The sequence below is a fragment of the Chromohalobacter moromii genome (genome assembly GCF_023091865.1).
Lineage (GTDB): Bacteria > Pseudomonadota > Gammaproteobacteria > Pseudomonadales > Halomonadaceae > Chromohalobacter > Chromohalobacter moromii.
This window is the reverse complement of record NZ_JAHXDI010000001.1, coordinates 920,932-978,602: the sequence shown is the minus strand read 5'-3', so window position 1 is coordinate 978,602 and position 57,671 is coordinate 920,932. Positions and strand designations below refer to the sequence as shown.

The window sequence follows — 57,671 nt, the reverse complement described above, 5'->3', positions numbered from 1 at the left end:
GTCCGGCGACAGGCGTACACAGGGCACCCCCCACGCCGCCAACCGCTCACGCGTTGCATCGTCGAAGACGGTCAGCTCATCCGCATGGCAATAAACCACCGCCGCCACGCCATGACGTTCTACCAATGACGGCACCTCGCTGGGATAGTAGACACGTACGTCTTCAACTTGCGTGCCGTGATGCCAGGGGTAGTCATCGATCACCGCCAGAGCCCTATAGCGTGTCGAACGTGCGAAATGTGTCAGCAGCCGGTAATGCGCATATTCCAATCCGCACACGACGACCGGTATACGTTCCTGCGTCGCTTGCTTGGCACGACGAGCGGGAAGCCACTGTCCCATGGCATGCCAGAGCGCTTGCGATGCACGTTGCAGCATGGACGCCTCCTCTGCCCTTTTTGCCGCTTGTTACACGGCCTGCCCGCAGGCCACACCCGAGGCCCAGGCCCATTGAAAGTTGAAACCGCCCAACTGACCGGTGACATCCAGCGCCTCGCCGATGAAACGTAGCGCCGGTAGCCCTTCTACCGCAAAAGTCTTGGAAGAAATCGCCTGCGTCTCGACGCCACCGAGCGTCACCTCGGCTGTCCGCCAGCCTTCGGTCCCTGCGGGTTTGAGCTGCCAGCGTTTTAGCTCACCCTCCAGGCGCGCCACCTCACGGTTGGAAAGCGCGCCCAACGGTTGCTCTGTCACCCCTTGCCATTCGCACCAGGCCTGCGCTAAGCGCCTGGGAAGCCACTCCCCCAGCCACGTGGACACATGCCGCTTGGGCGCTTCATGACGCATGTTGGCTAGCGCCCCGGCAACGTCGATATCCGGCAGCAAGTCGATGGACAGCGCCATACCCGGCTGCCAATGGCTGGAGGCCTGCAGCATGGCCGGACCCGAGACACCGCGATGCGTGAACAGCATGGGTTCACGATAGCGGCCTTCGCCGACCTCGACCGTTACCGGGCAGCTCACCCCCGCCAGCGACGCCGCTCGTTCCCGCCACTGCGAGGTCAGCGTGAACGGCACCAACGCAGCGCGCGTCTCGGTGACGCCCAAGCCAAACTGACGGGCGATGTCATAGCCGAAACCGGTGGCCCCCATGGTCGGAATCGACAATCCGCCGGTGGCAATGACCACTGCACCGGCATCGATGACACCGTTCGAGGTCTCGAGACGCATGCCCTCACCGTATCGATCGAGGCACGTAATACGCGTCTTGAGGCGTACCTCCGCCCCTGCCCATTCGCATTCGGTGAGCAACATGGACACCACCTGCTTGGCGGAGTCGGCACAGAAGAGCTGTCCAGGCGCTTTCTCGACATGTTCGATGCCATGGCGCTCGACGAGCTCGACGAAATGGCCCGGCGTATAGCGCTTGAGCGCGGAGATACAGAAATGCGGATTGGCGGAAAAGAAATGCTCCGGTCCCGTCGCCAGGTTGGTGAAATTGCAGCGCCCGCCCCCAGACATCAATATTTTCTTGCCCGCCTTGTTGGCATGGTCGAGCACCAACACACGCCGCCCCTCGTAACCAGCGGTCAGTGCACACATCAGTCCCGCCGCACCGGCACCGATCACCACTACGTCATAGGTTTGCGCCATCATCGCGTCTCATTGCTGGCAAAGGCGAACATTCTAAGCGTTATCCGAGAAAGCGACGAGTGCGGAGGCTCGGCACGCACCTACCGCGTTGAACGCAAGGTCGTGGCCCGCAGCGCCAAACGTGTCAAAACCGTGCATGATGGGCCAAAACGCTTCCTGCACTTTCATCCATGACTTGGGTCGGATACAACGACAGTCTCCCGGTGCGTATTATCCGGTGTCACAGGGTCAGTACCACGCAGGGGCGTCCCCGCGCTCATCGTCAACGAGTAGCATAATAACGAGACACTATGCCCGTATTTTCTCTCCCGACCGTGAGCGCACTCGGTCGGTACACCCTAGGGCTGGCGGCATTGAGCCTGCTGGCACTGACAGGCGCTCAGGCACAGGAAGACACCGACCGCACGCAGGTCATCGCCGTCAAGGCCTCCACCGCCACGTGGAGCGACCCGCTGGAAGCGTTGGGCACGCTGCGTGCCGATGAGAGCGTGACGCTTTCCGCGACCGTGACCGAGACCGTGGCCGAACTCAATTTCTATGACGCCCAGCGCGTCGCCGAGGGCGAGTTACTGATCCGCCTCGACGATAGCGCAGAACAGGCCGAGCTGCGTGCCGCCCGCGCATTGCGCCAAGAACGCGAGAATGCCGTGCGGCGCGCCCGGCAACTACAAGACCGCAACGTCGGTACCCGCGCCGACTTCGAGGACGCCCAGGCCCAACTCGCCCAGGTCGACGCCCAAATCGACGAGATCCAAGCACGCCTCGCCGATCATCGCTTGCGCGCGCCGTTCGACGGCACCGTCGGCCAGCGCAACCTCAGCGTCGGAGCGCTGGTCACGCCCGACACCGAGCTGGTAACGCTCGACAAGCTCGATGACATGAAACTCGATTTCACTGTCCCCGCGACGGTACTCGACATGCTCACACCGGGGCTGTCGCTCAGCGCCACCACTCCCAGCTATCCCACACGTACCTTTCGTGGCGAGGTGACCAGCATCGGCACGCGTATCGACCCCGTCTCGCGCAGCGTCAGCGTACGCGCGCGCTTGCCCAACCCCGAGCGCATTCTGCGCCCCGGCATGCTGATGGTGGTCACACTAGAGCGCAATCCACGCCAGACACTGGTGGTGCCGGAGTCCGTCCTGGTGCCCAGCGGCGACCGCCAATACGTCATGCGCATCCTGCGGGATGCGGACAACCGCATACAACGCCACCAAGTGGAGATCGGCAAACGCCGCGTCGGGACCGTCGAAATCCTCGACGGCCTCTCGCCAGGCGACTGGATCGTCAGCCATGGCATGAACAAGGTACGCGATGGCGATCACGTGGATATCCTGGCGCTCGACGATGGCAGCCTCACCATCAGCGAAATCCTCGAAACTGCGCGCGACGGCGCGGTACACGACGAGCAAGAACGTGACGGAGAAGACGGCTGATGCGCCTTTCCGATACCGCCATTCAGCGCCCGGTGCTGGCAACCGTCTTCGCCCTGTTGTTGATCGCCTTCGGCATCCTCGCGCTCGAACGCTTGCCGGTACAGGAATACCCCGCCATCGACCCGCCGGTGGTCAGTATCGAGACACGTTATCCGGGGGCCTCGGCGGATGTCGTGGAAACCCGCATCACACAAGTACTCGAAGATCGTATCGCCGGCATCGAGGGCATTGATCTCATCGAATCGACCAGCAGTGATGGTGAGTCCGAGATCGACATCACGTTCAATCTCGACCGCGATATCGAAGCAGCGGCCAATGATATTCGCGACCGGGTGTCCGGGGTCAGCGATAATCTGCCCGAGGAAGCCGACCCACCTGAAGTGGAAAAATCCGATAGCAGCGACGACGTCATCATGTGGCTGAGCCTCACGGCGGAAGGCTACTCGGTCCCCGAACTGACCGATTATGCCAATCGCTACCTGGTCGACCGTTTCTCCACGCAAACCGGCGTCTCACGCGTACGGGTCGGCGGTGGCAAAGAATACGCCATGCGTGTGTGGCTAAAGCGCAATGCACTGGCCGCCCGCGACCTGACCGTCAGTGACGTGGAAGGCGCATTGCGCGCCGAAAACGTCGAACTCCCGGCGGGCTTTCTGGAGTCCGACTCGCGCCAGTTCACCCTGCGACTGCCGCGCAGCTTCGAGACCGCCGCCGACTTCCGCGACCTGGTCATCGACCAGGGAAATGACGGCTATCTCACGCGACTGAGCGACGTGGCGCGTGTCGAAGTGGGCTCGGTGGAGGAACGCTCGCTGTTTCGCGGCAACGGCGTGCCCATGGTCGGCCTGGGCATCATGAAACAGTCCACCGCCAACATTTTGGAGGTGTCCCAGGGCGTCAAGGCAGAGATGAAGCGCCTGGAATCGACACTGCCCGATGGCATGCAACTGCGACTCAACTTCGACTCCTCGGTCTTCGTCTCCGGTGCCTTGAAGGAAGTCGTCGCCACGCTGTTCATCGCCATGGGGTTGGTCGTCATCGTGATCTTCCTGTTCCTGGGCAATGTGCGGACTACGCTGGTGCCCGCGGTCACCGTGCCGATCTCGATCATCGGCACCTTCATCGCCCTGAACGCCTTCGGCTTCACGCTTAATCTGCTCACGTTGCTCGCCCTGGTACTCGCCATCGGCCTAGTCGTCGACGACGCCATCGTGGTGCTCGAAAACGTCCACCGCCGCATGCAGCTCTATGGTGAAACACCGCTGGTGGCCGCCTTTCATGGCACACGCCAGATCGGCTTCGCGGTCATCGCGACCACCCTGGTGCTGATCGCAGTATTCGTGCCATTGAGCTTTCTACGCGGTGACATCGGACGCTTGTTTTCCGAATTCGCATTGACCCTGGCCGCCGCCGTGGCGATCTCTTGCCTGCTGGCGCTGTCGCTAGCCCCCATGATGTGCTCCAAGATCCTCGATCCGCGGATGCACGAGAGCCGTATCAGCCATGCCGTACATACCTTGCTCGACGCCACCCAGCGCCTCTATCGCTACGTACTATTCACTTTGTTACGCGTGCGCTGGCTGTGCCTGGTCGTATTCGTCGCATTGCTCGGCGCCACGGTCTGGCTGTTCACCGAGCTACCCAACGAATACACCCCAAAGGAGGATCGCGGTAATTTCTTCATCCTCGTCAACGGCCCCGAAGGGTCCACCTTCGACTACATGCAGGATTACATGGACGAGATAGAAGCGCGCCTGCTGCCACTGGTCGACGAAGGCGAGATCCGTAACATCTCAGTACGCGCACCACGCGGCTACGGCAATATCGAGAACTTCAACGACGGCATGGTGATTGTCAGTCTCGCCGATTGGGGGGAGCGGCGCTCAGCCTGGGATATCATGGCCGACGTGCGACAGCGCCTCGCGGACCTCCCCGGGGTCGAGGCCGCCCCGGTAATGCGACAAGGCTTCGGCGGGCGCATTCAGAAACCGGTGCAATTCGTGATCGGCGGCGGCACCTACGAATCGCTGGTCGTCTGGCGCGACCGCCTGTTCGAGCGCATTCGCGAGGACGATTCGGGACTCACCGCCGTGGAGAGCGACTACAAGGAAACCCAGCCCCAACTGCGCATCGAGATCGACTACCAACGCGCCGCCGCCCTCGGCGTGACCGTCGACACCATCGGCCGTACCCTGCAAACGCTACTCGGGGGGCGCAGTGTGACCAGCTACGTGGATGACGGCGAGGAATACGACGTGATGCTCGAAGGCGAGCGCGACACACAGCGCAGCCCCAGTGCATTGGATAACATCCAGGTGCGCTCCGAGCGCAGCGGCGAATTGATTCCACTGGCGAGCTTGGTCACTCTCAGCAACTATGCCGACGCCAGCGAGCTCAACCGCTTCAATCGCGTCCGCGCGCGATCACCTTGGAAGCCAACCTCGAGGACGGCACCTCCATGGGCGAGGCACTGGGGTATCTCAACGCCATCGCCGACGAGGAACTGCCCGCCGCCGCCATGATCGACTACAAGGGCCCCTCGCGGGACTATCAGGACGCCAGTGGTGCTACCGCCTTCTTGATGCTCATGGGCCTGCTGGTCGTCTTCCTCGTCCTAGCCGCGCAGTTCGAGAGCTTCGTGCATCCGCTGGTCATCATGCTGACCGTGCCGCTGGCGATCAGCGGCGCCCTGCTTGGCCTATGGCTGACCGGCCAGTCGCTGAACATCTACAGTCAGGTGGGCATGGTGATGCTGGTCGGGCTCGCCGCCAAGAACGGCATCCTCATCGTCGAATTCGCCAATCAGCTCCGCGATGAAGGGCGCACCTTTCGTGACGCCCTGATCGACGCCTCGGTGACGCGCCTACGCCCGATACTAATGACCGCCGTGACGACCATGGCCGGCGCCGTGCCGTTGATCCTCGCCAGCGGCCCCGGCGCAGAAACGCGCCTGGTCATCGGCACGGTCATCTTCAGTGGCGTGGCCGCTGCCACGCTTTTCACATTGCTCGTCGTACCCGTCGCCTACGACATCCTGGCCCGGCGTACCGGCTCGCCCAGCGATGTGACACGGCAACTCGAACGCGAAATGGGCGGAACGTCATGATGAGAGGCACAGCGTGATAAAAAAGCGCCGCCGGCAGCGTCGGCGGCATGAACAGCAGGCACGGAAGAAAGCAGAATACGGCAGGAAATAAAACCCCGGCCATCCTAGCCGGGAGTTTGCACGGCGCTTCCTTCGCCGCACTTTCATCCTAGAGCCTGCTCGGTCATTTGCCTGTCAGAGATCACCGACAGGCACTGTGCGCGAAACGCGGCGCGCGCAGGATGGCCGTCAGGCGAACTCCTCGGTATCGATGTCCGCCTGCTGGGCCTCGCTGTAACGTCCGCCGCGGACTTGATCGGGCGTCATCATCGCGTTCAACTTTTCGAGCGAGGCAGCATCCAATCGCAATGTCTCCGCTGCCAGGTTCTCGCGCATGTGCGCGACATCACGCGTGCCGGGAATGGGCACGATATCGGCCCCCTGCGCCTTCACCCATGCCAGCGCCAACTGCCCCGGCGTTATCTCAAGCTCAGCGGCCAGCGCAGTGAAATCCGCCAACAGACGCTGATTGTGCGGATAATGCTCATCACTGAAACGCGGCATACCGCGCCGCATGTCGCTTTCTTCCAGACGCGCCGGGTCCGGGACCGCATCCGCGAGAAAGCCTCGGCCCAGCGGGCTGAACGCCACTAGCGTAGTGCCTAGTTCACGGCATGCCGCGAGCAGGGCGATCTCGGGATTGCGCGTCCACAGCGAATATTCCGATTGCACCGCGGCCACCGGGTACTCGGCGTGGGCACGACGCAGCGTCTCGGCGGAGACCTCGGACAACCCCACGGCACGCAGCTTGCCCTCTTCGACCAGCCGCCCCAACGCCCCGACGCTCTCCTCGATGGGCACCTGGCGATCCATTCGATGCAGATAATAGAGATCCAGCCGATCGGTCCGTAGACGCTGCAGGCTCGCCTCGCACTGGCGACGCAGTGTCTCGGGGCGACCGTCGATCACCTTGCGGCCGAGCGCCGGGTCGATCGCCATGCCGCACTTGCTGGCCAGCAGCAACTGCTCGCGTCGCCCCTCGAGCGCCTTGCTCACCAGCGACTCGTTGGCCGTCGCGCCATAGAGGGTCGCGGTGTCGAAATGCCGATAGCCCATCTCGAACGCCGCCTGCAACGCCCGCACGCCCTCGGCTTCCGGCACCGGCGTCCCGTAACCATGGGACAAGTTCATGCAACCGAGCCCGATGGTCGGCGACGCGACTTCCTCGAGAAGAGACAACACATTCGGCATGGGGGAATCCTTATAAGACGGGTGAAAAGACTGGATAGCAGCCAGGATGACAGACACACAGCTTAGCAAGAGAATGGCAGGCAAGGCTGCGGTGACACGTACACAGGGACGTATCACGCTTTCCTGGCGCCAAGCCATAGGCAGACTCACCATGACCTCGAGGCCGCAGCCCCCCTCAGAAGCCGACCATGTCTTAGCAACATCTCACGAGCCCGAGACGCCCACGCAATTGTCGCGATACAGATCGGCATTCGCGTCCAACGCCAAGCGCTTGGTGGCACTGTTGTAATAGAAGGAACCGGACTCGCCGTCGGCAAGCGTGTAGTCGCCGCATACGCCATAGCCCTTGTTGACGCGAATCAAGTGTGAAATCTCGGCAGGCGTCTGACTTTGGTGCCCTTCCGCTATGGCCGTGGCGATGTGGGCATCACGCTGTGCCTCGGAATAGGCTTGACCACCAAAGATCAAGCCGGCAACGGCGAGAATGGCGACAAAAGGAATCCATAGATTGTGCATAGCAGTGTCCGTTAAAGGCGATAGACCCGAGGTCATGACATAGCTTTTCGCTCACAGATGCCGAGTGACGGAGGACAAACGCGGCCTTGCTAGAAACTCGAGGGTCAGGTCGAGGAACTTTTTTCGTCTTCCTGCAGCTGCGAGCCGTACTCCACACCATGTTTGTGTAGATAGTCACGTATCAGCTGTCGCACGACTTGCGATGGCGTCAGGTCCTGTAAGGCACACAACTCCTCGAAGGCGCGTTTCTTTTGTGGATCTATCAGCAACGTGAGGCGAGCCGTTTTCTTTTCCATGAGCATTCTCCTCTTTTATTAACATTAAATGTTAATGCTATGACCTTCACGTCGCAATGCCCTGCTCTGCCCCATGAGCAGCTGGGCGTTCACATTTGCACATGATTATAACTGCATGTTAATGTCATTAACATAATCTTCATTCCTCACACCAAATGCTCCGCTCGACACCACCATGGTGAGGGGCATGACAGCGAGGGCACCGTATGTCACGCCAAAGGTTTTCCGTTGACTTGCCCAGCATCTCTTCAGGACTTCGCACGGCATGGCGGAGCGGGTACGGCCTCGCCGATTTGCGCAAAGATGCAATGGCTGGCCTCACCATCGGCACCGTGGCCGTGCCACTCTCGATGGCATTGGCGATCGCGACAGGTGTTCCTCCTCAGCACGGCCTTTACACAGCCATTGTGGCCGGGGCCATCATCGCGTTAACCGGCGGCTCGCGTTTCAATGTGTCAGGCCCGACCGCCGCTTTCGTCGTCATTCTGTTCCCGATTGTCCAGCAATACGGTCTCGGCGGATTGCTCATCGCCTCGATGATGGCCGGCATCATCCTCGTGGCCCTGGGGATTACCCGAATGGGCCGCCTGATCGAGTTCGTGCCTTACCCTGTGGTTCTTGGCTTCACGGCGGGGATTGCAGTCGTCATCGCGGTCCTGCAGATTCCCGATTTTCTGGGACTGAACGTCGGACAGCTCGGTGAGCATTTCGTCGAAAACCTGGGACGAATCATCGCCTCACTGCCCACGATCGATCCTCTCGAGTTCGGCATTGGGACATTGGCTCTGGTTGTCATGTTGCTATGGCCACGCTTGCATATCCCCATTCCCGCACCTCTTGTCGGGCTGGTCGTCGGCGCTATCGCGGCTTACGCGGCCAATCAGTGGTTCGGAAACGCAAGCGCACCGGCCGTCGAGACGATTGACTCTCGTTTTACCTGGGAGGCCAATGGCGAGACGGGAACGGGGATTCCCCCAATAGCGCCGTCCTTCACGGCTCCCTGGCTGCTACCAGGTCCCGATGGCGCTCCCTTGGAGCTGAATTTCGAGCTGATTCGAGCGCTGCTGGGGCCCGCCTTCGCCATCGCCATGCTAGGCGCCATCGAGTCACTGCTGTGCGCGGTGGTATCGGATGGGCTGACCAAGACCAAGCATGACCCCAACGCCGAGCTGGTTGGCCAAGGGCTGGGCAACATCGTGGCGCCACTCTTTGGTGGCATAACGGCCACGGCGGCTATTGCTCGGACGGCGACCAACATCCGCAGCGGCGGGCGCTCCCCCATCGCCGCGGTGGTGCACTCCGTCGTGGTGCTGTTGTCCGTCATCGCGCTCGCTGGATTGCTGGGCCTCGTTCCCATGGCCGCCCTGGCGGCACTACTGTTCATCATTGCCTGGAACATGAGCGAAGCGCGTCATTTCCTGCACACCTTGCGCTCGGCGCCTCCCGGCGACGTCGCCATCCTGGTCACCTGTTTCGGCCTGACCGTTCTGTTTGACATGGTCCTGGCCGTCGCAGTCGGCATGGGGCTGGCCGCAGCGCTCTTTATCCGACGCATGGCCTTGCTGACCACGACCGATCGCCTCGAGACCGACCAGCATCCTGTCGTCACCGGGCTGCCTCCGGAAATGGCGGTGTACGAAATCAGCGGTCCTTTGTTCTTCGGAGTGGCCGAGAAAGCCCTTACTTCCCTTCATCGGGTGGACCATCACGTCCAGACCATATTGATAGACATGCGCAAGGTTCCCAGCATGGATGGCACGGCCATCGTCGCCCTCCAGTCGCTTATCGATGAAATGCATCGCAAGGGAGTGGCACTGATCCTGGTAGGGTTACCCACACGCATCATCGTCAAGCTGCGCCGTGCAGGTATTCGAAAAGTCGCTGGAAGGCTGACCTACTGTAGCGACTTGCAATTCGCCAGAACCATCGCGCTACGTTGGTATCACGAGCGAAACGAAATGGATCGCAACACCGACTGAGGCATGACAATGAGTCAGACGATTGCAGTACTGAAGGGTGATGGTATAGGGCCCGAAATCATGGAGGCGACACTCAGCGTCCTGAATGCACTGGACTGTGGCCTGCAATATGAATTTCTGGATGCCGGGCTGACTGCGCAGGAAAAGCATGGACAGCCGATGCCCGCTGAAACGATCGCAGCGATTAGAAAACATCGCATAGCACTGAAAGGCCCCTTGACGACACCGATCGGTAGCGGAATATCGTCCCTGAATGTCCAGCTGCGCCGTGAATTCGATCTTTATGCCAATGTTCGCCCAGCGATCAGCTTCCCCGGTACTCGCTCGCGCTATGACAACATCGACCTGATCACGGTACGCGAGAATACCGAGGGTGCGTATCTCTCCGACGGGCAGAGCCTCTCCGATGATGGCGAGACGGCACTCTCCAGCATCCGAGTGACTCGCCGGGGATCGGAGCGCATCGTGCGCCATGCCTTCGAACTGGCACATCAGCGCAATCGAAAAAAAGTCACGGCCGTTCACAAGGCCAACATCATCAAGACCAGTTCCGGACTTTTCCTCGATGTCGCCCGTGAGGTAGCGAAAGAATATCCGGACATCGAGTTCCAGGAAATGATTGTCGATAACGCCTGTATGCAGCTAGTGATGAACCCTCACCAGTTCGACGTTATCGTCACGACCAATCTTTTTGGTGACATCCTCTCGGATCTCTGTGCCGGGCTGGTCGGTGGCCTGGGGCTAGCACCGGGCGCGAACATTGGCACAGACGCCGCTATTTTCGAGGCGGTGCATGGCTCGGCGCCGGATATCGCCGGGCAAAAGCTCGCCAATCCATGTGCGCTACTATTGGCCGCCGCGGATATGCTCGATCACTTAGGCATGGTGGATAAAGGAGCCCAGATTCGTCGAACGATCCGGACGGTGCTAGAAACGGCTCGAGATCGAGTGACGCCTGACATGGGCGGAACCGGGACTACCGATACCTTTGCCGAGGCTTTGGTCGCCCACCTGCATGACCGATAAGCCGCATGACCGCATGACTCTCCCGACCAATATAACGGCTTACTATTGGCGCAATAATCGCTTGGAAGCACGCCAGCCAGTTCGCTGCAGCAAGATGTGACCGGTATCAAAATAGCCTGTCTCGCATGCCGCGCAACGCGACTATCCTGTCAAGAGACATCCCAGGTGCTTGACGATCATGCAAGAACGAAAAACGAGACTGGAAACGCTGCGGCTGGAGTTGCTGGATCGCATTCGTTACTACGAGGCACACCAGCATCGCACGAGCGGTGCCTTGGACAAGGATCTCGATGACCAGGCGCTGGAGGTCCGAAACGATGAGGTGATCGCGCGGCTGGAAGAAGAGGCCAGGACCGAACTGGCCCAGGTGGAGCGCGCCCTGGCACGGCTCGATGCCGGCGTCGGCGATGACTGCGAGAAGTGTGGCGATCCGATTGCGCCCGAGCGACTTGAGGCCTTGCCCTACACGACGCGCTGCAAGGAATGCGCCGACCTGCCATAGCAATAAGCACGCGTTTTTCGATACATCGTGCATGAACGCCCCCTCGATCAGGCAACGAGGACTATTCTTGATAGTGTCATCCATGCAGCGTTGATCGAGTGAAACGATTCCGTGGAATTCAAAGACTACTACCAGACGTTGGGAGTCGACCGGGATGCGGCCATCCCCGACATCAAGAAGGCCTATCGCAAGCTGGCACGCAAGTACCATCCCGACATCAGCAAGGAGCCCGATGCCGCCCTGCGCATGCAGGAGATCAACGAGGCCAAGGCGGTGCTCACCGATCCTGAAAAGCGCGCCGCCTACGACCAGCTTGGCGAACGCTATCACGCCGGGCAGGACTTCCGGCCGCCACCGGATTGGGACGCGGGCTTCGAATTCTCGGGCGGCGGTTTCGAGGATATCGACCTGGGCGAGTTCAGTGACTTCTTCGCCAACCTGTTCGGCCGAGGAGGTTCGCGAACGCATCGCGGCCATCGCATGCAGGGCGGCGACCGCCACGCCAGAATCTATGTCGACCTGGAGGATGCCTACCGCGGCGCGATACGCACCGTGACGCTGCACGTGCCTCAAACCGATGCCCAGGGGCACGTCTCGGTGCGCGAACACAATCTCAAGGTACGTCTGCCCAAGGGCATCAAGGAAGGTCAGCACATTCGGCTGGCGGGCCAGGGACACCCCGGCATTGGCGGTGGCGAGCCCGGCAATCTATACCTCGAAGTGCACTTCACGCCGGACCCGGACTATCGCGTGGAAGGTAGGGATGTCTTCGCGACGCTGCGGGTGGCCCCCTGGGAAGCGGCCCTAGGCGCCGCCATCGACGTACCTACGCCCTCGGGGCAGGTCCACCTGAAGATCCCCAAGGGCTCGCAGAGTGGGCGCAAACTGCGCTTGAGGGGACGCGGCCTCCCTGGCGACGAGCCAGGCGATCTCTATTTCGTGCTGGAGGTCGTGCTGCCGCCAGCCCACACCGACAAGGCTCGCCGCCTCTACGAAAGCATGGCGCGAGACATGCCGTTCAACCCACGCCAGACGAGACCAACTAATGGCTGAATACAATGCAATCGAGGCCGAGGTGCTCGACGACGCCCGCCTGACGCTGGAAGAGTTCGCACGCGCCTGCGCCGTCGAACGGCAATGGGTCGTGGAACGCGTCGAAAGCGGCATGCTCGGCGACGGCACGCGCTACATATCTCAATGGCGATGTACCAGCCACGACCTGACCCGTGCCCGCCGCCTGCGCCAGATGGAATTCGACTTCGACGCCGACCCAGAACTCGCCGCCCTAGTGGCCGACCTGTTCGAGGAAGTGGACCACCTGAGAAGACGCCTCCGTGCGGCCGGCTTGCAGCTCGAATGACTCGCAGCGACGCGCCATGCCGCATGACGGCGCCAGCCAGGCACACGGCAGACACCGGCATTCAGCTTGACCACTGAGGCAAACAATCAAGCGACCATGATATTGATAGCCCGCCAGAAACTCTAAAAAATAATAAATTAAAACTTAACATTAACCTGAATGTATAGAGAGATGCGCTCCATCGAGATCATCAAACAACACCGCAAGGAAAAAGAAAAATCTCCTATACTCAATACTCTTCCTTTAGGGGATAAGGCGATGACAACGTCGAAACGACCGGAAACGCCTTTAACATCTGACAGCACCGATAGTCTTTACTTGTGGTGGTACCAACCTTGGGGCGAGGCCATCGGCTCGGCAGTCAAGATACAGGGGGTATGGCTGGAAACATGCAACGATGTCGCCCGTCACGAACTCGAGTTCTTCTCGACCATGGCGACTTCCTGCAACAAGCTCACAAATTGCATGCTGGGCCTCGGCGGGCAGCTGACCCTGGCGTCGATGGCGTCCTGCTATCATGAAATCGGCAGCGACATGGCGGAAGCCACCTCAAAACGCGCACGCATGGTCTCGGAACTCAGTGACGAATTCATAGAGCGCATCTGGCGAGAGATCTGAGCACTTGGCAGTCCCGGCGCTTGTGGCTAGCCGAGCGTTCAGAGCCGGCACCACTCCCGCATTTCGTTCCAGCACTTGTTGCGAGATTTCCCCAGAGACACAGGATGTGTCGACGGGGAGCCTTAAGGGCTGATAAAACGTGAAGGGCTAAACAAGGATTAAGGACTGGACGTCGGTATACCGGCCAGAGCCTGTCCTGACACGCATCAGCCAACGATAAAAGTGATAAATCGAATGGATGCTCTCATATCGCTCGCTCCACCCATCGCCGCCGTTGTGCTGGCTTTATTGACCCGCCGAGTCAATATCTCGCTCTTCCTGAGTATTTTACTAGGCGCCTGGATCGTCGCAGGCAACCCGATTGCCGCCGTTGGCCAGACGTTCGACTGGTTCGCGAAGGTGATGACCGATGAATGGAATGCGCGCTTTCTCGTACTTGTCTCCTTGCTCGGCGCCGGCGCTGCCTTCATGCATACCACCGGTGGCTCTCAGGCCTTGGCCAAGTGGCTTTCCGGCAAGGTTTCCTCCTCGCGAGGTTCCCTACTGCTCACCTGGCTGCTCGGTGTCGTGATCTTTTTCAACGACTACGTCAATTCCGTCATCGTGGGGAACGCCTCGCGAGACCTGACGGCCAGGCACAACGTCTCGCGGGAAAAGCTAGCCTGGACCATCGATGCAACGTCCGCGCCGATGGCGACTCTAGGCCCCGTCTCCGACTGGATCGGTTATCAGGTCTCGCTCATCGCCGGCGCGTTCGCCGTGCTCAGCTTGACCGGCGAACAACCCTACTGGGCCTTTCTACAATCGATACCCTGGAATTTTTATGCCCTGCTGTGCCTCGCCTCGGTGCCCATGATCCTCCTCATGGGCGACTTCGGCCCCATGCAACGCGCCGAGCGTCGCGCGCAAGAAACCGGTGAACTCGTCGCCCCCGGCGACAACCCGTTATCCAGCGTCGAAGAAGACTTGGGAGAGGTCCCTGAAGGCAGAGGACGCGTCTGGAATTTCTTGATTCCGCTTGTGGTACTCATTGGCGTCGCGTGTTGGGCGCTCTGGTACACGGGCGGCGGCAGCGAAGGCAAGCCGCTGATGGAGGCCCTCGCGGATACCGATGTCAGTGTCTCGCTCAGTTGGGCCGCGTTCGCGATGGTCGTCGTCGGGATCGTCATGGCGCTGCTTCAGCGTCAATCGCTGGAAGCCTGCGAGAACACCTTGCTGGCGGGCTTCAAGACCATGCTGCCGGCGCTGGTCATCATGGTGCTGGCCTGGTCGATCGGCACCGTCACCGGTGCGCTCGAAACCGGCGATCACGTCATTGCAGCGACGGAGAGCTGGCTATCGCCGACGCTCTTGCCGATCCTCATTTTCGCCATTGCCATGGTGATATCTTTCTCGACCGGCAGTTCCTGGGGCGCCATGGCGATCCTGACGCCGATCGGGGTCCCCTTGGCATACAACATCGGCGACATGACGCTCGTGAGCATGGCGATCGGCGCCATCTTCTCCGGCTCGATTTTCGGCGATCACTGCTCGCCCATCTCGGACACGACAGTCATGGCCTCGATCTTCTCCGGCTCCGACCACGTCGCACACGTCAAAACCCAAATCCCCTATGCGCTCGTTCCGGCTTCAGTGAGCGCCCTGCTCTACCTCGGGACGATCGTCATCGCATCCCCCTATATCTTGCTGGCTATCGGGTTGGCCCTGCAGGCCGTGATCATCAGGCTCTTGGCCTCGAGACGCGCCTAGCGCGAACAGGCCGCCAAAGGGCGGCCTGTTCGAATCTGGGACGCTGCGATTGAGTACTCACTACTGGCTTGCGGGCGATGTGCTCGACCATAGTGCGAATTGCACGTAGGCCGGACACCGTCGCCAGGCAGGCATGACGTCGATATCAAGAGCCTGATAGACTCGATTGTATCATTGCGTGACAAAGGTCATTGCGTGATGCTTTGGCCGACGCCCTTTGCGTCGCGCTATAAGGTATGGCGACGACTCAATGTCGCACTATCGATCCGTGAAAAGCGTTGCCGGTCAAGGCAGGCGAGGCGCACTTCCCGCCCGCTGATGTCCGCGCGCACACAACCACAACAAAACGCTTACGAGGCATTCTTCCTTGATTCGAATCGACAACGTCTCCAAGGCGTTCGGCGGCTTGCAGGCGGTACGGGGCGTTTCCTTCGAGGTAGCGCAGGGCAGCATCACCGGCTTGATCGGGCCCAACGGGGCCGGAAAGAGCTCGCTGTTCAATATCGTCGCCGGACTCTTCCCCCCTTCCAGCGGCCGCGTGCTGCTCGACGGCCACGACATCACCGGCCTGCCGCCCCACAAACTCTTCCACCGTGGCCTGGTGCGCACCTTCCAGATTCCGCATGAATTCTCGCGCATGACGGTGCGCGAGAACCTGATGGTGGTGCCGCCGGGGCAAAGCGGTGAGAACCTGTTCAAGACCTGGCTGCGTTGGGGCAAGGTCAAGCAGCAGGACAGCGAAGTGCTGGACCGCGTCGACGACGTGCTCAAGTTTCTGGAGATCACTCACGTCGCTGACGAACTGGCCGGCAATCTCTCGGGTGGGCAAAAGAAGCTGCTCGATCTGGGCCGCACGATGATGACCGATGCGAAGATGGTACTGCTCGATGAACCCGGCGCCGGCGTCAACCGCACCCTGCTCGGCAAAATCCGCGAAGCGATCCTGCGGCTCAACCGCGAACGCGGCTACACCTTCTGCGTCATCGAACACGACATGGATCTGATCTCGGCACTCTGCGAACCGGTCCATGTGATGGCCGACGGCGAGCTCATCGCCTCCGGCTCGATGGAGACGCTGCGCCAGAACGACGAGGTCCGCGAGGCCTATCTGGGCGGTGGCGCCAGTGGCCGGATGGGCGAAACGGGCCGCCAGCCCTCAACGGATGAAGGGGCCCCCTCATGAGTAGCCTGCTCGAAGCCAAGGGCCTCTACGGCGGCTATGGCGGCGCCGACATCCTTCAAGGCACCAACCTGCGCGTGGAAAGTGATGAGATCGTGGTCATCGTCGGTCCCAACGGCGCCGGCAAGTCCACTGCCATGAAGGCGGTGTTCGGCCTGCTGCGCATCCGTGAGGGCGAAGTCCGCTACCGCGGCGAGGCGATCACCAATGCCAAGCCCGAACAGATGGTCCGCCGCGGCATCGCCTATGTGCCTCAGGAGAAGAACGTCTTTCCATCGTTGACGGTACGCGAGAATCTCGAGATGGGGGCCTACCTGATGAAGGGCGACCTATCCCAGCGTCTCGACAAGGTCTACACGCTGTTTCCCAAGCTTGCCGATCGTCGCCGCCAGCAGGCCGGACTAATGTCCGGCGGCGAGCGCCAGATGGTCGCCATGGGCCGTGCGCTGATGATCGACCCGCAGTTGTTGATGCTCGACGAACCCACCGCCGGCCTCTCGCCGCTACTGATCGACGAAACCTTCGAGCGCATTCAGGAAATAAATGCCCAGGGCATCGGCGTGCTTATGGTCGAGCAGAACGCCAAGCAGGCACTGGCCATCGCCAACCGGGGCTACGTGCTTGCCACCGGCAGCAACCGCTACGAAGACACCGGTCCCAATCTGTTGGCCAACCCGGAAGTCGCCGAAATGTTCCTGGGAGGCTGAACCATGACCGATATCCTGCAACTTCTCATCTATGGCCTGGTATTGGGCAGCGTCCTGACCATGGGCGCGATCGGCGTGTCGATGATCTTCGGCATCCTGCGCTTCGCGCACTTCGCGCATGGCGACTTCATGACCCTGGGCGCCTACCTCGGCCTCTCCTTCATCTCGGCCTTCGGCCTGAGTTCGTGGTGGGCGCTGCCCGCGGCGATGGTCGGCATGGCGGTGATCGCGGTATTCATCGACCAGGTACTCTACCGACGCATCCGGCGTACCCAGCCGGTGATTCTGCTGATCGCCTCGTTCGGCATGGCGTTGATCCTGCGCAGCCTGGTGCAACTGATCTGGGGGTCCGACAACCAGACCTACACCTCGGGCATCCAGTTTCCGTGGCAACTCGACTGGCTGGGCGGCATGCGGCTCAAGCCCGATCATCTATGGATCATGCTGATCTCGCTGGGCCTGGTCGCCGGCGTGCATCTGTTCCTGACGCGCACCCGGCTGGGCAAGGCGATGCGCGCGATGTCCGACAACATGGACCTGGCGCTGGTCTCGGGGATTCCCGCCGAGCGCGTGATCATGGTCACCTGGGTGATCGGCGGGGCGCTGGCAGGCGCGGCCGGCGTGTTCCTGGGCATCGACACGCGCCTGCATCCGGTGATGGGTTGGACCACTCTGCTGCCGGTGTTCGCGGCAGCGATTCTCGGCGGCATCGGCCGGCCCTACGGCGCCATCGCCGGCGGCATGATCATCGGCGTGTCGATGGAGATGTCGACGCTGCTGATTCCCGCCGCCTACAAGCCCGCCGTGGCCTTCGCGATCATGGTCGGCATGCTCATCCTGCGTCCGCAGGGCATCTTCAAGGGGACTGTGTGATGGAACTTTCCGGCATCGCCTCGTACCTGATCTCGTTTCTGACCTTTGCCGGCGTCTACGCCGTCCTCGCGCTGGGCCTCAACATGCAGTGGGGCTTCACCGGTCAGTTCAACATCGGCATCGCTGGCTTCTTCGCGGTCGGCGCCTATACCAGTGCGATCCTCACCACACCGTCTAGCCCTGCCTACCTAGGCGGCTTCGGCATGCCGTTTCTGATCGGCCTGGCCGGCGCGGTCATCGCCTCGACGCTGCTCGGGCTGGTCGTCGGCCTGATCACCGCGCGGCTGCGCACCGACTACCTGGCCATCGCCTCGATCGGCATCGCCGAGATGGTCCGCCTGTTCGTCAAGAACGAGGATTGGTTGACCAACGGCGTACGCGGCATCGCCGGCATCGAGCGGCCGTTCGCTGACACCGTGCTGGATAGCCCGCTCACCTACCTGGTGATCGTGGCACTGTTCGTTGTCGGGGTATATTTCCTGGTCGAGCGCGCCTACGCCTCGCCCTGGGGCCGCGTGCTGCGCGCCATTCGCGAGAATGAGCCGGCCACCGCGGCGGCCGGCAAGTCGATCGCCGGCTTCCGACTGCAGGCATTCGTGCTGGGCTCGGCGATCATGGGCCTAGGTGGCGGGCTCTATGCCCACTTCTTCGGCTTTCTCAGCCCCGAGGCGTTCATGCCGCTATACGGCACCTTCCTGGTCTGGGTGATGCTGATCGCCGGCGGCAGCGGCAACAATCGTGGCGCGATTCTCGGCGCCGTCCTGGTATGGGGCGTGTGGTCGGGTACCGAATTGCTCACCGGGCTGCTGCCCACCGAGTACGCCACCCAAGGCGCGGCGATGCGCGTGTTGCTGATCGGGGTACTGCTGCAGGTAATCCTGGTCACTCGGCCCGAGGGGGTACTCCCCGAGAAACCGCCCAAGCTGATCGCCAGAAAGCGCTGAGCATCTGCTTCAGCGGCCTCGCCCGATACTTCTCCTGTCATGACAGTCACGACAACGCCCGGCCTGAGCCGGGCGTTGCGTGAATGGCGATAGAGCCGAAACGTTCGTCGCGACGGCCAGATGGTTCCCGACCGCCTGACGAGCGATTACATCTTGGGTTCGAAGATCCGCTCGGTCACCACTTCGCCATCCTTGAAGGTCCACTCGCCGAAGGTTCCCGGCACGTCACCGTTATCGTCGAAGTTGACCGAACCGGATGCGCCTTCGTAATCGATTTCCTTGCCTTCCTCGAGCAGCTTGGCGGCTTTCTCGAACTCACCCGGACCGACCTGCTCGCCCGGCGGATTGGCCACCGCGCGCAGTTGGTCGCGAATCGCCACGCTGTCGGTGGAACCCGCCGCCTGAGCCGCCAGCGACAACAGATAGAAGGCGTCGTAAGCGGTATCCAGATAAGGTTTGGGCGGCAGCGAGTCGTATTCGCTCTCATAGGCGCTGCTGAAATGCTGGGCGCCCGGCGAGTCGGCACGCGCCTGCGGCACGGTGCCTACCGAGCCCTCGAGGTATTGAGCGCCCAGGTTATCGACCAGCTCGGGCGCCTTCATGCCATCGGTGAACACGAAGTTCCTGAAGAAACCGCCTTCCAGCGCCTGACGCAGGATGGTTTGTCCATTCTCCGGATAGCCGACCAGGACCAGCGCCTCTGCATCGTCGCTGGCCGCCTGCTGCAGTTCACCGCGATAGGCCGCCTGGCCCTGCTCGTAGGCTACCGTGGCGGAAACCGCTCCCCCCGCCTTTTCGAAAGCCTGGGTGAAGGCCTCGGCCAGTCCTTTGCCGTAGTCGTTGTTGATATAGATGATGCTGACATTTTCATAGCCCTTCTCCTGAGTCACCTCGGAGAGCGCTACGCCCTGAAAGGCATCCGACGGCACGGTCCGGAACAGGAAGTCGTCGTCATCCAGCGAGGTGATCACCGGCGAAGTCGAGGCGCTGCTGATCTGCGGTATCTGCCCGGCCTTGGAAACGCTCTGCGCCACGGGAATGGTCACCCCACTGGAGAGTGCGCCCATGATCGCGCTGACGCCTTCGATATTGACCAGCTTCTGAGCCGCAGCGACACCGGGCTGCGGTGAAGTCTGGGTGTCGCCACTGCTGATCGCGACGTCTTCACCGAGTACGCCGCCGGCGGCATTGATCTCCTTGGCCGCGAGTTGCGCCGCCTTGAGCGCGGGTTCGCCATAGCTTTGCAGGTCGCCGGTCAGCGGCACCAGCACACCGATCTTGAGCGGCTCGGCCATGGCAGAAAGACTGGTGGCCAGGGCCACCGCGGAAATAGCACCGATAAGCGGTTTCTTGACGGTCATTGCAGAAGACTCCTTGTGCAGACCTTAATTGTTGATTGATCGGCGGGTATGACCCTTCATTTTGCTATCAACCCGACGTCCAGCATAAGCGGATCGCTGACATTAGACAAAGATAGCGGCCTCGATATGAGGCCACTTCTGCTGGATCATGCGGCTTGCGGATGGCGATGCCCGGCGCACTGCTCCACTTCGAATGTGACATGCACCAGTTGGGGCAGTCGCTGTCGTACCCTATCCCGGTAGTCATGCGGTGTTGCAGGCGCATCGGAGACGATCGCAATAATGCCGGCATAGATGCCCGGCCCGATCGACCAGACATGAAGATCGCTGATCCGGTCACTCGAGCCAATTTCAATGACATCTCGGATTTTCTCATCGAGCTCATGCACTTGGCGGTCCAGCAATACCTGGCTGGTATCGCGAAGCAATCCCCAGGACCAGCGGGTTATCAGGATGGCCCCCACGATGCCCATGACCGGATCCATCCACTGCAACCCAAGGTACTTCGCTGCCAGCAAGGCGAAGATTGCCAGCAGGGATGTCAAGGCGTCCGCTAGCACGTGGAAATAGGCGGAGCGTCGGTTATGGTCATGCTCATGATGGTGATTCTGCCCACCGTGACCGGCTTCATGGTCATGCCCGTGCGCCCCCAGAATCCAGGCAGAAATGCCATTCACCACCAGCCCGACGCCCGCCACCAGAATGGCTTTATCGAACACGATGGCGACCGGGTTGAAGAAGCGGTTGATGCTTTCAATGCCCATGAAAACCGCAAAGCCCACCAATAATACCGCTCCGGTGAACCCGCCCAGCGCATTGATCTTGCCGGTACCGAAGCTAAAGCGATGATCGCCAGCGTGGCGGCGAGCATACGCATAGGCGAATGCTGCGATGCCCAGGGCCGTGGCATGAGAGCCCATGTGAAGACCATCGGCTAACAAGGCCATCGAGCCATATACCATGCCGGCGAATATCTCGATGAACATCGTGACCAGCGTCAGCAGAACGACGATCAACGTACGGCGCTCTCCCGAGCGGACGCAGTCCTGGTCGAAGACATGGTCGTGCCTCCAGGCGCTGATATCTTGCGTATGCATGGATTCTCCCCGCAGCCATCAGGCAATGACATGTTGCCAACAGGATAGCCAAGAACCGGATATCCGGAATGCCGCAAGGCATGAACGTTGGTGACCAAGTATCGACGCCACACCCTGGCTGATCACGGAAGTGGAAGATTCACTCGATGACAACGGCTTTGGTACGAGGGTGCAGTAGGTGCGAGGTGGGGAAAAAGCGACGAGCGGATAGGCAGGGGCTAGATTTAAAATCGGCAGGGCAATGCCCCGCCGAGTGAGCTACTTTTCGCGTACAGCGCCAGAATCACGCCGCGCTGACAGTATGCACTTCAAGATTAACCTTCAGCGTCTTACGGATCGCACCGATGATCGCAGACAGATTGTCCATGCCGGGATTGCCCGACGGTGACAGCATGCGGTGGAGGCTCTTGCTGGGCTTGCCAATCTCGTTGGCCAGTGCCTCGAACCCCACGGTTGCATTGACCAGGTCGCGGAGCATCGCGCGCGCGGTATCGGGCTCGCCATTGAGAAACAGCGTGACGGCCTCATCCAACATGGCTTTCGCAAACGTTGGATCGCGTTCGACGCGCGCGGCAATCGTCGCCTTGAAATCACGGGTCAGTGCCATTTCACTTCCCTCCCTGCTTCGCCTGGCGCTTGCGCCGCTTGTATTCGTCGCGTAGCGCCTTGGCATTGTCGATATCGGCCTGCTGGCGTTTTTTCGTACCGCCTCCGAACAGAACGATCAGTTGCTCGCCATCACGAGTCAGATAGATGCGATATCCCGGCCCCCAGTCGATTCGATATTCACCGATCCCCTCGAACCACTTGATGTTCGATGTGTTGCCCATCGACATACGGTACTCGGCGGTGGCCACCTTCGCCGCGGCCTGAGCATCGAGCCCTTCAAACCACTCCTGGTAAGGGCTGGCCCCGTCATCACGTAGAAATTCTCGGAGTTCGATCTTCATGGAAGAATGGTAACTTATAAGTTACTAATCGGCAAGCAGATAACCAGATGCAGAGCGAAGGCCTGATAAACGATGGGCAAATGCTGCGATGCCCAAAGCCGTGGCATGAGGGCCCATGTGAAGGCCATCGGCTAACAAGACCATCGAGCCATTATAGCGAAAACATCGATGAGGAAATCTGCATCCAAAGATGCGAATATGAAGCATTATTGTTAATACGGACTTGCGCCATGTTGCGTGACTCACCCAGCCACTACGGCAGCATCACACGATGCCTGCACTGGCTCATCGCGATTCTGGTCATCCTTCAACTGACCAGCTCGTTTTTCAATATTCTGTGGGAGGGGAACGTCTACAGTCAGGCTATCGTGCAGTGGCACACGACCATCGGCGTCGGCATTCTCGCCTTGATGGCCATACGCACGCTGTGGGCCATCTCGCAGCTCAGGCACCGGCCGGAGCACCGTGGCGCACTTCAAAAGGCGGCGATATGGGGTCACGCGCTGATGTATCTGGTGCTGTTGCTGATGCCGCTCTCGGGCATGGCATTCACTTGGGGGCTTGGCTACGGCGTCTATGTCTTCGGCACGGCGTATTGGACCGACGCCGATGTGCCCTGGGCCGCCGCGTTCGGCCAACTCCATGCACCACTTTCCTGGTTCCTCTCCGCGTTGGTGACCGGGCATATCCTCATGGCCGGCTACCACCGGTTGATTCGGCGTGACGACACGCTACACCGGATGCTTGGACGTTAGGCGTTCACGGTATCGTACCGTCTCTATTCTCCCTTGATGGCCCACTTCTCTGCCGCTGCTCGATCAGCGGCCGGGCTTGGTCGCCTGAATAGAACAGCATGGGAGTAGACAGGACGAGGCCCTCATTTGACTTTGGTCTTTTGGTAAATTCAGGAAACTTCGCGTAATGTAAGTTTACCTATACGCCAAAAACTAAACACAGGGGGCATCATGGACTTGAGCGAGAAGCTTTATGGCATCGCACGTCGTGGTGAAGAACAGGTAGAACACATCAAGAACGAGGAAGCGACCAAGACGGCGTTAGTGCTCCCCTTCATCAACTCGCTTGGATACGATCCCTTCGATACCCGAGAGGTAGTGCCAGAATTCACGGCGGATGTAGGCACCAAGAAGGGTGAAAAGGTCGATTACGCCATTCGTGCAGATGGCAACATTTCGATCCTCATGGAATGCAAACCCTTGGGCACCAATCTCGCCAACGTCCAGTACAACCAACTCTACCGTTACTTTTCTTGCACGGATGCAAAATTCGCCATTTTGACGAACGGCTTTGAATACCGCTTCTATTCTGATCTGGACTCCGAGAACAAGCTAGACACGCGCCCCTTCTTCACTTTCAATCTGGAAGACTTTAACGAACAAGATATCGACGAGCTTCAGAAATTCACCAAGCCCAACTTTGATGTTGATGCCATTCTCAGTACGGCCAACCGGCTCAAGTACACCAACCTTGCCAAACAGGCCATTGGCGAAGTCTTTCGAGACATACCAGAAGAATTCGTCAAGTTCGTAGTAGGCAAGATCTACGAGGGTCGCCAGACACGGCAAGTCGTCGAAGAATTCACGCCAATCATCAGGGAAGCAGGCAAGCTCTATATCAAAGAGCAAGTCGCCCAGCGACTACGTGGTGCTCTAGCCAGCAACGATATTGATGCGCCCCACCCTACCTCGACTCCCGAAAGTGCATCGCAAGAGCCCGAGCCTGATGATGATGGCATCATCACTACCCAGGAAGAGATCGACGCCTATAACATCGTTCGATCACTGCTCGCAGAACAGGTCGATGTCAGCCGTATAGCCATGCGCGATGCGAAGTCCTACTGCGCAGTAATCCTCGATGACAACAACCGCAAGCCCATCTACCGCTTCCACTTCAACGCGAAGTCAGTCAAACGGGTAGGCTTCTTCACCGACAAACAAGAAAGCCGCATCGAGATAGACTCCGTCAGCGACCTCTTTCAGCACAAAGATCAACTGAAAACGACTGTGAGCGAATATCTCGAATAACAGGCCCATAGCCCTGAATGGTGGACTTCCCCCGGTTTAGTAGACACGCATCGATAACTCCCACGGAGGAGAAAACCGATGCCCGCAATCATCACGGGGAAGAAAACGCAACGTTACAGCACTGAGTTCAAGGTGAAGGCGGTCGAGTGGAGCCATCAGGCTCACCGAAGCGTCCAAGGGGTCGCGGAAGCGCTGGATATTCACCCGTTCATGCTGTCACGCTGGCGAAAGGAGTACCGAGAGGGAAAATTTGCCATGAAACGGGTCAAGAAAGCGCCTGCCGAGGCCAAGGAAAAGGTCAGGGAGCAGGATGAACTCACCCGCCTCAAACGCCGGATTGCGGAGCTTGAGGAGGAAAACGATGTCCTAAAAAAGTTTCAACGTTTTCAGGCCGAGGAACGACGGAAGCGTTCCGGTTCGTCTGGAAACACCGGCAACGATACAGCGTAAAGTCGCTTTGCCAGCACCTGAGCATTTCACGCTCCGGCTACTACGCCTGGGTCAACCGAAAGCCAAGCAAACGAATGTCCGAGCAGGCTGTGCTGTTGTCCCAGATCCGCAAGATCTACGATGACAGCGGGGGACGATATGGCAGTCCACGGGTTTATCAAGCGTTGCGCCGTGAGGGCGTCACGGTAGGTGAAAACCGGGTTGCGAAGGTGATGCAGCAATGGGGAATGAGGGCGCGTGTTTCCCGTGTCTACCGGCGCTTGGCGAGGCGCCGTCATGAGCTGAAAGCGCTGCCCAATCACCGTTTGGAAGCCTCCGCACCGGACGCTGTCGATCAGCAGTGGAGCAGCGACGTCACCTACATCAAGCTGGGTTCGAAATACGTCTTCCTGGCGGTGGTGCTGGATCTGTTCTCGCGTCGAGTGCTGAGCTGGCGATTGGGTGAGAGACTGAGTGCGGATTTCTCCAGAGCGACCCTGCGAGAGGCTTTCGAATTGCGGCGTCCCGCTGCTGGATTATTGCTTCACACGGATCGAGGTATCGAATACCGGGCCCAAAAGACGCAACGATTGCTAAAACAGCATCGGGTACGTCACAGCATGAACCGCCCGGGCCAATGCACGGACAACGCCGAGGTTGAGTCCTTCTTCAAGACGTTGAAGGGAGAATTGCTGCACGCCACCAGTTTCGTGACGATGCGGCAATTACGGAAACATATAAATCGCTATATTGAAGGCTTTTATAACACCCAACGGCTCCACAGCAGCCTTGGTTACAGGACGCCGCTGGAATTTGAGGATTTGCACTGATGGCGCGTGTCCACTTTTTTGGGGGAAGTCCAATGGTCTCGGGTCAGTGAAGCCTCGTCTCGCCAACATCGTCATGCGCGCACCAATCATCTTGCGGTTCTCGCCCAGTACGCACGCCAGCCGACGATAGCCGTAGCTGGGGAAACGTCCCAGCGCCAGCTTCACCCGGGCCGTCAGTTCCGTATTAACGACACGAGACCGCGCTTTTGGCCGGTAATACAAACTGCGCCGAGGGGATCCCAACCAGCGGCAAAATTTGGCAAGTGATACCACGCGGCCTTCCCAAGCCATTCCCGCCTGCAGCGACCTTACGAATTCTCGTCCTCGTAAAGCAGGTGACGCCACCTCTTTAGTACGTAGATCTGCAAGTGGACCCGCCCAGCACCTCTTTGTTTTCCCGCCAGGCGAACTCGTATTGCTCGCGGATATCCTTGGGACGGGCCTTAAACCCGTTCTCCATGTTGCGCTGGGCTTCATCGATCCAGCCTTCGACCTAGGAGACAGTGAGGTCATGCTGCCGGGCGACCTCAGCGACCGTGGTCTTGCCCTTGAAGATGTCCATGACCGCGGACGCTTTGCGCTTTGCGGTCCATCGCTTGATGGGAGTGTCGTCGTTCATTCTGTCCTCCTGATGACTGCACTATAGCCTGTGCAGTTCTGAAGGGGGTCACTTCAACGTCTCCCCTCAGGTGGCCTGGCTGCTGACCGAGACTTCCCTGGTCGAAGCACAGACCCTCACGCCCCTGCCCGATAGCGACTGGAGGTGAATGTTCCGGACGATCAGCAGACTCTTTGGTGGCTGATGGGGCTCGGCGCTAACGTGGACGTACTGGCTCCAACCGTCTGGCGGCAGGGGATTCTGTCCACAGCCAAGACCATCGTCGCTCGCTCGACGGCCGAAGCATGACGAAACTCGTGGTGACACCGACTCGACCCGACCTGTGTCGTCAGTTGTGCCCAGTAACAGTGGGCGACGACGAAAGGATCAGTGTAGGGGGCGAAGCGGGCACATATCCAATCAGCACCTTCCTGGTCCCAGCAACAATATCTGCAAATTTAGCATAATTATAAATCAATCAATACTAATAAAATACCTGATGCCAGTCGAAAGTTCCTAGTCAGGTCATTGAGCATAGCACTGCTCTATTTTCCCTTCGTTAACCCTGACGAAAATCTCTACTGGACTTTCATTCTCAATAAGGCACGCCTCATTGCTACTTATACCAAACCTGGCTTTATTCAAAAAGTCATGTAAAAACTCTTCCTCCCACTCTAGAAGAGAAATCCTATTGGCAAATTGCTCAGACTTTGTTTCAAATATGGAAGACGTGGAATCTATTGCAGGTCGAATGGAAGCCAAGAAGGCACTTACATCTTCATTAAAAAACTTGTCTGCTATATTTTTTAGATGGGCATACCTGGCTTTTGCTAATTCGCTCTCACCAGGGAAGTAAGCCAGCAACCTACAAGCAAGAATTCGTGAAGAAAAACAGAGCCACCACTGTTGCAAAACATCAGACATTTCTGCTTGTCGTTTCAGTATCCCCTGCCTGACACTTTTTCCGAAAAAATCAAACTTTTTGGGAGAAAATATTTTATCGTCCGAAAAGTCTTGGACATCTTGAGTTAGATGGTGCTGCACCTGTGCAAGGTTGCTTTCAAACTCTTCTAGCTGTTGGCGAACATGTGGTGAAGCTTTGCCGCCAATCACCACTGGCGAGACTTGTTGGAGGTATTCAACAGTGCCTGTTATTTTCGACCTTCTTTCATTCTCCTGAAATGCCTTAATCTTTTCAATACCATCTTTTATTTCTATCAGCTTTTCATTTATGTCAGCAAGATGTTTTTGTGCAACCACTGCAGATGCAATATTAAACACTGCATTGGCACCAATTAACTGAGATAGGCCATCCGCCTCATATAGCCTAGCATGTTCAGTGAATTGATTTTTTGAATCTCGTACAAAGGCTCTCAACCCATCCCCGTCTGCAGCTGAGCTCAGGGGGCCGTTGACAACCACTTTCATTATCTTCTCACTGCTTTCCTTCCCTTTAATTAACACCCCAGGAATTGCCTGAAACAATGGTGACAGCCTATCTACCCCAGATTCCTCGATATTGATTTTGTGTTTTTTATTAAAACTGTGGTCATTTTCTAATGCATAAAACTTTATCAATGGTGCTTCGCTGGTAGCACCTAACGCTACCACTGGAGCCTTTTCACCCTCATAACTGGGCTGTCGCATAATCACCTCCTCTTAAGTTAGCAAATATATACTTAAGTATTATTCTGAATTGACTTCTGCCGTATATATGCAATTTGCACGGCGCATGGCGTGGTTACTCGATAAGCCTGCCGAGAAAGCCCATATGCACCCGCGGCGGCAGTTAAGAACCCCCCAGCCACCCCTCCAGCAATCCCAAGTGGTATTCTAGACAGCAAAGTCTTTACGCCAAGGCCAAGGCTAGGTGCTCTTCCAAGTATAGATGCAAAACCGCCAGAAAGAATTTTAGCCATGGTAAGAGAAGACAGGTTCTCATTCGCAATCTTTTCTTTTATATGCGACACCCCCAACCCATCTCTTACAACACTAAAACCAAACTGCCGAGCAAGGGATTCTTTTTCTTCGTCCGTCATGTTCTCCCATGCTTTTTCAGCAACCTTATTTAAAAGCTTAATTTCTATATCTTCAACGCTATCAGTATCTGAACGTACACACCCCAAGCTTTCAGTCACATCTTTCAATATTTCTGCGTAAGGGACGCCGTTTCTTCTAAAGGTATTAGCAAAGCTATTCCCGCCAAAACATTGAATCTCACGAATAAGCAATCTAATAATAGCTTCTGAATATTTCCTTTTCTCCTGAGCATTACATAGCTGTATTCGAACCGATTTCGGAAGAGAAATGCGTCCTTTTCCATTATCGGTCAAATGATCGATCAACAGTGATATATCCTCTTTGTCTGCATTCATCAGCAGCTCAAGAAGATCCTCGTCCCCTCTTATGTCAAGAGTATTTTCCATCATGCATCCTTGTCACCCGAAGTGTAATAATGAAAAAATTAATATCCATATCGGCAGAGATATATAATTATTTAATAGTTTTTATATATCGAGACATCCGAACAAGACATTGCGAGAGAAACCAACTTCACCCCCCCGAAAATTCTTTTGCATATGCAGCCAACCTCTTTGCCACATCATGACTAGTCCGACTGTCTTTTTTCATATCTCCTAGCTGCCTGAATATGACATCTCGAGCTGCACTTAACAGCAGAGGATCCGCATCGACTGTTAGCCCATCATTCTTTTGTAACACTGGCCACAAAAGCTTGTCCTTCAACACCAGCATTCCACTACGATCCGTCGCATCAAATTTCAGATGCACTCGTTGTCCATGTCGGTTGTTGACATCAGATCGGAACTGATCAATCTCAGCAATCTGGTTATTAGCTGTATCGGGGTTGGGTTTTAGCTTCAGCTCAGCGAGGCTGGCGGATACCGTATCCAGCATGACTCTCTGCTGACGCCCTATCCGGTCATCTTGTCGTTTCGCTAACGGGAGGAAGCGCTCTACTAGCTCAATCTCGGGTTCTTCACCAATTTCAATGCCAAAGGCTTCCTCGAAGGTTTCCAGGTCATGGTCAGCTACGCGCACTGATGCCAGTGGTTTGCGCGACTGCCATGCGGCTTGCACAGATTCCAGTGGTTGCAGCATGTAATCCAGCAGCTTCTCAAAGACAGGGTCGCCAAAGGTCGCAAAGTGCAGCCTGCGATAATCAGATTCCCCAAGGCCATGCTCATAGAGCCACCGGGAGGTCGTCAGCAATACTTCCTTAGGTAACCCGGGGACGTCGACCACCCGGTAAGCATCCCCATGCTTGAAGCTTTCGATGCCGCCTCCCAGAGCCCTGAGATACTGACTCTCGCTAATGGCCCGCCAGATATCCTCCAGAGTCGCCGGCATCGGCTCTGCACGACGCTGGGCCTCGAGATGCTCATAGGCCGCCTTCTGCTCTTCCGCCTTGAACTCCGTGAGCTGTTGTCGCTCCTTGATGCGCTCGGCATGCCGCTGGGCTCGGCGAATCAGCTCCTCTTCATCAATCTTGTCCTCTTCACCTTCTGCCTTGGCGTAATCCTCGAAATCCTCTGGCTGGATGGGCAGGAGCGAGAATTGCAGCTCGCCGGATACAGTAAGTGCCTCACGGAAACGCCTGACCAAGCGCGAGTACACCACCTCCTCCACGCTATCCTGGTAGAGGTAGTTAAGCACGTGAATGTGCTCGTGATGCTGACCGATACGATCGATGCGGCCGATGCGCTGCTCCAGCATCATCGGATTCCACGGCAGATCGAAGTTGATCAGCAGGTCAGCGCTCTGCAGGTTCAAACCTTCTGCTGCCGCATCTGTACATAGCAGGATGTCGATATTGCCAGCGACGAAACGTTGCTTGATCGTCGTGCGATCAAGCCTTTCAGGATGGTACTCACCAGCACGGCGCAGGGTACCACCAGCTCCGGAGAAGGTGCCGATTGGACATCCAGGGAGTAGCCGCCTCAACTCGTCATGAAGGTAGTTCATGGTGTCGGCGTAGCGTGTAAACAGTACCAACTGCCGTACACGGTCAGTGCCATTGGTTCGTCGCTTTTCGATGTCCTTCAGCAACTGCTGCATCTTAGACGGCATCGTCGGGAGCCGGTCCATTGTGGAAATCAAACGGGCTACAGCGCCCTGCTCCCACGTCAGGTCACTTTCGGTGCGATGCTTGAGGATCAACCCTTCGACCTCTTCATCAAGTAGCTCTTCCAACTCTTCCCGGTCGGCGCCGCTATTGGCGAACTGCTGCGCCTTGTGGTCGAGAGTCTGCTGGATCTTTTCCAGTCGCCGCTCGAGAGAGCAGCGCAGTGCATGGAAGGAGGACGAATAACGGAGGCGCAGGAAGCTGAGGTAGAAACCGATAGCTGCCCTCTGTTGACCCTCTTCTATGTTGGCCGCCATATGGCTGGCCAATTCGGCACAGTAAGCCTGAAGCTCGTCATAGACCTCACGCTCCACCCTAGCAAGCGGGATGATGCCCGGGTGGACTTCCCGCCAGGCCAGGTTAGCGTTCAGCAAGCCCTCTCGCTGGTAAGCACGCAGGAGCGAGCGGGTGTGGCGAAGCATGCTACGTCCCAGTGGTGCCAGTAAGCTCAGCGCCGGTTGAACTTCATCCCAGCTCAACGGGTCCAGCCCGCGATCAGTAAAATCCCCCAGCCCTGTTTTGCCAAACAGACTCAGCACATGATCATTTACGAACTTCCACTGCTCGGGCGATGAGGCGCGGACATTGTTCAGGTAGCGACGTAGCCACTCGCTTTCGTAGTCCGCCATGGGATCGTTGTTCAGCAGCTTGTCCCGGACCCGGTAGAAGATCTCGCATAGGTCTTCGGAGAACTGTACGGCACCTGCAGAGGGCATCAGCTTCAGCAGATCAAAGGCCTCGACCCGATTGAGCTGCATCGGTGTCGCCGTGGCCAGCAGCAGGGTCCGTGAGTTGCCATACAGCGAGCTCTGCAGCTCCTGATAGAGCTTATTGAAGCGAGGCATGGTGGTCTGGTTATCGGGCGTCTGGCGCCTGGCCTTGTGGGCCTCATCCACCAGTACCAGGTCCGTCTCTGGCAAATTCGCCAGCAATCGCCCCCCATGGCGGTTGATAACCAGGCCAGTAGAGACGATCTCCAGCGGGGCATCGAACATCTGGCCATCGCCCTGGATAGGCTCGCCGCTGAGCATGTCAAGACACTCCCAGCGTCCCTTTCGACTCGTGCGCCTCACGAAGGGCAGGAAGAACTTCTCGGCCATCTCAACCAACCACTGCGAGGTCAACGAGGCAGGCGCGAACACCCGTATTGAGCTGGCACGGCCACTGAGCCATAGGGCGCGGAAAGCCAGGCCCGCCTCGATGGTCTTGCCGAGACCTACCTCATCACAGAGCAGATGGTTACGTGGATATGTGTCCAGCAAGCGGCTGGCCACGAAGCGCTGATGCGGCCATGGCTCAATGGGAGTGGTCTCGATCCCGACTCGTTCGCCACCGGGAAGCAATGGTGCCAGACGGATCATGGCGAAGCGAAGGCGCTCGGATAAGCTCGGCTTGAGCTCGTCTTTTTCACGGACTTCATGTGAATCCCGCGACATGGGCGTGCCATCGATCTCAAACAGCTCACTGGTGCTACTGGCGATTTTCACCAGCTCGGCCTTGACCGCCTCAGGCAGAGAGAACGTCTTGATAGCAGGATGCTTCCCCTCCCAAAGAGCGAGAAAGCTGCGATGCTTTTGTACGAAGAGCTTACGATTCCACTCTTCCCACGAGGGCTGGACGGTGATGTTTTCGGCATTGATGGCAAGCGCCGTTCGAGATTCGTTCAACGAACCCGAAATGAATAGCTCATCCTGACCATCGCCAATAATGGCCCACTTTTCATGCAGGTAGCCATCTTGGGCAAACTCCATTGACTGAGGGGTTCCGTTCTGCGCATGCACACGTAGCCCCACCCGAATGGTCAGATGGCCATGAGCCACCATCCATGCCAACAGTTCGACGCCATGGCGTAATGCGGTGGGCCATTGTTGGGAGGACTCTAACTCGGCCAGCATCACCTGACTGGCACGCTGCTCATCGCCCTGCAGAATCGCGGCGGCATCTTCAGGGTCGAGCTGCATGCCTACCACGAGGCGCGCCACACCACCGTTTTCGACGAAATGCGAAAAGCCTTGTGACGCCGCTGCAAGCGACGAAGACGTGAAATAGCCGGCGACACGATCATAGCGGGTCGACCGTCTCAGCGCCGGGATATAGAAGTCGTGCAGCACATCGACAAGCTTGCCATCCTCACGGATATCGGAGGTGGCATAGCTGGGCTCCCAGTCGAAATTACGAATTGCCATGTTTGGCCTCATTCACTAAGTTCTGCCCTGTGTAGCTCGACCAGCATACGACTCAAGAGAGAAGCTCATTCCACTCCAAGGCCCTTGACCGCCAGTGCTCCTCGATTTGTTGCACAAAATCAGGGTGAACCAGCTTGGCGCGGTGTTCACACCACTTTGGCCCATCCTGGCGGATCACGAGGCCTTCCAGCTTGCCATTCCGGTAGGCGCTGCGACCGGTATGCACCAGAGCTTCCAACTCCTTGACGGTGAAACACCTCCGCTTGAGTAGCGGCACAACAGATAGGCCGAGCCGACTGGCCAAGGCATTGCGTCTATCGTGGTTCCAGAATCGCTGGGCCTGACGGTCGTAAACATCGAAAATCAGGAACCAATCCGGCAAGGCGGCATAATCCAGCGAGTGGCGCGCTGCGCACCACTCGCCGAATAGAATGACGTGACCGGGTAGGTGCTGCTGGAACACCGCGAGGTGTTGCATCAGCCACTGGTTCAGGCGAGAGAACTGGCCGCGGTAAGGCGCCTCGAGATAGGCACCACGATTCTGCATACGCAGCTGGCCTTCATCTCCCCAGGAAATGCCCAAATTGGCACCGTCGAGCTTCTCCTCAGCCAGCACGTCGCCAGCTAGCAGCGCCTCGATCTCGGGGGGATCGAGCAGTTTGTCGTCGCGGGACTCTCCCTCGCCGAGCCAGACAAGGTGCGGTGTATGGGGGAAGCGGAAGAATCCAGTCATAGCCAGCAAGCCCTCAAGTTAGAGAATTTCGAGATCGTCCCATGTTAAGCCAGTTTTTAGTGCCCATTTCTCAGCAAATAGGTTAATCAGAAACTTTTGCCGAGTTTTTACAGTAACTGGCTTCCAGTCACTATGATTAAGGACGTCTGTCGATATTGCATAATTTGACACTCCTGTTCGAGACCTAAAATACCGATCCTTTTTTTGTAAAAAATCATAGTTAGATGCCTCTGAGTTCTTTTTACGACTTAATAGCAATAGATTTCCAATGCGATCGACCCAATCCTCACGCTGCTCATCGCTCCAGTCCTTACGCCATTGAGACTGTGTGGCAGGATTTTGTGGCAAAACATGTTCGATTGTTTTAGTTCTTTCGCGATAACTCACATACTGATCGGACATAAAGGCATCAAGGCGCATCATGATGTACAAACGGAGCCTTCCTGAATAGCGATAAACATGGCTGTTCAGCCAATATAATGTATCTCGACGCTCATTGTGGTCCAGATCAAGTGCTGAGCCTTCTACCAAGAGATCCTTGCCCTCCTCTAGCTCGTGGAGCACATCACCAAAGCGATTGATGCGCGGGGTAGCATAAACGCCACGGATAAATAAGCTTGCCCCCAGACGCTCTAGCTTTTCAAGGTGCGCCCTAAGCTTATCCGTATCGGTATCGAAACGACGAATAAGCTCCATCGCCACTGGTATCCAATCGCTGTTATTCAGATAGTGTAGCCACTCGATTAACTCATTAACTCTGTTAGCATTTTCCTCGCTTTTGAAACTTCGAGTCATGATAACTTCAAGCGTATCCGTGTAAGGCAACAGCACATCATCAAGTAATTTCTTTCCACTGACGCTCGGTTTCACTACATAATCAGTAAATTCATCAAGAACAGAACGACGATACTTCTCCTTACGAAAAATCATCCTAACATGAGCAAAAAGGTCATTAAAATTATCACGTCCTAAGCGTTCTTCCATATCTTCCCATAGTTCAGTATACCCCTCTCTCTCATGCTCCCCGATGCTACTGACAATGTTGGCTTTCAAAATATCTGAAGGGGCGAGCTCCAGGCCGCGGTCATTCATTACTGAGAAAATACGGTATGCCGATTTGAAGTTTTCGGTTGTCACTAGGACCAACAGGCATTTCTGAACGACAAATTGTCCAAATTGACCTACCAATTCGTCATCAATATCCGCCAGCCGGTTCTGAAAGGCCCGGGCATTATTAATTATATTAAGCTTGGAGTCTTTGTACCGACTGGCATCGAGATTCGCCAGCTCCTCAATCCCCCCGGGGCTTTGAATATACTTTTCAAAAAAGCTGAGATCTTTTTTGCGCAGAAAAAGGCGGGGTTTAGGGGAAAGATCCAGAGTGATATCCCCTGGCTCCATAATGTACTTATCGAAGGCGCCGCCCCACTTAGTGTGGCTTTTAAGCCGATCACGAATGGCAGCAAGCAAAATGGTCAACGTAGTCAGCCGTTGCTGGCCATCCACGACATCCGTTTGGTTTGACTGATCACTTTTAATAAGAACTACACTGCCAAGGAAATACTCTTCGCTCTTATCTTCCTGCTCACGAAACGTCCAGAGATCATCCAAAAGCTCTTCAGCATGTTCGGCCTGCCATGAGTAAGGCCGTTGGTAGTCTGGTATTTCAAACTGAAAATCGCTTGAAAACACTTTATGCAGTTTAAGTTCTGCTCCCTTAATAGAGCTCATACAACCTCCTTGTAAAATTAGAGTTCGTAGTCGATCAGCTGGGCTTCGCGCTTGAGCTCGTCGTCGCGGCATTCCTTGGCCCACACTTTGAGTAGACCGCGCAGAGCCTCGCTGTCGCGCTTGCCATGCTGAGCCAGGAAGTTACGTGCTGCGACGATGCCGCCGTCGCGGTAGGTGACGATTAACCCACCCAGCACATCCCACAGGGTCTGGGGGTTATCCAGGCGCGCAGCGGCACGCTCTTCCGGCTTGAGCAGACGCAGCTTGTTACCCTTGATGGCCAGCGGAGCGGCGCGCTCGTCTTCGCCGACGTTGGCGTTGGCGTTGGCGTTGGCGTTGGCGTAGGCGTAGGCCACCATGTCGTCGCTGACTCGGTAGTTGCCGTTGCGGTTCTGCAGGCGGAAGCTGAGGGACCGACTCATCTGCAGAGCGTCATCGAAGGCGAAATCGCCCAGACCGTTGATACCGAGCGCAATCACCGCCAGGCGGGATTCGGCATCCAGGTCGTCGACGGTGACGAGGCCACCGGAAAGCCGGCTGACCTCTTCCTCGGCCACCACGCGGGCCGCTTCTTGCATGGCGCGGGTGGGGGGTACGTCCTCGTCGCCATCCTGCACCGGCCAGTGGGCGGAGTAGACGCGCAGCGCTCGGCCCCAGGAGGCGATCATGCGGTCGACGGGGTTGAGCTTGAGGCGCTCGAACTCTCCCAGGCCTTCACGCACCGCGGTTTCCAGTTTTCCCTTCACTTCGTACGCCCAGCTGGAGGGCTCACGCTCATGGCGTTCAGCCGGACGGCAGGCAATAAAGATGGTGGAAGCCGCCGAAGCCATATTCATCTGGTGGGTGGAATAGCCGCTTTCCGACTCAACCGGCATGCAGGCCGTAATGTCCCACCCTGCCTGGATCAAGGCATTGGTCAGCGTTTCCCAGGCATCGGAGCTCTTGTGGGTAAACATCAGCGTCATGATGCCGTCCGGCTTCAGCACCCGCTTGCTCTCGGCAAAGATGCCCTGCATCAGCTCCTCGTAGCGCCCCTTGGCACTCTTGGCTGACCCATCACGAGCTGGATTGGCGACAGCCTCCAGCGCTTTATCAGTCACTTCCTGATCAAACCAGCCTGGATACAAATCACCCAACGTCTTTTTCTGCCAGACGTAGTAGAAGTCGGAGAGCTCACTGTATTGGACGTTGTCATAATAAGGCGGATCCATTACAACGGCATCAACACTTTCCTTGGCGACATTAGACATATCTGTCGCCGACCCTTGAATCTGCAATATATCACCGTCCTCGACACCGAGAGCACTCCGCTCTTTCACCAGCTCTGCTAACCCCTTATAGGCATCGGTCGCTTGAGAAAGGCCCCATTTAAACCCTGAAGAGGGTCCAGCATACACCATCTCACCGAAGGTCCACTTCAAGGAAAAGTCATGTCGACCAAAGCCGCCTTTAATGACACCCCGAGTATACTCCCAACGAGTCTGTCGGCTGTTATAGTCAACGATCTTATCGATCGCGAACTGAAGGTAGGTAATCAGCGCTCGCCCTTTTTCTTCTCCTAACTCTGAAAGAATCGACGGCTTCGCCTCTTGAAGAGCCTCCATTACCGTCAAGTGACCAAGCAGCTGTCGTGGAGTAAACAGATCTGCCCAGGTTGGCATGCCATAGTTGACCGGGCGCATGTCGTTACCAGGCGGAAATGGCTCGTTAGGAACCAGGCCCTTCATCTCAAACTCGAGATGACGCTCTTCCAGCTCCTGCTCTGCCGCCTGTAGCGCTTCAAAATCTTTCTGATTCGCCGCACGGAAGTAACGCATCTTGCCTGTCTTGATCTCTCCCTTCCGCTCACCTGAGGCGAAGCGCTGCACCTTGCCATGTTTGTCGAGCTTGGGCTCGATACGGATGCCGACCACGCAGTAGAGCACGTCCTTCCATTTGCCCAGCTCAGACTCGCCACGGGCCTGGCGCTTGATCTCATCACCCGAGATCGCCTGGTGGCAGTGGACGCATTGACCCACGCCACGGCTAACGGTTCCAGCATCCAGGTCCTCACCATTTGGGCCGCGATTGCCGCTTGTCATCTCGAAGGGCTCAAAGCGCACCGTCCTGTCGGGCTGGGGTTTGACCGCCACGCCCCATTTCTCGCCTTCTTTCGAGAGCCACAGGGAGTTGAGCAGCGGAGCATCGCCGGCACAGTGGGGACAGGTCACCTGTCGGCAATAAAGATAAGACGCATCTCGATTAACTGCTTTAGGGTGCGACAGATCAATTTCAGCATCGCAGCTAGGGAAAAAAGGCCGCATCTTTTCGTCGAGGGAAGATTCAAGGAGCTCCCCCCAACGCCTAATATCCTGCAGCAGCTCACTGCCAAAACGCACCGGAAAGTCTAGAGTAGCTTTGAGTATGATGCTGGCAACAGGGTTAAGCTCATTTGCGATGACTTTATGGCCGAGGCGAAGCGCCTCGAAAGGGATAGAGCCGCCACCAGAAGTGGGATCCAGAATCACCTTGGGCTCTTTGGTAAGCGGTGCTGCATTCTGGTACGCACGATCATAGCCGTAAAGGTTCGGCACCCTCACCCCTGCTTGCTTGGCAAGCTCCATTAGTTCCTTGAACCAGGCAGGGTCGCCCATTTCTTCATGAACGTGGAGCCTTTCTCCCTGCTGCGGCAGATAAGGGAAATCCTGAACTAGCTGTTGCCATTTCTGTATAGCTTCTTCCTCTGCAAGCTCAGGCGTCTTATCGAGCATTTTCCTGATTAAGACCTGCTGTTCGGAGCGTGCTTCCTGCTCCTTTATCAAGGCACGGTGAATGACCCCATCCACTTCTAGTATCGCTTGACCATCACGCACAGTAACCCGATCACGAAGCTTGGCTTCACCCAGAACCCACCCAACGCCACCAACCTTGGCTACTTGCAGTCGAATCCCAAGGCTTTTCACAAACTCCTCAGAGTCGGCATCAGCAGGCAGCAGAGAGGCCAGGATGGCCGCGCGGCTGGGCGTCAGGGGGCGCCGTGCCCACCAAACGTGCAGATAATAGAGCGGCGGCAACGCCGAGCTGGCACCTCGCTCACGCTGGGTTTCCGCTCCCACCTGGTGGCAGGGGAACCCAGCTTCAATCAGGCGCTGATCGTCGATCAATGACTGGGCGGTGCTGGTAGTCGGCATGCTGGTAGCAGTCAGGCCTGATTCGTTGACGTCCATACGGTTGCTTCCTCTAACAAGGCGACAGCCAGGCAACCGGCCTGGCTGATCATTCGTTCTTGGCGCTGCCGTTCTTGGTACGGCTAAACTGCCATTCCGGCCCGCTCTGCGAGCCACGTCGATTCCTATCCCTCAGCCACGGGCACGCACTTTCTCCAGGATGCGTGGCACCCGCTTGTCACCAGCCTCGCCGCAAAGCAGCATGCGCAGCCCACTGGTGGCCCAGCTGCGCAGCGCCGGGTCGGCTGTTGTCACGTTGGCCAGCCAGTAGACGGCCTCTTCCCGGGAGAACATCGCGACCCGACGGCCGATCAACTCGATGCGGTCGACGTCCTTCACCTTGGTCTGCAGGCGAAAGAACAGCGCCAGGCGCGCGCCGGCAGCTTCGTCTAGGGGAAAGTTCACGTCGGTCTGCTTGAGCCCCTGGGCGGACATGAAACGCTCCAGGCCCAGTGGGATACCCTGCTCGTCCTTTACCTCTTCCAGGATGCGCTTGAGTACCGGCAGGCACGCACGCACGCTCTCGCCATGCAGGGTGCCACGCTCCATATGCTTGGCGCGGGGGTTGGTCAACCCTTCGGTATCGTCACGGTCTTCCGGGGCGATGCGCTCCTTGACGACCAGCACCGGGGGCGGCAGATCCTTGTGGCGCGTCAGGCGCAGCACATAGGGCGAGCGCCTGGCCAGCTTGGCCAGCTGCGCTTCATCGGCCTGTGAGCTCTTGCGGCGCCCGCGGGGCGCCGTCTTGGTGGCGGTGGTGGCCATCGGTCGTGTTTATCCTTCAAATTGATCGAGCATCTTGGTGAACTTGCAGTTCTGATCCAGCTCACCCAAGGTCAGCCGGATCTGATGCTGTTCAGTCGTGAAGCGCAATCGGCTGTTCAGGGCCGCGAACAGGGAGCGGCTCTCTACCAGGCCACCTATTGTGGTAGGGCCCATGACCAGCTGGAAACGCCCTTTGTCGGGTGTTTCCGCTGAAATTTGCAGTGATTGCACCTCTGTCTTCGATTGGCTAAGTGCCGTCCCGGACAGTATATGAAAGAGCTGCTTGACCTTGTCGGGCGCCCGCAGCAGAAGCATGCGGTTCTCTACCTTAGGTTTGGTAATCCATCCTCGCGCCTGGGCCGTCTGGTAAGGCACCACGATGCCACCGGTTACGCCGCCAACAGGTACAGTATCTCCTGTCATCGCCTGCTCGGGGTCGGCGTCCCCTTCCTCATTGAAGGCTTCCTGAGGATAGGCCGCCAGTTGCCGCTGAGCGAAGAGGTTCTCCAGCTGCTGTTGGTAGACGTGTGGATCGACCTTGTCGTGCTCTTGCTCGATGATCTGCGGCAGTTGGGTGAGGTCGACCTGATCGCGGCTCTGGATGGTCTGCTCGATCCAAGCGGCGACGGTGTTGGGGTCGCGTACGATGCTTTCCAGCCAGCCCAGCTGCTTGGCGTGCTCCTTGGTGCAGAGAATCCAGCCTTCGCCGTCCTTTTCCAGAGGCTCCACCGTCAGCGGCGGCGGGTTGTCCTTGTGATACAGCGCATCGGGCTTGTGGGCCTTCTTGTCTGGCATGTGGCCCAGACACCAGCTGCTGCGCTTGGCGCCTTCTACCAGCACGGTGGCCAGCAGCGCTGGACGTTGCAGAATCGGCCAGTTACGGCGCGTGGCGAAGCGCTCCACGAGATCACTGACATTGACCTGCTTTTGGTTCTCGAAGAACAGCTTGCCAAGCAGCGTCGCCGCTTCTGCGGTGGAGGCACGTTCCTCGGTGATAAGCTCGCCTTCCTCGGCAAGCTGCTTGAGGATGGCATCTTCCAGGTGCAGGCCGCTGGAGCCACCTGCGGTGGGACCGGCACCACGCTTGCCGAGATCGCGCACCACCACGCGGCCACCATCGCGCCCCGGGTAGATCAGGAAACGATAGGCTTCATCGATGGCCGTGCGCAGCTCGGCCGGGCTCTTGGCGGCCCGCTCCCTGAACTCACCTTTTTGAAGCTGGTCATGGCTAACGCCCCAGTTCTCGGGGTTTTCCTTGAGGCGCTCCACGGCGATGGCCTTGCGCGCCAGGGTAAGGATGTTCTGCCGGGTGCGGTGCTCCTGGTGCGTACGCGCTTCCGTCCAGGTCGAGCCGGCAATATGGGTGGTGCTGGGAGCCAGCAGGAACACCTGGTTTTGGTACTCGCGAACTGCCTCGCCGCGGCGCTCGATAAAGCGCGCCGGGTCCAGTTCTTCCACCTCGAAGGCGATGACGCCCAGCTGCGGCTTGCGCGTCTTGTCGGGAATCCCTTCACCATCATCGATATTGGGATGAATATCGAACACGGACGACTGCTTGATCAGGCCCCGAACGACCTGCTCGACGCGTGTCATGGCCTCCGCGTAGGCCACGTTGCCTTCGATGCGACGCAGGATGTTGTTGAGCGTCGGTACAGTATCGGCATACAGCCGACCGTTACGCTCGCGGAGATAGTTCGCCTCACGCTCGATGGTTTCCAGGGCGGAACGCACGGTGGCCGGCTTGATCGCGGGTGAGGCCATCTCATAGACCGCCGAGGTCATGTCGATGCCGAACTTCTCATCCTGCAGACCACCTCCACGACCGATCAGGCTGTGCAGGAAAACCACGCGCCAAGCCCACTCGTGCACCGGGTAGCCATCGGGATGGGGGTTGGCGGCATCCAGTTCGCCGGCCACGGTGCGGCTAGTGGTCTGGGTGCCTGAGGCCTTACTAATATCGGAGTCGAGCACGGAGACGAAATCGGTGTTGTCCGTCTTGCCCAGCAGCTCACCGCGGATGGTCCCATCCGAGAGATCGATATGGCCGGTCTGGATCAGCGGGATAGCGAGCTTGGCCTCCCAGATCCGCCGCACGGCCCGTGCCAGGGTGCGTAGAAGCCCCCGGGTACCCTGAAAGCTCTCGACCTGGGCCAGCTCCTCGGAGAGAAACTCGATCAGCGTGGGGTGGAAGGGATAGTGAGCCACCAGGCGATCATGCAGCTGTGGATCGTTGGCCCCGGCCGGCAGGTCGGTACCTGCCTGGCGGTAGGTTTCGATAAATGCTGAGGCCACTTCATGGGCCGCATCGAGATCGACCGACACGAATAGGCGCTTGGCCATGATGCGTGACAGATCACCTTCCTGAACCGGCGTGGTCGCTTCCGAGGTACGGTTCACCACGTCCAGCACGCCACGCTGGGCCTCCTGGACAACTGCCTCGGCTTCCGCAGAGCTCATGCTGTGAGTGGACTGTAGCTTTCGGATCAGCTTGTTGAAATCGCCGAAGGCATTGGTCGCCGAGGCAAGGCTCAATACCACCGCCACGTTAGGCTTGCCGGCGGCATAGGTCGAAAGCGACATCAGGAAGGCAGCGGTCTGCTCGGCCCCCACGCCCGGGAAGGCGGCCTCCATGCGCGAGAGATACTGGGCGATCTCATCGACGATAATCAGCGTCGGCCGGTCGCCGAACAGCGTCTCGAAGAACTCATCCGAGGCCGGCGCCGAGACATCATCCAGGCGTGCCTGGATGGAAGCCTGCTGGTCGGATGAAAGGGTCTGCTGGGCGATTTGCCACCATAGGGTGTTGGGCTTGCTGGACGAGCCTCCGGCGGTTTCCCGCAGCGTGTCCACGGTGTCGCCGATGATGCCCACCACTTGCACTTGACCAGGCTCTGGCAGTCGCTCGGACGCCACGATCCCCGTCATGTGCTCGGCCAGCGGCTTGCCCTGCATGGCCGCGTGGGCCAACGCGATTAGGGTGTGGGTCTTACCTCCACCGAAGGCGGTATCCAACCGCTGCATCGCCGGTCGGGACAGGTCGCCGTTGGTCAGCCTGGCTAACACGTTGTCCAGAATCGTGCATAGGCCTTGGGTCGGGTGTGTGGCATCCCTGAAGAAGGCCACTGGGTCGGAGTAGAGCGAGCTGGCCCCTTCGCGGGCCTCGCCCTTACGATAGTCGCCCAGCACGCGGCTCAGGCTCGCCGTGAAGATCTCGGGGTTAAAAGTGCCCGCCAGGATCTCGGGGCGTGGCTGGCAGGTGGAAAGGACGTCTCGCATCGGTTGCTCCCTGCAGTGCTGCTTGCTGCCGACCAGGGTGCCCCTCTGATCAGCGACGAGGTTCAAGGCCGGCATAGGGATGCTTCGACGAGGCGTAGACCCCTGGCCAGCTCGCTTATGGGTATTAGGAGGCCATGTTACGCCAGCTGACTAAATTGAGTAAGAGGGAGGAGTGTCGGGGCCCGAATGATTAATTACGCACTTCCAGAATAATTTGGGTCTGTCAGCCTGCCATTGCTTCATTGCACCTATCGAGGTCTGGTGATGCCGGCTTTCTTGAGGTAGTAGACGGTAAGGCAGTTCAACCCCTCGTGCCAGGACAGCACCTGTAGAGCGATCTCGGTCCAGCTGTCGATCCAGCGCTCGATGGCGCTGGTTGGCTTGCTCATAAGGTCTGCGATACGTAAGCGCACGGGCATTATCCTTCGCGAGTAATCAGTCGCCCGGTTTCCAGTGCTGAGGTAGGAGTTCGTGGATCTGGCTGGCCTTGTGCGTCGGCAGCTGAGCCAGCACATCTTTCTCGGGTAAGCATGCGGCTCAAGGCCGTTCAGCTTGGCGGACTGGATCCGGCTCATGATGTTGGCCGCACGCTGGCCGCTACGCAGTGACCCGGCGAATAGCCAGTTGCTGGGGCCCAGTGCCCAGGGGCGGATCAGGTTCTCGACCCGATTGTTGTCGATGGGCAACCCGCCGTCATCGAGGTAGCGCGTCAGCGCCGCCCAACGCTTCAGGCTGTAGTCCAACGCTTTCGCCGACGCCGAACCGTTCGGCACTGTCTCGCGATGTGCCAGCATCCAGCGATGCAACGCATCGGTAATGGGCCTCGCTCTTGTATTCCGTAGTCGTCGGCGTTCTTCCACGGTCAGCGACTGGGCTTCACGCTCCACCTGATAGGGCTGGCCACGCTGACGTCGCGAGACGATATCGTTGGCGATTGCAGCATACTCATCGAAGCAATCGTTCTCCTTACAGCAGGTCCCCATAGGGTCAGTCTCGAACAAGACACGAGATACGAGATACCTGCGTAACATAAAGCGTCATACAGACCTCACTTTATCGATACTCTGTATCAGCGGTAAACGCTTTCGGAATGGGTGGCCAGGCCCGAGACAACGCCATTGAACAGGTTGCCAGCAACGATCTCGACGCTCCCCAAGGCCTGACGCAATGCCCTACGAATCACCGGGGACTTCGCGGTCCCACCAGTGACATACACAAGACTGGGCGTAACCTGTGCCTGTCGTACGGCCTCATGCGCCAGTCCGGCAAACTTGGAGAGCTGTTGCTCAATGGCGGCCTCGAATATCTCACGTCGCGCTTCGATAACAAAGCGCGGCTCCAGATAGTCCAAGCTGGCGGAGTGAATCTCTGCATCCGATAGGGCGATCTTCGCTTCCTCCGCAGTCAGGCTGAGTCGCGGCATGGCAGCATTGCGTTGCAGTGACAGCAGGCGACTTAGCTTTTCCGGCTCATCGGCACGCGAGCAGAGGAAGTCAAGATCCTCCTTGCCGAAGCGTCGCTGCGCGGGAAGGTCATTGACGGAGCATGCCTCCAGGAAGATGTGCTGTGGAATGGGGAGCCCGTCCCGGCGCGAGGTGCCCTTGCCGAAATGGGGCATGAACTCATGGAAGGCGAGCTGAATGTCGAGATCAATACCGCCAATGCGACTGCCAGTGTGCGCCAGTACGTCCCGTTCAATGTGATCCTTGTTGCGATGGCTTGGACCGAGTCGCAATACCGTGCAGTCGGTAGTACCACCCCCAAGATCGATTACCAGGACCGTATTGTCTTCGGTCAAGGTGCGTTCGAAATCGATCGCCGCAGCGACAGGCTCGAGCATGAATTCAACATGCTTGTAGCCAGCCTTCCTTGCCGCGGCCTGAAGGATCTCGATCGCCTGGCGGTTGCCTTCCTCTCCGCGCGTGCCGTGGAAGTTGACCGGCCGACCTATCACGACCGAGTCGATCGGCTCATCGACCTGCTGTTCGCCGTTGGCCTTGATGTGGGCGAGCATCCGAGAGGAGACTTCCTGGAAGACGTCGAGCTGGCGCTGATGAAGGCTGGCGCCGAGGAAGGACTTGGGCGATTTGATGAAGAAGCCATCACTCCCGGCAAGCAGGTTCTGGCTGATCGCTTCTTGCCCGAATGTCGTTTCGCCACCTCCAGAGAGGGCGAAGGCTATGCCCTGCTGGGTAAAACCTTCTTCCGCCGTGGCGTTCAGTTCCCGCTGCAGCACGGTGCGTTGTTGCCCCTCGATCTCGGAATCCATCATGACCCGGGTCGACATGTACTCCTTCCACGAAGCGGGCATCCGCTGCTGGTTGCCGTGGCGACGGCTAGCGCTGAGCGCGCGTTCGTATTTTTCCTTGGCGCGGTTCACTTCGGCCGTCTGCTGAGTCTTAGCCGAAGCGATGCGACGGCTGAGCGTCTCTTGGTGACGAGGATCATCGATGCTTTGGGCGGCGATGGCTGCTTTCAGCACGTAGATGGCCGAGGGCATTTCATCAGTATCCCCGGTAAGGGGAAGTGGCCTGGCCGCACCACTCTGGGCGGTACTGATGAGGCAGTTGGAGGTGCCGAAGTCGATTCCTGCGTGCATTATCTTTCCTTCGTTCGTGTATGGTGACCTTTTCTCAATGCAGTAATTCGGCCTGGGAGTCAAATAGGCCTGCTGTACGACACAAGTTGTCGCTATATCGGTGAACACTGGTCTCAAGCAACATGAGCATGGAGTATCGCCATGAATGAGATAACGCCACTGGCACAAGGCCGGGAGACAGGAATCAACTGCAGGGCGCATGACTCGCTTGAGCAATGGAAGACAACTCAGCCAGCTACCGCCCTTCTTGGCGAAGGAATGGTTGTGAAGCTATAAAAAAAGCCATACTAAGGAGCGTATGCCTAAAGCCTATAAGGATGTACTGTAGTCATGTTGAAAAAACTACGCAGGTTTTCCAGTACAAGCCATCCGTCGAGTACCGGACAGCTATCGGCTCATTTATCAATTATCCTTGATTTTTGCCATGACCCGAGAGGAAACAACCAATTTGGTGATCGCTGTCAACAGGAGGGCTGAATACCGCTGGAGCGCTTGAGCCAATGTGTCACGGCCTATCAGCGCCAAGAGGAGCACCCCTACTATGTCAAAACACCTCATGGCAGACCCTGAACTACAAATACCATATCTGGAGGGCTTTCTCTTTTTTTACCCGACGAAGCTTCTCTGCCGCCTGCTGAATATGCCGACGGCTCTGAAGCATGGGTACGAAGCAATGAAATCCCCCGGCTGGCCGTCATGGAAGACTTTTGAACAATTGCAGGACAATCCCCTCGCCGTGGAACGAATGCGTCCAAGCACCCTTGCCAAACTCGAACGAATGGCAGCCGAAATCCCTGAGACACAGGCGTTACGCATCGATCCTGCGCAGCTCGATGTTGTATGGTGGCCTTACCATGACTGGTCGACCCTCATCGCAAGTCATTGCCTCAAAGCTGCCGTCAGTAAAGCGTACTGGCAAAAACGAGTCGATGCAGAACTGCAATTGATAATACAGCTGCATCAGTCGCAGAATGTTCACGACAAGCTACGCCTGTTGCTGAGATGTAATCTTGCATCGAAACCCGGCTGCTCCCTGGCTCGACATGATGTGGAAGACTTGCTAGCCAGCGATCCAAGCAATGAAAGCTACGAGAACTGCCTCGAGTTGAGACGATTCCGTCTATGCGCCGTCCTATCGACGCTGCTTTGTTTTGCTGCCTGGCTCGTCGCTGAGTGGGAATATCTAACGGACACCCTTGAAGCCAGGGTACCACTCGAAAGGTTCCTGCCTCAGTACAACCCTGATGCAGGGGCATGGAACAATCCTGTTCAGGTCTTCATCAAATACATGGCAATGCAGGCCAAGTGCCCTCCTGAAAGCACGGCCAGCGCCTGCCTGGGTAAGCTATGGGCTGACCATGAGTTCCGGGAAGATTCTGAAGGCTGTGGCCGAGGCGAGCAGATAGCATCAAAGCAAAGGCTGTTGCGAAACTGGATCAAAGGGGTAGGTGGACGCCCCAAGTTGGGGTCTGTTCGAGCCTTGACCAAGGTAGTAGCCCATCAGGTGACAAAACCGGAAGAACCGGGTTTTGAGTTGGTGGCCGAGGGCTATGCACGGGCTTTCGTGCTGCTAGAAACCTGCCGGGTGGTACAAAATGACATGAGCGTAGCAAAGGTACCCATCCCCATGATCGAAGAGGTCTTTTCAGTATTCCAGCCAGAGTACCTCAAAGCTTCAACAGCGATCGCCCAATCGATGGCGTAAAAGCGGGGCCGGCGGAAACGGCCCCGCCAGCATAGAGCCCTAGTCTATGCGATCCTGCCAGTCATCCGGCCTTTCGTCTTCGCCCCGAGATTGCCAGTAGGCATCATGTTCCGGGTCCAGTTGTCGGCTGCGGTTGTCATCATCTTGCTTGGCCATGTCAGTCTCCTTGTGTTGGCCCGCCACCAATGACGGGACAGGTCTATATTGCGATAGCTGAATCCGAACACAGAGGAATTGACCGAGAAAAAACTCAAAGGTCATGCGGAAAGGAACGTGAATATGGATCCTGTGGGATGCATAGCATTACTGCCGATCAAACAGGTCTGAAGCATACTGGGGCGTCATCATGTCCACTCTAGATAGCTACCCTAGCTGGTCGCATGATGCTCTGCCCTGCATGGTGGTATCCTATTGTTACAGGACAATAACGATAGGGAGCAGGAGATGGGGCAGGCGAACATGGACATAAGGCTTTTAACCGAAGGCGATGCTCGCTATGAGCGATGCCAACGGACAGAAAGCTGGAATTACCAAATCCGAAGCCAACTACCATTCATAATAATTAGGATGATAGTACCCAAAACCCTGAGCTGCTGTTGTCATCCCTGAATTAGATAAGACTGACAAAGATGGGGATGTGCATAAAGGAAGTGCGGGATAGTGGAGAGGAAAACAGTCCAGAGGTATCCAAGAAGGGCCGATGGAAGCCAAGTACAAGGTGTGGGTCAAAGTGTGGGTTGCCAAGATACAGAAAAAGAAAAAGCCGCTGAAATCAGCGGCTTAATCAAAAATCTTGGCGGAGGGGGAGGGATTCGAACCCTCGAAGCCTTTCGACTTACGCGCTTTCCAGGCGCGCTCCTTCGACCACTCGGACACCCCTCCGCAAATTGTCGTTCCGCCGAATGGCGTTGACCATGTCCGTCAGAACGGCGCACATACTATCGAGCTAAGTGCTGTTTTGCAAGCGATTTTCCGTCTCGACAAGGAATCACTTGAGTACCACGTAACTGCCTTGAGCTTCCATGCATAGGGTGTCGCCGCAGTAGACGCGCTGAACGAGCTTGATGCGCCCTCGCTCCTTCTCCGCCAGCGAGGCTTCCAGGCGAGCAATGCCGTCGGCTTCGAGAGGGAAACACTGCATGTAATAGTCCGTGGTGACGGGGGCGAGAAAACGCTGCTGGCCTTCGGCAATCACCACGTCTTGCGCCCTGCCCCGGGCGCGTAGCCATAGCGTCGTCCAGCACCAGCCGAGCAAGGTGGTCTCCGCGGCGAGCGCGCCGCCGAAGCCGGTGCCCTTGTCATTGAGGTTGGCATCCAGCGCGACTTGCCAGCGGAGCGTCGTCGCGTCCCAGGCGGGCGAGTGAATGCCGTAATGCGCGACCTGCGGGATCGCCTCACGCAACCAGGCGAGAAAGCCCTCGAGGTCGTCTCCGTCGCTCGCCTCAGGTAACGGCAAGCGGGGATGCATCACTCCCGGGCGGCGTGGCGTAGCGTTCACGACCAGCGCTCGACGAAGTCGCTTGGGTCGCGTTCGGGCAGCGGCTTGTGGCGCCCTCCCATCTGACCGAGGTACAGAAAGCCGACCAGCTCATCGTCTTCGGCAAGGCCGAGGCCTTCACGCACCGTGGGGTCGAAGGCGTAGTGGCCGGTGCGCCACATGGCGCCCAGGCCTTGCGCCTGCGCCGCGAGCAGGATGCCATGCGCCGCGCAGCCGGCGGAAAGCAGCTGTTCGATACGCGGCACCTTGGGGTGATCGGGCGTGACCTTGGCGATCACCGCGATGATCATCGGCGCACGCTTGGGCTTCTTGCGCGCGGCGTCCAGGTGACCATCGTCGATGTGCGGATTGAGACGCTGCTCGGCCTTGGCGTACAGCTCGCCCAGCCGGTCGAGCCCTTCCCCGGAGAACTCGATGAACCGCCATGGCGTCAGGGCATCGTGATCGGGCGCGCGCAAGGCGGCACGATACAACGCGTCCAATTGATCGCGGTCGGGGGCGGGCGCGGCCAGTTTCCCCATCGAGCTGCGCTCGTGCAGTAAGGTCATGGCATCCATGAACATCTCCTTGGCCGTCTGAATAGGGTAATGATGTGCGGCCGAAGCCGCCTGGGTTCAATGTATGGCGCTGAGTTACACGCTCACTGACGCGCCAGACGGAGTGGCGTAGGCGGCCGTTCGCCGGGTGTGCCCCGCCAGGGGCTGATATCCAGCCCGCCCCGCCTCACGTAGCGCGCCATGACCAGCAGCCGCTCCGGCCTGGCCCGCGCCATGAGGTCGACGAACAGGTGCTCGACGCAGTGCTCGTGAAAGTCCTGATGCTGCCGGTAGGAGATCAGGTACTTCAGCAAGGCCTCGCGCTCAAGCCGAGGGCCGCGATATCGAATCAGCACGCTGCCCCAGTCGGGCTGGCCGGTCACCGGGCAGTTGGACTTGAGCAGGTGCGAGTGCAGCGTTTCTTCGACGATCTCTTCGCCGACTTCGATCAGCTCGGGAGTCGGCGTGTAGTGCTCGATGCTCACGTCGAGATCGTCCAGGCACTCGCCGGGCAGCGCTCGGGGCATCAGGGCATCGTCCTCGACGCCGAACAGCTCTACCGCTACCGGCGCGCCCGCCGCCTGGGCCAGGTCACGCTCGAGCGTTTCGATCACCGCCTCGCGGCTGTCGAAATGCGTCTGATTGAAGCTGTTGAGGTACAACTTCCAGGACTTCGACTCGATCAGCAAGGGCGAGTCGGCGGGCAGCCGGAACCGGGCCACGGCGACGATCGGCTTGCCCTTTGCGTCGAGCCAGGAAAGCTCGAAGGCGTGCCACTCGTCCTCGCCCTCGAACGGCAGCGCGGCATCATCGAGCCCCAGCGGCGCGCGGTTGGCCTGCCGGGGAATGGGAAACAGCAGGCCGGCGTCGTAGTGCTCGGGATACGCGGACTCGCGCCCCAGCGGCGCATGCGCGAGGGTCTCGTCACGTTCGCTCATGTCAGCTTCGGATCCCCTTGCCACGGTCGAGCATCCACAGTCCCACCGCGAAGAACACGACGATGAATACCGCGATGGCTACCAGCGCTCCGCCGACCGGGATATCCGAGACCCCGAGAATGCCGTAACGGAAGGCGTTCACCATGTACAGGATGGGATTGACCATCGACACGCCCTGCCAGAAAGCCGGCAGCATGTGGATCGAGTAGAACACCCCGCCCAGATACGTCAGCGGCGTCAGCACGAAGATCGGCACGATCGAGATGTCGTCGAACTTGTGCGCCACCAGCGCGTTGATGAAACCGCCGATGGAGAACAGCAACGCCGTCATGATCACCACCCCGATGGTCACCCAGGGATGATGAATCGAGAGGTCGGTGAAGAACATCGATACCACGGTGACGATCAAGCCCACGGCCAGGCCGCGCGATGCACCGCCGACCACGAAACCGGCGAGAATCACCCAGTTGGGCATCGGCGAGACCATCATCTCCTCGACGCTGCGCTGGAACTTGTTGGAGAAGAAGCTCGAGGCAACGTTGGAATAGCTGTTGGTGATCACCGCCATCATGATCAAGCCGGGCACGATGTAATCGATGTAGGGGATATCGTCCATGGGCCCGATGCGCGAGCCGATCAGGTTGCCGAAGATGATGAAGTACATGGTCATGGTGATCGAAGGCGGCAGCAGCGTCTGCGGCCAGATGCGCATGTAGCGGCGCACCTCCTTGGTCACCAGGGTCCAAAGCGCGATCCAGGTCTGCCAGGCATTCATGAGCGCACCTCCACCTTGTCGGTGGACCGGCCGCTTTCGGCATTGGCGTGCTCGACCATCGACACGAACATTTCCTCCAGGCGGTTGGCGCGATTGCGCATCGAGACGATTTCAAAACCCTGCGCGGAGAATTGCGCGAAGGCGTCGTTGAGGCGCTGGCCACGCTCGACCGACAGCGCCAATTGCGTGGCGTCGACACGTTCCACGTTAAAGCCTTCCAGTTCGGGCACAGTCTCGACCGGCTGGGCCAGGTCGAGCAGGAAGGTCTCGGTGTTGAGCTGCGCCAGCAGGTCACGCACGCTGGTGTTCTGGACGATATCGCCGTGGTTGATGATGGCGATGTTACGGCACAGACTCTCGGCTTCTTCCAGATAATGCGTGGTGAGGATGATGGTGGTGCCTTCACGATTGATGCGCTTCATGAATTCCCACATGCTGCGGCGCAACTCGATATCCACCCCGGCGGTCGGCTCGTCGAGAATTAGAAGCCGAGGGCGGTGGATCAAGGCACGCGCGATCATCAGGCGGCGTTTCATGCCACCGGAGAGCATGCGCGCACTCCCCTTGCGCTTGTCCCACAGACCGAGATCGCGCAGTAGCTGCTCGGCGCGCGGCTTGGCCTCGCGCATCGGCATGCCGTAATAGCCCGCCTGAGTCAGGACGATGTCCTCGACCTTCTCGAACTGGTTGAAGTTGAATTCCTGCGGCACCACGCCGAGGTGATACTTGGCTTTGGCGAAGTCGCGGTCGATATCGATACCGAACACGCTCACGCTGCCACCCGTCTTCTGTACCAGGGATGATACGACCCCTAGCGTGGTGGACTTGCCCGCCCCGTTGGGACCGAGAAGCGCAAAAAAGTCGCCTTCGGCGACGTCGAGATCGATGCCCTTGAGGGCATGGAAGCCATTACCGTAGACCTTGGTCAGCCCGCGGATGGACAGTGCTGGTTCTGCCATCTGGCGCACCCAATTCTTGATATTCGAAAGAAACCTTGCAAAGACAGGAGACAATGCGGGCAAATCGAGAAAAATCAATGTCTCGAACGCCGCACTCAGTGGCAAGGCATATTATAAGCAAACGAAGTGGCGTCCCATAGGGGGTTCGAACCCCTGTTACTGCCGTGAAAGGGCAGTGTCCTAGACCACTAGACGAATGGGACGTATCGAGATAGGAGAGTGGTGTTTTGCTACCAAAAGTTGGAGCGGGAAAGGAGATCGACCGGGCTGGCGTTCCAGCTCCCGACCCATGCTGCCTATCGAATACCACCAAACTTGGAGCGGGAAAGGAGATTCGAACTCCCGACCCTCGCCTTGGCAAGGCGATGCTCTACCGCTGAGCTATTCCCGCATCACAAACAACACCGGTACTGCTGCCTCATACTGACTGGAAGTGGCGTCCCATAGGGGGTTTGAACCCCTGTTACTGCCGTGAAAGGGCAGTGTCCTAGACCGCTAGACGAATGGGACGCATTTTGGAGCGGGAAAGGAGATCGATCGGACTGGCGTTCCAGCTCACGACCATACTGCCTATCCAATACTACCAAATTTGGAGCGGGAAAGGAGATTCGAACTCCCGACCCTCGCCTTGGCAAGGCGATGCTCTACCGCTGAGCTATTCCCGCATTTCCAGCCACACGAGGTGAGTTGGCGTCCCATAGGGGGTTCGAACCCCTGTTACTGCCGTGAAAGGGCAGTGTCCTAGGCCACTAGACGAATGGGACGTGTCGTCACTCGCCTCGTCGAGGTGCGGCGTATATTACTGGGCACCCCCGCGGGTGTCAACCCTCTGTCTGAACACCCTTTTCTTGTCGCTGCCATGCCCCCATATTGTGGACCAAGTGGCGCCCACTGCTAGTAAACGTCGTGACCTCGTCCATGCGTTACAAGGACTATCGGCATCGGCATGGCGCATCACAGTATCTTCAAAGCAGGAGGCGGCAATGAGCGAGAAAACGCATAAAAGTGAGCAAGAGTGGCGGCAGCAGTTAACGCCCGAACAATATCGCGTAACGCGCGAGAAAGGCACCGAGCGCCCTTTCACCGGCGATCACCAGGTCTCCGACGAACAAGGCATTTACCACTGCATCTGTTGCGGCGCCCCGCTCTTCGAAAACGAGCATAAATTCGATTCCGGGTGCGGCTGGCCGAGTTTCGACCGGCCGCTCGCGGATGCTGGCGTCGAGGAGCATTTGGACACGTCTCACGGCATGCGCCGCGTCGAGGTCACGTGCCGGCGCTGCGACGCACATCTGGGGCATGTATTCCCCGATGGGCCGCAGGAGACCACCGGGCAACGTTATTGCATCAACTCGGTATCGCTCGACTTCCACCCCGGCGAGTAATTCACCGGAAGAGTCATACAAGAGTCGTGCATCTGGAGTGTGATTCATCGCGGCCGCCGCTCTGCTAGCGGGCTTCGCTCTGCTACCATAGGCGGCCGTTTGTTCGAGCTGGAGTAAAGACGATGCTGGGTTGGTATCCCGGACACATGCACAAGGCCCGCCGCCAGATAACGGAGGCGCTACCGGAAATCGACGTGGTACTCGAAGTCCTCGATGCCCGCCTGCCCTACTCCAGCGCCAATCCCATGCTGGCCGAGCTGACCGAGCACAAGCCGGTGCTCAAGGTGCTCTCGCGCGCCGATCTCGCCGATCCCGAGCAGACTGAGCGCTGGGTGGAACACTTCAACGCCCAGCCCGACATCCGTGCTCTGGCGGTCACCACCACCCAATCGCGTGAGTTGAAGCGCATCCCCGCGCTGTGCCACGAGCTCGCCGGCCATGTGCGCGCCGATCGCGACGTGCGGGTGATGGTGATGGGGATTCCCAATGTCGGCAAATCGACGCTGATCAACGGCCTGGCCGGCAAGAAGCTCGCCAAGACCGGCAACGAGCCGGCCGTTACCAAGCGCCAGCAGAAGATACGCCTGGATGGCCGCGTCGCGCTGATCGACACCCCCGGCGTGCTATGGCCGAAGATCGAGGACCAGGCCAGCGCCTATCGCCTAGCAGCCAGCGGCGCGATCCGCGATACCGCCATGGAGTATAGCGATGTCGCCATCGTCGCCGCCGCCGAACTGGCCAAGCGCTACCCGGATGCTCTCAAAGCGCGTTACAAGCTCAAAACGTTGCCTGCCTACACCCCCAATCCGGATGCCGGCAGCGTCGAAGCCGACGGGCCGCCGCACCGCGACTTGCTGGCACAGGCCGGCTTCGATGGCCAAGCCATCGTCGAGGCCATCGCCGGCAAACGGGGCGGCTTGCGCGCTGGCGGCGTCGTCGACATGCACCGCGGCGCCGAAGTGCTGCTGCACGAGCTGCGCGATGGCAAGCTCGGGCGCTTGACGCTGGAGACGCCGGACGACATCCCTGCACCCGTGGAAAACGACCCCTCACTGGACGCGTCATCCTCCCCGGCCTAAACAGCCAGGTTTTTACCCTTCTACTTCAATCGCCTATTCCGGTGCGGGCCATTTGCGTGGCCCGCGCGCCACGGTATGCTAGGAAGCGGCGCGGCAGCCCGCCCCGAACGGTACGGAAACACCGCCTCCACCCCACCGGCTGCGCAGCAAACGGAAGCCTCATGGATACCGACACGCCCATTCGGAAATCGCACAAGCTCGATAACGTCTGTTACGACATTCGCGGCCCGGTACTCGACCACGCCAAGCGGCTCGAAGACGAAGGTCAGCGCATCCTCAAGCTCAACATCGGCAATCCCGCATCCTTCGGTTTCGAAGCCCCTGAAGAGATACTTCAGGATGTGATGCGCAACCTGCCGACGGCCCAGGGCTACTGCGATTCCAAGGGGCTTTATTCGGCGCGCAAGGCGATCATGCAGGAATGCCAGCGCAAGAACATTCCTGACGTCAGCGTCGAAGATGTGTTCGTCGGTAACGGTGTCTCCGAGTTGATCGCCATCGCCATGCAAGCGCTGCTCGACGACGGTGACGAGGTACTGATCCCCGCGCCCGACTATCCACTGTGGACGGCATCGGCCAATCTCTCCGGCGGGCGACCGGTGCATTATCTGTGCGATGAGCAGGCCGACTGGGCGCCGGACTTGAACGATGTGCGCGACAAGATCACCGCACGCACCAAGGCCATCGTCATCATCAATCCCAATAACCCCACCGGCGCCGTCTATCCGCCGGAAGTGGTCAAGGAACTGTTGGCGATCGCGCGGCGCCACGGCCTGATAGTGTTCTCCGACGAGATCTACGACAAGATCCTCTACGACGACGCCGAGCATGTCTCCACCGGCGCACTGGCCGACGACGACCAACTCGTGGTGACGCTCAACGGTCTGTCCAAGAGCTATCGCTGCGCCGGCTTCCGCAGCGGCTGGATGATTCTCTCCGGGAATCGCGGCAAACAGCGCGCCGACGATTTCATCCAGGGCCTCAACATGCTGGCCTCGATGCGTCTGTGCGCCAATGTCCCCGCGCAACACGCCATCCAGACAGCACTCGGCGGCTATCAGTCGATCAACGACCTGGTGCTGCCCGGCGGGCGGCTGCTCGCCCAACGCGACATTACCTATGACAAGCTCAACGCCATTCCCGGCGTCAGTTGCGTCAAGCCCAAGGGGGCGCTGTACGCCTTCCCGCGTCTCGATCCCGAGGTCTTCAACATTCAGGACGACCAGAAGTTGGTGCTCGACTTGCTCTTGCAGGAAAAGATCCTGCTGGTTCAGGGCACGGCCTTCAACTGGCCGACCCCCGATCATGTGCGCATCGTCACCCTGCCCTGGGCCGACCAGCTCGACGATGCCCTGGACCGCTTCGCCAACTTCCTGTCGCGCTACCGCCAATAACACGCCACCGCCAATGACCCGCTTCTCGCCCGAGCCATGCCCGGCTCGGGCGGGAATCATCCCGCTCTCAACGATTATCGATATTTGTCTTGAAACCCAAGGCAAGACGCCGTATCTAATGGCCAACAAGAATCGACATGACCATTGCTGTCTCACTGACTGAGGGAACTCATCGATGATGCGAATCCTGCTGTTTCTCGCGACCAACCTGGCCGTGGTGATCGTGGCCAGCATCACCCTGCGAATACTCGGGGTGGAGCCCTATCTCAACGCCAACGGGCTCAACATGAACAGCCTGTTGATCTTCTGTTTCGTGATCGGCATGGCCGGGTCGTTGGTATCGCTGTTCATTTCCAAATGGATGGCGAAGAGGAGTACCCGAGCCAAGGTGATCGAGCAGCCCAGCAATGCTACCGAACAGTGGCTACTCGACACCGTCGGCGAGCTGGCCCGCGATGCGGGCATCAAGATGCCCGAGGTGGCGATCTTTCCCGCGCAGCAATCCAACGCGTTCGCGACGGGCTGGAACAAGAACGATGCGCTGGTCGCCGTTTCCGCCGGACTGCTCGAGCGCATGCGCCCCGAGGAAACGCGCGCGGTGCTGGCGCACGAGATCGGCCACGTTGCCAATGGCGACATGGTGACGCTGGCGCTCATTCAGGGCGTGCTCAATACCTTCGTGATGTTCTTCGCGCGCATCGTCGCGCAACTGGTGGATAGCTTCCTGCGCCGCGATGACGACGGCGGCGGTCTGGGCTTCTTCGGTTACATGGCGGTGGTCATCGTTGCCGAAATCGTCTTCGGCCTGGTGGCCTCGATCGTCGTCGCTTGGTTCTCGCGCTTCCGCGAATACCGCGCCGACGCCGCCGGTGCCAAGCTGGCCGGTAGCGGTGCGATGATCAATGCCCTGGGACGCCTCAAAGCCGAAACGCAGATGCCGGATCAGATGCCGGATACGCTGACGGCCTTCGCCATCACCTCCGGCCAGACACGCAAGCTCATGGAGCGCCTGTTTTCCAGCCACCCACCGCTGGATGACCGCATTCGCGCCCTCAAGGAAAGCGCCTACCGCGAATAATCACGGCACATAGCGGCGCAACGCAAAACACCCACCGGCCCTGGATTCATCCAAAGGTCGGTGGGTGTTTTCGTTTCGGCACGCCGTATGATGTCAGGCGATTTGCTACTTGCTACTTGCTACTTGCTACTTGCTAGACAGCTTGACCTTGAAACCGAAGCCTTCGAGGGCGTCGCGCAGGCCGCCCTTGTTCTGCTTGAGTTCGACCCGCAAGGTGGAAAACTCACGCCGCAGCGGATACTCGGCGCGGAAGGCATCGAACCCCGACGCCATTCCCATGCGCCGGCGGTAGCGATCGAACGCCAGCATGTCGCGGCGCACGTCGTAGCAGGCCCGCGTGCATAGCGATAGCGCTTCCAACGGCGGCGCCCAGGGCGTCAGCACGATCTTGCGCAACCATGGGTCGGGCTTGAGCTGACCGAGCTTCTTGCGCGCCGGCAAGCCAAAATGGCGCATCGCCGCCTGATAGACAAGCTCGGTGCCGCGCATCTTGCCGTCGATGCTGTGCCCGGCGATATGGGGCGTAGCGATATCGACGAGATCGTAGAGGCCATGATCGATGCCCGGCTCGTTTTCCCACACGTCGAGCACCACGCGTAGATCATTGACGCGTTCGAGGCGCTCGCGCAGCGCCTGATTGTCGAGACAGGCGCCACGTCCGGCGTTGATCAGCACGGTACCCGGCGCCAGGGCCTCGATGCGCGTCGCATTCAGCAGATGCCGGGTTGCGTGCTCACCATCCGACACCAGCGGCGTATGCAAGCAGACGATATCGGCACGCTCGAGCAGACTATCCAGTGCCAGAAAGTCTTCGCGGCCCTCTGCCTCGGCACGTGGCGGATCGCAGATCAGACACGTCACGTCGAGATCGTCCAGACGCTCCACCAGACGGCTACCCACGTTGCCAGCCCCGACGATACCGATGGTCTTGCCGGCTAGATGAAAGCCATCTTCCTCGGCCAGCAATAGAAGGCTCGAAAGCACGTAGTCGACCACTGAGTCGGCATTGCAGCCCGGTGCGTTGGCGAACCCGATGCCCGCTTCCCGCAGGTAATCGAGATCCACATGGTCGGTACCGATGGTGCAGGTGCCCACGAAACGCACGCGGGAACCATCGAGCAGTGCCGCATTCACCGGCGTAATCGAGCGCACGACCAACAGATCCTGATCGCGGACCGCCGCCGCATCGATGTCGCGCCCAGGCAAGCGGGTGATATCGCCCAGCTCGCCGAAGAACTCATCGGCCAGAGGAATGTTTTCAT

At 58.6% G+C, this 57,671-nt stretch carries 47 protein-coding genes, 6 tRNA genes and 3 pseudogenes (2 of these 56 only partly in view); 23 read left to right on the top strand and 33 right to left on the bottom strand.

Annotated elements, in window-relative coordinates:
* Together KZO83_RS04375 and KZO83_RS04370 are read right to left on the bottom strand one after the other, a co-directional pair.
* Positions 1-378: the 5' portion of a nucleoside-diphosphate sugar epimerase/dehydratase gene (locus tag KZO83_RS04375; RefSeq protein ID WP_247619885.1), read on the bottom strand. 45 nt of this gene lie to the left of the window's left edge; only the first 378 of its 423 coding nucleotides appear in the window; its start codon is at positions 376-378; its stop codon lies beyond the left edge, outside the window.
* A gap of 30 nt (positions 379-408) precedes the next feature.
* Complete coding sequence (locus KZO83_RS04370) at positions 409-1,593, bottom strand: BaiN/RdsA family NAD(P)/FAD-dependent oxidoreductase (protein WP_247620180.1); 1,185 nt, start codon at positions 1,591-1,593, stop codon at positions 409-411.
* 290 nt (positions 1,594-1,883) lie between these two features.
* Here KZO83_RS04370 and KZO83_RS04365 point away from each other — a divergent pair, with 290 nt between their 5' ends.
* Together KZO83_RS04365 and KZO83_RS04360 are read left to right on the top strand one after the other, a co-directional pair.
* Positions 1,884-3,029 (top strand): efflux RND transporter periplasmic adaptor subunit, encoded by a 1,146-nt coding sequence (locus KZO83_RS04365; protein ID WP_247619884.1) that lies wholly within the window; start codon positions 1,884-1,886, stop codon positions 3,027-3,029.
* Positions 3,029-6,135, top strand: a pseudogene (locus tag KZO83_RS04360) (efflux RND transporter permease subunit). Before KZO83_RS04365 ends, KZO83_RS04360 begins: the two are co-directional and overlap by 1 nt.
* A 228-nt stretch (positions 6,136-6,363) precedes the next feature.
* Here KZO83_RS04360 and KZO83_RS04355 read toward each other — a convergent pair.
* The 3 genes from KZO83_RS04355 to KZO83_RS04345 all read right to left on the bottom strand — a co-directional run bounded on the left by KZO83_RS04355 (position 6,364) and on the right by KZO83_RS04345 (position 8,177).
* Entirely contained in the window at positions 6,364-7,365 is a 1,002-nt protein-coding gene (locus KZO83_RS04355; protein ID WP_247619883.1) for an aldo/keto reductase, read from the bottom strand.
* 204 nt (positions 7,366-7,569) lie between these two features.
* Complete coding sequence (locus KZO83_RS04350) at positions 7,570-7,881, bottom strand: hypothetical protein (RefSeq protein WP_247619882.1); 312 nt, start codon at positions 7,879-7,881, stop codon at positions 7,570-7,572.
* Positions 7,882-7,985: 104 nt separating this feature from the next.
* Positions 7,986-8,177, bottom strand: a complete 192-nt coding sequence (locus KZO83_RS04345; RefSeq protein WP_178998057.1) for a CopG family transcriptional regulator — start codon at positions 8,175-8,177, stop codon at positions 7,986-7,988.
* Positions 8,178-8,383: 206 nt separating this feature from the next.
* Between KZO83_RS04345 and dauA the strand changes: the two genes are divergently transcribed.
* The 11 genes from dauA to KZO83_RS04290 all read left to right on the top strand — a co-directional run bounded on the left by dauA (position 8,384) and on the right by KZO83_RS04290 (position 19,115).
* Positions 8,384-10,156, top strand: coding sequence for a C4-dicarboxylic acid transporter DauA (gene dauA, locus KZO83_RS04340; protein WP_247619881.1), 1,773 nt, complete (start codon positions 8,384-8,386; stop codon positions 10,154-10,156).
* A 9-nt stretch (positions 10,157-10,165) separates the two neighbouring features.
* Positions 10,166-11,182, top strand: coding sequence for an isocitrate dehydrogenase (locus KZO83_RS04335; RefSeq protein ID WP_247619880.1), 1,017 nt, complete (start codon positions 10,166-10,168; stop codon positions 11,180-11,182).
* 178 nt (positions 11,183-11,360) lie between these two features.
* Entirely contained in the window at positions 11,361-11,684 is a 324-nt protein-coding gene (locus KZO83_RS04330) for a TraR/DksA family transcriptional regulator (RefSeq protein WP_247619879.1), read from the top strand.
* Positions 11,685-11,795: 111 nt separating this feature from the next.
* Positions 11,796-12,737, top strand: a complete 942-nt coding sequence (locus KZO83_RS16395) for a DnaJ C-terminal domain-containing protein (protein ID WP_247619878.1) — start codon at positions 11,796-11,798, stop codon at positions 12,735-12,737.
* Positions 12,730-13,044 (top strand): chaperone modulator CbpM, encoded by a 315-nt coding sequence (locus KZO83_RS04320; RefSeq protein ID WP_247619877.1) that lies wholly within the window; start codon positions 12,730-12,732, stop codon positions 13,042-13,044. The genes KZO83_RS16395 and KZO83_RS04320 overlap by 8 nt, the downstream gene beginning before the upstream one ends.
* 171 nt (positions 13,045-13,215) lie before the next feature.
* A complete protein-coding gene (locus tag KZO83_RS04315; RefSeq protein WP_247619876.1) occupies positions 13,216-13,662 on the top strand; it encodes a hypothetical protein in 447 nt (148 codons plus the stop codon).
* 234 nt (positions 13,663-13,896) lie between these two features.
* A complete protein-coding gene (locus KZO83_RS04310) occupies positions 13,897-15,411 on the top strand; it encodes a Na+/H+ antiporter NhaC family protein (RefSeq protein WP_247619875.1) in 1,515 nt (504 codons plus the stop codon).
* A 367-nt stretch (positions 15,412-15,778) separates the two neighbouring features.
* On the top strand, positions 15,779-16,594 hold the full coding sequence (locus tag KZO83_RS04305) for an ABC transporter ATP-binding protein (RefSeq protein ID WP_247619874.1): 816 nt from the start codon (positions 15,779-15,781) through the stop codon (positions 16,592-16,594).
* Complete coding sequence (locus KZO83_RS04300; RefSeq protein ID WP_247619873.1) at positions 16,591-17,298, top strand: ABC transporter ATP-binding protein; 708 nt, start codon at positions 16,591-16,593, stop codon at positions 17,296-17,298. The genes KZO83_RS04305 and KZO83_RS04300 overlap by 4 nt, the downstream gene beginning before the upstream one ends.
* Positions 17,299-17,301: 3 nt before the next feature.
* Positions 17,302-18,171 carry a branched-chain amino acid ABC transporter permease gene (locus KZO83_RS04295; protein WP_247619872.1) on the top strand — a complete coding sequence of 290 codons (870 nt, stop codon included), beginning with the start codon at positions 17,302-17,304 and terminating at the stop codon, positions 18,169-18,171.
* A complete protein-coding gene (locus tag KZO83_RS04290) occupies positions 18,171-19,115 on the top strand; it encodes a branched-chain amino acid ABC transporter permease (RefSeq protein WP_247619871.1) in 945 nt (314 codons plus the stop codon). Before KZO83_RS04295 ends, KZO83_RS04290 begins: the two co-directional genes overlap by 1 nt.
* A gap of 146 nt (positions 19,116-19,261) precedes the next feature.
* On the opposite strand, the gene KZO83_RS04285 is transcribed toward KZO83_RS04290, so the two are convergent.
* The 4 genes from KZO83_RS04285 to KZO83_RS04270 all read right to left on the bottom strand — a co-directional run bounded on the left by KZO83_RS04285 (position 19,262) and on the right by KZO83_RS04270 (position 22,523).
* Positions 19,262-20,476: an ABC transporter substrate-binding protein gene (locus KZO83_RS04285; protein WP_246895608.1), complete on the bottom strand. Its 1,215-nt coding sequence runs from the start codon at positions 20,474-20,476 to the stop codon at positions 19,262-19,264.
* 146 nt (positions 20,477-20,622) lie between these two features.
* A complete protein-coding gene (gene dmeF, locus KZO83_RS04280) occupies positions 20,623-21,573 on the bottom strand; it encodes a CDF family Co(II)/Ni(II) efflux transporter DmeF (protein WP_246895607.1) in 951 nt (316 codons plus the stop codon).
* A gap of 283 nt (positions 21,574-21,856) precedes the next feature.
* Positions 21,857-22,180, bottom strand: a complete 324-nt coding sequence (locus KZO83_RS04275) for a helix-turn-helix domain-containing transcriptional regulator (RefSeq protein ID WP_075368950.1) — start codon at positions 22,178-22,180, stop codon at positions 21,857-21,859.
* A 1-nt stretch (position 22,181) separates the two neighbouring features.
* On the bottom strand, positions 22,182-22,523 hold the full coding sequence (locus KZO83_RS04270; RefSeq protein WP_075368951.1) for a type II toxin-antitoxin system RelE/ParE family toxin: 342 nt from the start codon (positions 22,521-22,523) through the stop codon (positions 22,182-22,184).
* Between the two features lie 230 nt (positions 22,524-22,753).
* Here KZO83_RS04270 and KZO83_RS04265 point away from each other — a divergent pair, with 230 nt between their 5' ends.
* The 4 genes and pseudogenes from KZO83_RS04265 to KZO83_RS04250 all read left to right on the top strand — a co-directional run.
* Complete coding sequence (locus tag KZO83_RS04265) at positions 22,754-23,278, top strand: cytochrome b (RefSeq protein ID WP_175575855.1); 525 nt, start codon at positions 22,754-22,756, stop codon at positions 23,276-23,278.
* A 210-nt stretch (positions 23,279-23,488) separates the two neighbouring features.
* Positions 23,489-24,565 carry a type I restriction endonuclease gene (locus KZO83_RS04260; RefSeq protein ID WP_247619870.1) on the top strand — a complete coding sequence of 359 codons (1,077 nt, stop codon included), beginning with the start codon at positions 23,489-23,491 and terminating at the stop codon, positions 24,563-24,565.
* A 78-nt stretch (positions 24,566-24,643) separates the two neighbouring features.
* Positions 24,644-25,015, top strand: coding sequence for a transposase (locus KZO83_RS04255; RefSeq protein ID WP_247619869.1), 372 nt, complete (start codon positions 24,644-24,646; stop codon positions 25,013-25,015).
* A pseudogene (locus KZO83_RS04250) lies at positions 24,994-25,824 on the top strand (IS3 family transposase); the annotation flags it as partial. The gene KZO83_RS04255 and the pseudogene KZO83_RS04250, both read left to right, overlap by 22 nt.
* Before the next feature lie 493 nt (positions 25,825-26,317).
* Here KZO83_RS04250 and KZO83_RS04245 read toward each other — a convergent pair.
* Positions 26,318-26,443 carry a transposase gene (locus KZO83_RS04245; RefSeq protein ID WP_247619868.1) on the bottom strand — a complete coding sequence of 42 codons (126 nt, stop codon included), beginning with the start codon at positions 26,441-26,443 and terminating at the stop codon, positions 26,318-26,320.
* A 183-nt stretch (positions 26,444-26,626) separates the two neighbouring features.
* Between KZO83_RS04245 and KZO83_RS16390 the strand changes: the two genes are divergently transcribed.
* Positions 26,627-26,731, top strand: a complete 105-nt coding sequence (locus tag KZO83_RS16390; RefSeq protein ID WP_336296567.1) for a hypothetical protein — start codon at positions 26,627-26,629, stop codon at positions 26,729-26,731.
* A 216-nt stretch (positions 26,732-26,947) separates the two neighbouring features.
* Here the strand turns inward: KZO83_RS16390 and KZO83_RS04240 are convergent, their stop codons facing one another.
* The 11 genes and pseudogenes from KZO83_RS04240 to yegD form a co-directional block, all read right to left on the bottom strand.
* Positions 26,948-28,069 carry a hypothetical protein gene (locus KZO83_RS04240; RefSeq protein ID WP_247619867.1) on the bottom strand — a complete coding sequence of 374 codons (1,122 nt, stop codon included), beginning with the start codon at positions 28,067-28,069 and terminating at the stop codon, positions 26,948-26,950.
* A 32-nt stretch (positions 28,070-28,101) separates the two neighbouring features.
* The gene (locus KZO83_RS04235; RefSeq protein WP_247619866.1) at positions 28,102-28,848 is read right to left on the bottom strand and encodes a YaaW family protein; all 747 of its coding nucleotides are present in this window, start codon (positions 28,846-28,848) and stop codon (positions 28,102-28,104) included.
* Positions 28,849-28,975: 127 nt separating this feature from the next.
* The gene (locus KZO83_RS04230; protein ID WP_247619865.1) at positions 28,976-32,752 is read right to left on the bottom strand and encodes a helicase-related protein; all 3,777 of its coding nucleotides are present in this window, start codon (positions 32,750-32,752) and stop codon (positions 28,976-28,978) included.
* 52 nt (positions 32,753-32,804) lie between these two features.
* Positions 32,805-33,485: an RNA ligase family protein gene (locus KZO83_RS04225; RefSeq protein WP_247619864.1), complete on the bottom strand. Its 681-nt coding sequence runs from the start codon at positions 33,483-33,485 to the stop codon at positions 32,805-32,807.
* A gap of 18 nt (positions 33,486-33,503) precedes the next feature.
* Positions 33,504-35,216, bottom strand: a complete 1,713-nt coding sequence (locus KZO83_RS04220) for a DUF262 domain-containing protein (protein ID WP_247619863.1) — start codon at positions 35,214-35,216, stop codon at positions 33,504-33,506.
* A gap of 17 nt (positions 35,217-35,233) precedes the next feature.
* On the bottom strand, positions 35,234-38,422 hold the full coding sequence (locus KZO83_RS04215; RefSeq protein ID WP_247619862.1) for a DUF1156 domain-containing protein: 3,189 nt from the start codon (positions 38,420-38,422) through the stop codon (positions 35,234-35,236).
* Between the two features lie 132 nt (positions 38,423-38,554).
* Positions 38,555-39,187: a DUF7680 family protein gene (locus KZO83_RS04210; protein ID WP_247619861.1), complete on the bottom strand. Its 633-nt coding sequence runs from the start codon at positions 39,185-39,187 to the stop codon at positions 38,555-38,557.
* Positions 39,188-39,196: 9 nt separating this feature from the next.
* On the bottom strand, positions 39,197-42,463 hold the full coding sequence (locus tag KZO83_RS04205) for a DUF499 domain-containing protein (protein ID WP_247619860.1): 3,267 nt from the start codon (positions 42,461-42,463) through the stop codon (positions 39,197-39,199).
* A 248-nt stretch (positions 42,464-42,711) separates the two neighbouring features.
* Positions 42,712-42,876 carry a hypothetical protein gene (locus KZO83_RS04200; protein ID WP_247619859.1) on the bottom strand — a complete coding sequence of 55 codons (165 nt, stop codon included), beginning with the start codon at positions 42,874-42,876 and terminating at the stop codon, positions 42,712-42,714.
* Between the two features lie 22 nt (positions 42,877-42,898).
* Positions 42,899-43,356, bottom strand: a pseudogene (locus KZO83_RS04195) (IS66 family transposase); the annotation flags it as partial.
* Positions 43,357-43,532: 176 nt separating this feature from the next.
* Positions 43,533-45,062, bottom strand: coding sequence for a molecular chaperone (yegD, locus tag KZO83_RS04190; protein ID WP_247619858.1), 1,530 nt, complete (start codon positions 45,060-45,062; stop codon positions 43,533-43,535).
* 541 nt (positions 45,063-45,603) lie between these two features.
* On the opposite strand from yegD, the gene KZO83_RS04185 reads away from it, so the two are divergent.
* Positions 45,604-46,767 (top strand): hypothetical protein, encoded by a 1,164-nt coding sequence (locus tag KZO83_RS04185; RefSeq protein WP_247619857.1) that lies wholly within the window; start codon positions 45,604-45,606, stop codon positions 46,765-46,767.
* Between the two features lie 794 nt (positions 46,768-47,561).
* Here KZO83_RS04185 and KZO83_RS04180 read toward each other — a convergent pair.
* From KZO83_RS04180 to KZO83_RS04130, 11 genes are all read right to left on the bottom strand, one after another.
* Positions 47,562-47,649 (bottom strand) — tRNA-Ser (locus KZO83_RS04180).
* Between the two features lie 106 nt (positions 47,650-47,755).
* Positions 47,756-48,235 carry a YiiD C-terminal domain-containing protein gene (locus KZO83_RS04175; RefSeq protein WP_247620179.1) on the bottom strand — a complete coding sequence of 160 codons (480 nt, stop codon included), beginning with the start codon at positions 48,233-48,235 and terminating at the stop codon, positions 47,756-47,758.
* 26 nt (positions 48,236-48,261) lie between these two features.
* On the bottom strand, positions 48,262-48,822 hold the full coding sequence (locus KZO83_RS04170; RefSeq protein ID WP_011506655.1) for a nitroreductase family protein: 561 nt from the start codon (positions 48,820-48,822) through the stop codon (positions 48,262-48,264).
* Between the two features lie 83 nt (positions 48,823-48,905).
* A complete protein-coding gene (queF, locus tag KZO83_RS04165) occupies positions 48,906-49,739 on the bottom strand; it encodes an NADPH-dependent 7-cyano-7-deazaguanine reductase QueF (RefSeq protein WP_247619856.1) in 834 nt (277 codons plus the stop codon).
* 1 nt (position 49,740) lies between these two features.
* Entirely contained in the window at positions 49,741-50,514 is a 774-nt protein-coding gene (locus KZO83_RS04160; protein WP_247619855.1) for an ABC transporter permease, read from the bottom strand.
* A complete protein-coding gene (locus KZO83_RS04155) occupies positions 50,511-51,473 on the bottom strand; it encodes an ABC transporter ATP-binding protein (RefSeq protein ID WP_247619854.1) in 963 nt (320 codons plus the stop codon). The genes KZO83_RS04160 and KZO83_RS04155 overlap by 4 nt, the downstream gene beginning before the upstream one ends.
* 127 nt (positions 51,474-51,600) lie before the next feature.
* Positions 51,601-51,676, bottom strand: a tRNA-Glu gene (locus tag KZO83_RS04150).
* Between the two features lie 113 nt (positions 51,677-51,789).
* A tRNA-Gly gene (locus tag KZO83_RS04145) sits at positions 51,790-51,864 on the bottom strand.
* 43 nt (positions 51,865-51,907) lie between these two features.
* Positions 51,908-51,983: transfer RNA gene (locus tag KZO83_RS04140), tRNA-Glu, on the bottom strand.
* Positions 51,984-52,063: 80 nt separating this feature from the next.
* A tRNA-Gly gene (locus KZO83_RS04135) sits at positions 52,064-52,138 on the bottom strand.
* A 23-nt stretch (positions 52,139-52,161) separates the two neighbouring features.
* Positions 52,162-52,237: transfer RNA gene (locus KZO83_RS04130), tRNA-Glu, on the bottom strand.
* A gap of 219 nt (positions 52,238-52,456) precedes the next feature.
* Between KZO83_RS04130 and msrB the strand changes: the two genes are divergently transcribed.
* From msrB to htpX, 4 genes are all read left to right on the top strand, one after another.
* Entirely contained in the window at positions 52,457-52,858 is a 402-nt protein-coding gene (msrB, locus tag KZO83_RS04125) for a peptide-methionine (R)-S-oxide reductase MsrB (RefSeq protein ID WP_097022298.1), read from the top strand.
* Between the two features lie 122 nt (positions 52,859-52,980).
* Complete coding sequence (gene ylqF / locus KZO83_RS04120) at positions 52,981-53,937, top strand: ribosome biogenesis GTPase YlqF (RefSeq protein WP_247619853.1); 957 nt, start codon at positions 52,981-52,983, stop codon at positions 53,935-53,937.
* A gap of 161 nt (positions 53,938-54,098) precedes the next feature.
* On the top strand, positions 54,099-55,331 hold the full coding sequence (locus KZO83_RS04115; protein WP_179000044.1) for a pyridoxal phosphate-dependent aminotransferase: 1,233 nt from the start codon (positions 54,099-54,101) through the stop codon (positions 55,329-55,331).
* Positions 55,332-55,506: 175 nt separating this feature from the next.
* Positions 55,507-56,409 (top strand): protease HtpX, encoded by a 903-nt coding sequence (gene htpX, locus KZO83_RS04110; protein ID WP_247619852.1) that lies wholly within the window; start codon positions 55,507-55,509, stop codon positions 56,407-56,409.
* A 126-nt stretch (positions 56,410-56,535) separates the two neighbouring features.
* On the opposite strand, the gene pdxB is transcribed toward htpX, so the two are convergent.
* A protein-coding gene (gene pdxB, locus KZO83_RS04105) for a 4-phosphoerythronate dehydrogenase PdxB (RefSeq protein WP_247619851.1) crosses the window boundary here: on the bottom strand, positions 56,536-57,671 show its 3' portion. The gene runs 16 nt beyond the window's last position; the window shows 1,136 of its 1,152 coding nt (coding positions 17-1,152); its start codon lies beyond the right edge, outside the window — the gene reads right to left on this strand; its stop codon occupies positions 56,536-56,538.

Bases quoted from the DNA above. Each gene is read 5' to 3' on its own strand.
- KZO83_RS04370 (WP_247620180.1), bottom strand. From the start codon at position 1,593: ATGGCGCAAACCTATGACGTAGTGGTGATCGGTGCCGGTGCGGCGGGA.
- KZO83_RS04365 (WP_247619884.1), top strand. From the start codon at position 1,884: ATGCCCGTATTTTCTCTCCCGACCGTGAGCGCACTCGGTCGGTACACC.
- KZO83_RS04355 (WP_247619883.1), bottom strand. From the start codon at position 7,365: ATGCCGAATGTGTTGTCTCTTCTCGAGGAAGTCGCGTCGCCGACCATC.
- KZO83_RS04350 (WP_247619882.1), bottom strand. From the start codon at position 7,881: ATGCACAATCTATGGATTCCTTTTGTCGCCATTCTCGCCGTTGCCGGC.
- KZO83_RS04345 (WP_178998057.1), bottom strand. From the start codon at position 8,177: ATGGAAAAGAAAACGGCTCGCCTCACGTTGCTGATAGATCCACAAAAG.
- dauA (WP_247619881.1), top strand. From the start codon at position 8,384: ATGTCACGCCAAAGGTTTTCCGTTGACTTGCCCAGCATCTCTTCAGGA.
- KZO83_RS04335 (WP_247619880.1), top strand. From the start codon at position 10,166: ATGAGTCAGACGATTGCAGTACTGAAGGGTGATGGTATAGGGCCCGAA.
- KZO83_RS04330 (WP_247619879.1), top strand. From the start codon at position 11,361: ATGCAAGAACGAAAAACGAGACTGGAAACGCTGCGGCTGGAGTTGCTG.
- KZO83_RS04320 (WP_247619877.1), top strand. From the start codon at position 12,730: ATGGCTGAATACAATGCAATCGAGGCCGAGGTGCTCGACGACGCCCGC.
- KZO83_RS04315 (WP_247619876.1), top strand. From the start codon at position 13,216: ATGCGCTCCATCGAGATCATCAAACAACACCGCAAGGAAAAAGAAAAA.
- KZO83_RS04310 (WP_247619875.1), top strand. From the start codon at position 13,897: ATGGATGCTCTCATATCGCTCGCTCCACCCATCGCCGCCGTTGTGCTG.
- KZO83_RS04300 (WP_247619873.1), top strand. From the start codon at position 16,591: ATGAGTAGCCTGCTCGAAGCCAAGGGCCTCTACGGCGGCTATGGCGGC.
- KZO83_RS04295 (WP_247619872.1), top strand. From the start codon at position 17,302: ATGACCGATATCCTGCAACTTCTCATCTATGGCCTGGTATTGGGCAGC.
- KZO83_RS04290 (WP_247619871.1), top strand. From the start codon at position 18,171: ATGGAACTTTCCGGCATCGCCTCGTACCTGATCTCGTTTCTGACCTTT.
- KZO83_RS04285 (WP_246895608.1), bottom strand. From the start codon at position 20,476: ATGACCGTCAAGAAACCGCTTATCGGTGCTATTTCCGCGGTGGCCCTG.
- dmeF (WP_246895607.1), bottom strand. From the start codon at position 21,573: ATGCATACGCAAGATATCAGCGCCTGGAGGCACGACCATGTCTTCGAC.
- KZO83_RS04275 (WP_075368950.1), bottom strand. From the start codon at position 22,180: ATGGCACTGACCCGTGATTTCAAGGCGACGATTGCCGCGCGCGTCGAA.
- KZO83_RS04270 (WP_075368951.1), bottom strand. From the start codon at position 22,523: ATGAAGATCGAACTCCGAGAATTTCTACGTGATGACGGGGCCAGCCCT.
- KZO83_RS04265 (WP_175575855.1), top strand. From the start codon at position 22,754: ATGTTGCGTGACTCACCCAGCCACTACGGCAGCATCACACGATGCCTG.
- KZO83_RS04260 (WP_247619870.1), top strand. From the start codon at position 23,489: ATGGACTTGAGCGAGAAGCTTTATGGCATCGCACGTCGTGGTGAAGAA.
- KZO83_RS04255 (WP_247619869.1), top strand. From the start codon at position 24,644: ATGCCCGCAATCATCACGGGGAAGAAAACGCAACGTTACAGCACTGAG.
- KZO83_RS04245 (WP_247619868.1), bottom strand. From the start codon at position 26,443: ATGAACGACGACACTCCCATCAAGCGATGGACCGCAAAGCGCAAAGCG.
- KZO83_RS16390 (WP_336296567.1), top strand. From the start codon at position 26,627: ATGGGGCTCGGCGCTAACGTGGACGTACTGGCTCCAACCGTCTGGCGG.
- KZO83_RS04240 (WP_247619867.1), bottom strand. From the start codon at position 28,069: ATGCGACAGCCCAGTTATGAGGGTGAAAAGGCTCCAGTGGTAGCGTTA.
- KZO83_RS04235 (WP_247619866.1), bottom strand. From the start codon at position 28,848: ATGGAAAATACTCTTGACATAAGAGGGGACGAGGATCTTCTTGAGCTG.
- KZO83_RS04230 (WP_247619865.1), bottom strand. From the start codon at position 32,752: ATGGCAATTCGTAATTTCGACTGGGAGCCCAGCTATGCCACCTCCGAT.
- KZO83_RS04225 (WP_247619864.1), bottom strand. From the start codon at position 33,485: ATGACTGGATTCTTCCGCTTCCCCCATACACCGCACCTTGTCTGGCTC.
- KZO83_RS04220 (WP_247619863.1), bottom strand. From the start codon at position 35,216: ATGAGCTCTATTAAGGGAGCAGAACTTAAACTGCATAAAGTGTTTTCA.
- KZO83_RS04215 (WP_247619862.1), bottom strand. From the start codon at position 38,422: ATGGACGTCAACGAATCAGGCCTGACTGCTACCAGCATGCCGACTACC.
- KZO83_RS04210 (WP_247619861.1), bottom strand. From the start codon at position 39,187: ATGGCCACCACCGCCACCAAGACGGCGCCCCGCGGGCGCCGCAAGAGC.
- KZO83_RS04205 (WP_247619860.1), bottom strand. From the start codon at position 42,463: ATGCGAGACGTCCTTTCCACCTGCCAGCCACGCCCCGAGATCCTGGCG.
- yegD (WP_247619858.1), bottom strand. From the start codon at position 45,062: ATGCACGCAGGAATCGACTTCGGCACCTCCAACTGCCTCATCAGTACC.
- KZO83_RS04185 (WP_247619857.1), top strand. From the start codon at position 45,604: ATGTCAAAACACCTCATGGCAGACCCTGAACTACAAATACCATATCTG.
- KZO83_RS04175 (WP_247620179.1), bottom strand. From the start codon at position 48,235: ATGCATCCCCGCTTGCCGTTACCTGAGGCGAGCGACGGAGACGACCTC.
- KZO83_RS04170 (WP_011506655.1), bottom strand. From the start codon at position 48,822: ATGGATGCCATGACCTTACTGCACGAGCGCAGCTCGATGGGGAAACTG.
- queF (WP_247619856.1), bottom strand. From the start codon at position 49,739: ATGAGCGAACGTGACGAGACCCTCGCGCATGCGCCGCTGGGGCGCGAG.
- KZO83_RS04160 (WP_247619855.1), bottom strand. From the start codon at position 50,514: ATGAATGCCTGGCAGACCTGGATCGCGCTTTGGACCCTGGTGACCAAG.
- KZO83_RS04155 (WP_247619854.1), bottom strand. From the start codon at position 51,473: ATGGCAGAACCAGCACTGTCCATCCGCGGGCTGACCAAGGTCTACGGT.
- msrB (WP_097022298.1), top strand. From the start codon at position 52,457: ATGAGCGAGAAAACGCATAAAAGTGAGCAAGAGTGGCGGCAGCAGTTA.
- ylqF (WP_247619853.1), top strand. From the start codon at position 52,981: ATGCTGGGTTGGTATCCCGGACACATGCACAAGGCCCGCCGCCAGATA.
- KZO83_RS04115 (WP_179000044.1), top strand. From the start codon at position 54,099: ATGGATACCGACACGCCCATTCGGAAATCGCACAAGCTCGATAACGTC.
- htpX (WP_247619852.1), top strand. From the start codon at position 55,507: ATGATGCGAATCCTGCTGTTTCTCGCGACCAACCTGGCCGTGGTGATC.